Origin of the sequence: Streptomyces sp. NPDC126510 (genome assembly GCF_040302345.1) — a bacterium.
GTDB lineage: Bacteria > Actinomycetota > Actinomycetes > Streptomycetales > Streptomycetaceae > Streptomyces.
The window spans coordinates 1-57,671 of sequence record NZ_JBEORR010000009.1 but is presented as its reverse complement, the minus strand read 5'-3'; the positions used below and the strand labels follow the sequence as shown (position 1 = coordinate 57,671).

Annotated in this window: 49 protein-coding genes and 2 tRNA genes (1 of these 51 running past the window's edge); 29 read left to right on the top strand and 22 right to left on the bottom strand. The window is 68.4% G+C overall.

Features of this window, described 5'->3' with window-relative positions:
* Window positions 1–744 carry the 5' portion of an MFS transporter gene (locus ABTX60_RS14350; protein WP_352097364.1) on the bottom strand. Its footprint begins 465 nt before the window's first position, so only the first 744 of its 1,209 coding nucleotides appear in the window; its start codon is at window positions 742–744; its stop codon lies off the left edge, out of view.
* Between the two features lie 141 nt (window positions 745–885).
* On the opposite strand from ABTX60_RS14350, the gene ABTX60_RS14345 reads away from it, so the two are divergent.
* Entirely contained in the window at window positions 886–1,350 is a 465-nt protein-coding gene (locus ABTX60_RS14345; protein ID WP_351631801.1) for a MarR family winged helix-turn-helix transcriptional regulator, read from the top strand.
* Window positions 1,351–1,413: 63 nt separating this feature from the next.
* On the top strand, window positions 1,414–1,866 hold the full coding sequence (locus ABTX60_RS14340; RefSeq protein ID WP_352097363.1) for a GNAT family N-acetyltransferase: 453 nt from the start codon (window positions 1,414–1,416) through the stop codon (window positions 1,864–1,866).
* Between the two features lie 58 nt (window positions 1,867–1,924).
* Here the strand turns inward: ABTX60_RS14340 and ABTX60_RS14335 are convergent, their stop codons facing one another.
* Together ABTX60_RS14335 and dnaB are read right to left on the bottom strand one after the other, a co-directional pair.
* On the bottom strand, window positions 1,925–3,310 hold the full coding sequence (locus ABTX60_RS14335) for a serine hydrolase domain-containing protein (RefSeq protein ID WP_352097362.1): 1,386 nt from the start codon (window positions 3,308–3,310) through the stop codon (window positions 1,925–1,927).
* Window positions 3,311–3,381: 71 nt separating this feature from the next.
* Window positions 3,382–4,863: a replicative DNA helicase gene (gene dnaB, locus ABTX60_RS14330; RefSeq protein WP_351631809.1), complete on the bottom strand. Its 1,482-nt coding sequence runs from the start codon at window positions 4,861–4,863 to the stop codon at window positions 3,382–3,384.
* A 460-nt stretch (window positions 4,864–5,323) separates the two neighbouring features.
* Between dnaB and ABTX60_RS14325 the strand changes: the two genes are divergently transcribed.
* Window positions 5,324–6,661 carry an MATE family efflux transporter gene (locus ABTX60_RS14325; RefSeq protein ID WP_352097361.1) on the top strand — a complete coding sequence of 446 codons (1,338 nt, stop codon included), beginning with the start codon at window positions 5,324–5,326 and terminating at the stop codon, window positions 6,659–6,661.
* 167 nt (window positions 6,662–6,828) lie between these two features.
* Here the strand turns inward: ABTX60_RS14325 and rplI are convergent, their stop codons facing one another.
* From rplI to rpsF, 4 genes are all read right to left on the bottom strand, one after another.
* Window positions 6,829–7,275, bottom strand: a complete 447-nt coding sequence (rplI, locus tag ABTX60_RS14320) for a 50S ribosomal protein L9 (RefSeq protein WP_033309881.1) — start codon at window positions 7,273–7,275, stop codon at window positions 6,829–6,831.
* Window positions 7,276–7,293: 18 nt separating this feature from the next.
* Window positions 7,294–7,530: a 30S ribosomal protein S18 gene (gene rpsR, locus ABTX60_RS14315; protein WP_003949403.1), complete on the bottom strand. Its 237-nt coding sequence runs from the start codon at window positions 7,528–7,530 to the stop codon at window positions 7,294–7,296.
* A 46-nt stretch (window positions 7,531–7,576) separates the two neighbouring features.
* Window positions 7,577–8,170: a single-stranded DNA-binding protein gene (locus ABTX60_RS14310; protein ID WP_351631814.1), complete on the bottom strand. Its 594-nt coding sequence runs from the start codon at window positions 8,168–8,170 to the stop codon at window positions 7,577–7,579.
* Window positions 8,171–8,240: 70 nt separating this feature from the next.
* Window positions 8,241–8,531, bottom strand: coding sequence for a 30S ribosomal protein S6 (rpsF, locus tag ABTX60_RS14305; protein ID WP_030847098.1), 291 nt, complete (start codon window positions 8,529–8,531; stop codon window positions 8,241–8,243).
* 263 nt (window positions 8,532–8,794) lie between these two features.
* Here rpsF and ABTX60_RS14300 point away from each other — a divergent pair, with 263 nt between their 5' ends.
* From ABTX60_RS14300 to ABTX60_RS14290, 3 genes are all read left to right on the top strand, one after another.
* Window positions 8,795–9,100 carry a hypothetical protein gene (locus ABTX60_RS14300; protein WP_352097360.1) on the top strand — a complete coding sequence of 102 codons (306 nt, stop codon included), beginning with the start codon at window positions 8,795–8,797 and terminating at the stop codon, window positions 9,098–9,100.
* Window positions 9,101–9,274: 174 nt separating this feature from the next.
* A complete protein-coding gene (gene femX / locus ABTX60_RS14295) occupies window positions 9,275–10,396 on the top strand; it encodes a peptidoglycan bridge formation glycyltransferase FemX (RefSeq protein WP_031137685.1) in 1,122 nt (373 codons plus the stop codon).
* A gap of 81 nt (window positions 10,397–10,477) precedes the next feature.
* Window positions 10,478–11,509 (top strand): alanine racemase, encoded by a 1,032-nt coding sequence (locus ABTX60_RS14290; protein WP_352097359.1) that lies wholly within the window; start codon window positions 10,478–10,480, stop codon window positions 11,507–11,509.
* Window positions 11,510–11,611: 102 nt separating this feature from the next.
* Here the strand turns inward: ABTX60_RS14290 and ABTX60_RS14285 are convergent, their stop codons facing one another.
* On the bottom strand, window positions 11,612–13,123 hold the full coding sequence (locus ABTX60_RS14285) for a glycosyltransferase family 87 protein (RefSeq protein ID WP_352097358.1): 1,512 nt from the start codon (window positions 13,121–13,123) through the stop codon (window positions 11,612–11,614).
* Window positions 13,124–13,244: 121 nt separating this feature from the next.
* Window positions 13,245–15,515 (bottom strand): transglycosylase domain-containing protein, encoded by a 2,271-nt coding sequence (locus tag ABTX60_RS14280; RefSeq protein ID WP_352097572.1) that lies wholly within the window; start codon window positions 15,513–15,515, stop codon window positions 13,245–13,247.
* Between the two features lie 786 nt (window positions 15,516–16,301).
* On the opposite strand from ABTX60_RS14280, the gene ABTX60_RS14275 reads away from it, so the two are divergent.
* The 4 genes from ABTX60_RS14275 to ABTX60_RS14260 all read left to right on the top strand — a co-directional run bounded on the left by ABTX60_RS14275 (window position 16,302) and on the right by ABTX60_RS14260 (window position 20,097).
* On the top strand, window positions 16,302–16,985 hold the full coding sequence (locus ABTX60_RS14275; RefSeq protein ID WP_352097357.1) for a PadR family transcriptional regulator: 684 nt from the start codon (window positions 16,302–16,304) through the stop codon (window positions 16,983–16,985).
* Window positions 16,986–17,029: 44 nt separating this feature from the next.
* A complete protein-coding gene (locus tag ABTX60_RS14270) occupies window positions 17,030–18,112 on the top strand; it encodes an inositol-3-phosphate synthase (RefSeq protein WP_352097355.1) in 1,083 nt (360 codons plus the stop codon).
* A gap of 87 nt (window positions 18,113–18,199) precedes the next feature.
* Window positions 18,200–19,462 (top strand): MFS transporter, encoded by a 1,263-nt coding sequence (locus tag ABTX60_RS14265; RefSeq protein WP_352097354.1) that lies wholly within the window; start codon window positions 18,200–18,202, stop codon window positions 19,460–19,462.
* A gap of 122 nt (window positions 19,463–19,584) precedes the next feature.
* Complete coding sequence (locus tag ABTX60_RS14260) at window positions 19,585–20,097, top strand: LppU/SCO3897 family protein (RefSeq protein ID WP_352097353.1); 513 nt, start codon at window positions 19,585–19,587, stop codon at window positions 20,095–20,097.
* A 119-nt stretch (window positions 20,098–20,216) separates the two neighbouring features.
* Here ABTX60_RS14260 and ABTX60_RS14255 read toward each other — a convergent pair whose 3' ends face one another.
* Complete coding sequence (locus ABTX60_RS14255; protein WP_352097352.1) at window positions 20,217–21,662, bottom strand: CCA tRNA nucleotidyltransferase; 1,446 nt, start codon at window positions 21,660–21,662, stop codon at window positions 20,217–20,219.
* Window positions 21,663–21,927: 265 nt separating this feature from the next.
* Between ABTX60_RS14255 and ABTX60_RS14250 the strand changes: the two genes are divergently transcribed.
* The 7 genes from ABTX60_RS14250 to trxA all read left to right on the top strand — a co-directional run bounded on the left by ABTX60_RS14250 (window position 21,928) and on the right by trxA (window position 31,741).
* Complete coding sequence (locus ABTX60_RS14250) at window positions 21,928–24,348, top strand: DUF6049 family protein (protein ID WP_352097351.1); 2,421 nt, start codon at window positions 21,928–21,930, stop codon at window positions 24,346–24,348.
* 42 nt (window positions 24,349–24,390) lie between these two features.
* Window positions 24,391–26,685: a murein biosynthesis integral membrane protein MurJ gene (murJ, locus tag ABTX60_RS14245; RefSeq protein WP_352097350.1), complete on the top strand. Its 2,295-nt coding sequence runs from the start codon at window positions 24,391–24,393 to the stop codon at window positions 26,683–26,685.
* A 140-nt stretch (window positions 26,686–26,825) separates the two neighbouring features.
* Window positions 26,826–28,544: a serine/threonine protein kinase gene (locus ABTX60_RS14240; RefSeq protein ID WP_352097349.1), complete on the top strand. Its 1,719-nt coding sequence runs from the start codon at window positions 26,826–26,828 to the stop codon at window positions 28,542–28,544.
* Window positions 28,545–28,568: 24 nt separating this feature from the next.
* Entirely contained in the window at window positions 28,569–29,294 is a 726-nt protein-coding gene (gene sigM / locus ABTX60_RS14235) for an RNA polymerase sigma factor SigM (RefSeq protein ID WP_352097348.1), read from the top strand.
* Complete coding sequence (locus ABTX60_RS14230) at window positions 29,291–30,229, top strand: anti-sigma factor family protein (protein ID WP_352097347.1); 939 nt, start codon at window positions 29,291–29,293, stop codon at window positions 30,227–30,229. Before sigM ends, ABTX60_RS14230 begins: the two co-directional genes overlap by 4 nt.
* A 165-nt stretch (window positions 30,230–30,394) precedes the next feature.
* Entirely contained in the window at window positions 30,395–31,363 is a 969-nt protein-coding gene (gene trxB / locus ABTX60_RS14225; protein ID WP_352097346.1) for a thioredoxin-disulfide reductase, read from the top strand.
* A gap of 45 nt (window positions 31,364–31,408) precedes the next feature.
* On the top strand, window positions 31,409–31,741 hold the full coding sequence (trxA, locus tag ABTX60_RS14220; RefSeq protein ID WP_030847066.1) for a thioredoxin: 333 nt from the start codon (window positions 31,409–31,411) through the stop codon (window positions 31,739–31,741).
* Window positions 31,742–31,830: 89 nt separating this feature from the next.
* Here the strand turns inward: trxA and ABTX60_RS14215 are convergent, their stop codons facing one another.
* The 9 genes from ABTX60_RS14215 to rpmH all read right to left on the bottom strand — a co-directional run bounded on the left by ABTX60_RS14215 (window position 31,831) and on the right by rpmH (window position 38,800).
* Window positions 31,831–32,448, bottom strand: a complete 618-nt coding sequence (locus tag ABTX60_RS14215; protein WP_352097345.1) for a GNAT family N-acetyltransferase — start codon at window positions 32,446–32,448, stop codon at window positions 31,831–31,833.
* A 324-nt stretch (window positions 32,449–32,772) separates the two neighbouring features.
* On the bottom strand, window positions 32,773–33,873 hold the full coding sequence (locus ABTX60_RS14210) for a ParB/RepB/Spo0J family partition protein (protein WP_352097344.1): 1,101 nt from the start codon (window positions 33,871–33,873) through the stop codon (window positions 32,773–32,775).
* On the bottom strand, window positions 33,870–34,946 hold the full coding sequence (locus ABTX60_RS14205; RefSeq protein WP_351640914.1) for a ParA family protein: 1,077 nt from the start codon (window positions 34,944–34,946) through the stop codon (window positions 33,870–33,872). The genes ABTX60_RS14210 and ABTX60_RS14205 overlap by 4 nt, the downstream gene beginning before the upstream one ends.
* 290 nt (window positions 34,947–35,236) lie before the next feature.
* On the bottom strand, window positions 35,237–35,953 hold the full coding sequence (rsmG, locus tag ABTX60_RS14200) for a 16S rRNA (guanine(527)-N(7))-methyltransferase RsmG (protein ID WP_352097343.1): 717 nt from the start codon (window positions 35,951–35,953) through the stop codon (window positions 35,237–35,239).
* A 124-nt stretch (window positions 35,954–36,077) separates the two neighbouring features.
* Window positions 36,078–36,590 (bottom strand): Jag family protein, encoded by a 513-nt coding sequence (locus tag ABTX60_RS14195; RefSeq protein WP_053670147.1) that lies wholly within the window; start codon window positions 36,588–36,590, stop codon window positions 36,078–36,080.
* Between the two features lie 15 nt (window positions 36,591–36,605).
* Complete coding sequence (gene yidC, locus ABTX60_RS14190; protein WP_352097342.1) at window positions 36,606–37,895, bottom strand: membrane protein insertase YidC; 1,290 nt, start codon at window positions 37,893–37,895, stop codon at window positions 36,606–36,608.
* Window positions 37,896–37,898: 3 nt separating this feature from the next.
* Window positions 37,899–38,273 (bottom strand): membrane protein insertion efficiency factor YidD, encoded by a 375-nt coding sequence (yidD, locus tag ABTX60_RS14185; RefSeq protein WP_352097341.1) that lies wholly within the window; start codon window positions 38,271–38,273, stop codon window positions 37,899–37,901.
* A complete protein-coding gene (gene rnpA, locus ABTX60_RS14180) occupies window positions 38,270–38,641 on the bottom strand; it encodes a ribonuclease P protein component (protein ID WP_078615240.1) in 372 nt (123 codons plus the stop codon). Before rnpA ends, yidD begins: the two co-directional genes overlap by 4 nt.
* 21 nt (window positions 38,642–38,662) lie before the next feature.
* Entirely contained in the window at window positions 38,663–38,800 is a 138-nt protein-coding gene (gene rpmH / locus ABTX60_RS14175; RefSeq protein WP_005482975.1) for a 50S ribosomal protein L34, read from the bottom strand.
* A 397-nt stretch (window positions 38,801–39,197) separates the two neighbouring features.
* On the opposite strand from rpmH, the gene dnaA reads away from it, so the two are divergent.
* The 9 genes from dnaA (at window position 39,198) to ABTX60_RS14130 (ending at window position 52,394) form a co-directional block, all read left to right on the top strand.
* Window positions 39,198–41,315, top strand: a complete 2,118-nt coding sequence (gene dnaA / locus ABTX60_RS14170) for a chromosomal replication initiator protein DnaA (RefSeq protein WP_352097340.1) — start codon at window positions 39,198–39,200, stop codon at window positions 41,313–41,315.
* Window positions 41,316–42,292: 977 nt separating this feature from the next.
* Window positions 42,293–43,423, top strand: a complete 1,131-nt coding sequence (gene dnaN / locus ABTX60_RS14165) for a DNA polymerase III subunit beta (RefSeq protein ID WP_352097339.1) — start codon at window positions 42,293–42,295, stop codon at window positions 43,421–43,423.
* Window positions 43,424–43,632: 209 nt separating this feature from the next.
* Complete coding sequence (gene gnd, locus ABTX60_RS14160; protein ID WP_104779130.1) at window positions 43,633–44,508, top strand: phosphogluconate dehydrogenase (NAD(+)-dependent, decarboxylating); 876 nt, start codon at window positions 43,633–43,635, stop codon at window positions 44,506–44,508.
* A gap of 70 nt (window positions 44,509–44,578) precedes the next feature.
* Window positions 44,579–45,700 (top strand): DNA replication/repair protein RecF, encoded by a 1,122-nt coding sequence (recF, locus tag ABTX60_RS14155; RefSeq protein WP_352097338.1) that lies wholly within the window; start codon window positions 44,579–44,581, stop codon window positions 45,698–45,700.
* On the top strand, window positions 45,697–46,263 hold the full coding sequence (locus ABTX60_RS14150; protein ID WP_352097337.1) for a DciA family protein: 567 nt from the start codon (window positions 45,697–45,699) through the stop codon (window positions 46,261–46,263). The genes recF and ABTX60_RS14150 overlap by 4 nt, the downstream gene beginning before the upstream one ends.
* 431 nt (window positions 46,264–46,694) lie before the next feature.
* Entirely contained in the window at window positions 46,695–48,755 is a 2,061-nt protein-coding gene (gene gyrB / locus ABTX60_RS14145) for a DNA topoisomerase (ATP-hydrolyzing) subunit B (RefSeq protein WP_352097336.1), read from the top strand.
* Between the two features lie 42 nt (window positions 48,756–48,797).
* Window positions 48,798–51,392: a DNA gyrase subunit A gene (gene gyrA, locus ABTX60_RS14140; RefSeq protein WP_352097335.1), complete on the top strand. Its 2,595-nt coding sequence runs from the start codon at window positions 48,798–48,800 to the stop codon at window positions 51,390–51,392.
* A gap of 19 nt (window positions 51,393–51,411) precedes the next feature.
* Entirely contained in the window at window positions 51,412–52,206 is a 795-nt protein-coding gene (locus ABTX60_RS14135; protein ID WP_352097334.1) for a DUF3566 domain-containing protein, read from the top strand.
* A gap of 114 nt (window positions 52,207–52,320) precedes the next feature.
* Window positions 52,321–52,394: transfer RNA gene (locus ABTX60_RS14130), tRNA-Ile, on the top strand.
* 208 nt (window positions 52,395–52,602) lie between these two features.
* On the opposite strand, the gene ABTX60_RS14125 is transcribed toward ABTX60_RS14130, so the two are convergent.
* Window positions 52,603–52,965, bottom strand: coding sequence for a DUF6344 domain-containing protein (locus ABTX60_RS14125; protein ID WP_352097333.1), 363 nt, complete (start codon window positions 52,963–52,965; stop codon window positions 52,603–52,605).
* A 337-nt stretch (window positions 52,966–53,302) separates the two neighbouring features.
* Between ABTX60_RS14125 and ABTX60_RS14120 the strand changes: the two genes are divergently transcribed.
* Window positions 53,303–53,431, top strand: a complete 129-nt coding sequence (locus ABTX60_RS14120; RefSeq protein ID WP_003999697.1) for a DLW-39 family protein — start codon at window positions 53,303–53,305, stop codon at window positions 53,429–53,431.
* Window positions 53,432–53,592: 161 nt separating this feature from the next.
* Window positions 53,593–54,942, top strand: coding sequence for a hypothetical protein (locus tag ABTX60_RS14115; protein ID WP_352097332.1), 1,350 nt, complete (start codon window positions 53,593–53,595; stop codon window positions 54,940–54,942).
* Window positions 54,943–54,984: 42 nt separating this feature from the next.
* Here the strand turns inward: ABTX60_RS14115 and ABTX60_RS14110 are convergent, their stop codons facing one another.
* Both ABTX60_RS14110 and ABTX60_RS14105 read right to left on the bottom strand, forming a co-directional pair.
* Entirely contained in the window at window positions 54,985–56,454 is a 1,470-nt protein-coding gene (locus tag ABTX60_RS14110) for a serine/threonine-protein kinase (RefSeq protein WP_352097331.1), read from the bottom strand.
* A 246-nt stretch (window positions 56,455–56,700) separates the two neighbouring features.
* Window positions 56,701–57,249 carry a helix-turn-helix domain-containing protein gene (locus ABTX60_RS14105; protein ID WP_053670162.1) on the bottom strand — a complete coding sequence of 183 codons (549 nt, stop codon included), beginning with the start codon at window positions 57,247–57,249 and terminating at the stop codon, window positions 56,701–56,703.
* 181 nt (window positions 57,250–57,430) lie between these two features.
* Here ABTX60_RS14105 and ABTX60_RS14100 point away from each other — a divergent pair.
* Window positions 57,431–57,503: transfer RNA gene (locus tag ABTX60_RS14100), tRNA-Ala, on the top strand.
* Window positions 57,504–57,671: the final 168 nt, after the last annotated feature.

Sequence of the window (57,671 nt, the reverse complement as noted above, 5' to 3'; positions counted from 1 at the left end):
CATGCCGAGACCGAAGAGGACCAGCAGCCAGGTGACGGAGCCGTCGGCGAAGCCCGCGACATGGGTCATCATCGGCGCGATGTACGTGATGGCCGCGAAGACACCGCCGAAGCCCAGGACGGTCATGGCCATCGCGAGGAGGACCTGTACGTTCTTGAACGCGGCCAGCTCATGGCGCAGACGCACGCCCTCCGCCTTGGGCATGTCCGGGACGAGCCGGGCGATGCCGGCCAGGCCGACGACGCCGAGGGCGGCGACGATACCGAAGGTCACCCGCCAGCCGACGGACTGCCCGACGAGCGTGCCCAGCGGGACACCGACGACGTTGGCGACGGTCAGACCGGTGAACATCATCGCGATGGCACCGGCCTTCTTGTCCGGAGCGACGAGGTCCGCCGCGACGACCGAGCCGATGCCGAAGAAGGCGCCGTGGGCCAGCGAGGCGACGATCCGCCCGATCAGCATGACGGAGAAGGCGGGGGCGAGGGCCGAGAGGAGGTTCCCCAGGATGAAGAGGCCCATCAGCAGCATCAGCATCCGCTTACGGGAGATCTTGGTCCCGAGCACGGTCATCAGCGGCGCGCCGAACATGACGCCGAGCGCGTAGCCGGTCACCAGATAACCGGCGGTGGGGATGGAGACCCCGTAGTCGGCCGCGACCTCGGGCAGCAAGCCCATGATCACGAATTCCGTCGTTCCGATCCCGAAGGCCCCGATCGCGAGGGCCAGAAGCGCGAGAGGCATGGAGGGGTTACCTTCCCAGACGATTGCAGGAGCGCTTTGCGAGCGCCCACAATAGTTGCAGACGCGTGCTATAGGCAAACGCCGTAAATTGCGGTGCTGCTCTATCCTGGGTGTCAGCCGCTCCGGACGGAGGAAACGCCAATGACAGCGACGGACCCCGCGCTCACCGCTCTCGCCCAGAGCTGGTGCGCCCTCTCCCTGCTCCACGGGAGGATCGAGGCCAACATCGAGCGCGCCCTGCAGGCCGGGCACGACCTCAGCGCGCGCGAGTACTCCCTGCTGGACGTACTCAGCCGGCAACACGACGGCGATGGGGGCCATCTACAGATGAAGCAGGTCGCCGACGCGGTCGTTCTCAGCCAGAGCGCCACCACGCGCCTGGTCACCCGTCTCGAAGACCGGGGGCTCCTGGAGCGCTACCTGTGCCCCACCGACCGCCGGGGCATCTACACCAACGTCACCGCGGCGGGCCTCGAATTGCTGGAAGCGGCGCGTCCGACCAATGACGCCGCTCTGCGCGAGGCCCTCGATGAAGCGGCGAAGAATCCCGAGCTGGCACCGCTCGTCCGAGTCGTGGAGACACTGAAGGCTCCGGTGCCCGCGTAGGGCGCCCGAGCGCGGGCCGACGTGCGGCATCTGCGCACCACCGACTGTGCGTAAGGTGCGGCCATGGGAGATCTTGAGATACGTGCCGCCGCCGCCGACGACGTCCCCGCGATCGTCGCCATGCTCGCGGACGACCCCCTGGGCGCACAGCGCGAGTCGCCGGACGACCTCGCCCCGTATCTGTCCGCGCACGAGCGGCTCAGCGCCGACCCGAACCAGCACCTGGTCGTGGCGGTCCGGGACGGCAGGGTCGTGGGCACCCTCCAGCTCACGATCATCCCTGGGCTGTCCCGACGTGGTTCGACCCGTTCGATCGTCGAAGGGGTGCGCATCCATGCGGACGAGCGCGGCAGCGGCCTGGGAACCCAGCTCATCGAGTGGGCAATCGAAGAGAGCCGGAACGAGGGGTGCCAATTGGTCCAGCTGACCTCTGACAAGACCCGCGCCGACGCCCACCGCCTCTACGAGCGGCTCGGGTTCACGGCCTCCCACACAGGTTTCAAGCTCCAGCTGTGACCGAGGGGCGTGGGCGTCCTGTTTCACGTGAAACAGGACGCCCACGCATCCCACCGCGCTAACCGATTCCGCGCCATCCTTCGAGGTCGACACCACCCGGCACAGGAGCACCCTCGTCGTACGGCTGACGCGTGAACACGAACGAGCCGAGGTCCAGGTGACTCACGGACCCGTCCGCCCGCCGTACGGCCTTCAGAAGCTCGCCGGCGTAGTAGCCCTCGAGCCCCGTCCATGTGCCGTCGCCGTTCGCGCGGAACCGAGAGCGGCGGCCCCCGCCGGTCAACGGCCCCAGCGATACGAGCCCGTCGTCCGTCAGTCGCAGAGCGAAGGCGTGCGTCCCCCAGTACCACTGCCCCGTCAGCTCCAGCAGCGACGGATCGACATCACGGAGCGGCTTCCACGGTGCGGGGATACGCGGCTCCGCTTCGGCGACGATACGGACCAGGTCGGCGGCGACGGGGAAAAGCAGTGGTCCTGACGTGGCGTTGGCCAGGGCGATGGCTGCCACATCGTCCTCGAAGCTGATCATGAGGCACGCGAGGAAGCCGGGCAGTGAACCGGTGTGGCCGACGAGGGACCGCCCGTTTCGTCGACGGATCTCCATACCCAGGCAGTAGGCGTATCCGCTCGCCACGTCCGCCGCCTCGTGGGGCGCGGCCGGCATCCTCATCTCCTTCAGTGACCCGGCACTCAGCACTCGGTCGTCGCCGTTGAGCAGGAAGGCCGCGAACCGCGCCAAGTCACCGCTCGTCGACCAGAGCTGGCCGGCCGGCGCCATGCGCCCCAGATCTTCGGTCGGCTCGGGAAGCATCACGTCGGCCCAGGGATGCACTGCCCAGCCACCCGCGTGGGGCGCCTGCGGACGCACACTCGTGCGGTGCAGCCCCAGAGGGTCGAGCACTTCACGCTGAAGGACGTCCTCCCAGGAAGCCCCTCGGAGCTTCTCGATGAGCGCGCCGAGCAGGGCGTAGCCGGGGTTCGAGTAGTGGAACCGGCGGCCTGGCGGGGTCAGCAGGGGTCGATCACCCAGCACGTCGGTCAGCTCGGGCCGCAGGGATCCGGGGCTCCGCTCCCACCACGGGCCCGGGGTCTCGGCCGCCAATCCCCCTGTGTGCGCGAGGAGTTCGGCGACGGTCGCCTCCCCCACGCCGGTGCCCGGCAGATGCTTCTCGAGCGGATCGCCCAGATCCAGAGCGCCTTCGTCACGCAGCCGTAGTACGAGAACCGCCGTGAAGGTCTTGGTGATCGAACCGATCCGGTACTGCACGTTCTCGTCCGGCGCGTGCCCCTCCACCGAGGTCCGTGCGCCCGTCCACACCGTCGTACCGTCCCGCACGACGGCCGCGACGAGCGACGGAGCCCGCCCCTCGGCCTGCGCGACGGCGATCCGGTGCAACAGAGCGCGACGGGTGCCGGGAAGCAACTCTCCCTGAGATGTCGTCATGGGCCCAGTTCACCCGGACGGGCAGCCCCGCGTCGAGCACATTCGGGGCAGGCCCGTGAGACCTGGTCGGATCAGGTCTGGGCCATGTCCACGAATCGTGAGTAGTGACCCTGGAAGGCGACCGTGATCGTCGCCGTGGGGCCGTTTCGGTGCTTGCCCACGATGATGTCCGCCTCGCCGGCCCGCGGCGACTCCTTCTCGTACGCGTCCTCGCGGTGCAGCAGGATCACCATGTCGGCATCCTGCTCGATGGAGCCCGACTCACGCAGGTCGGACACCATCGGTTTCTTGTCCGTGCGCTGCTCGGGACCACGGTTGAGCTGGGACAGCGCGATCACGGGAACCTCCAGCTCCTTGGCCAGGAGCTTGAGGTTCCGGGACATGTCCGAGACTTCCTGCTGACGGCTCTCGGAACGCTTGGAGCCACCGGCCTGCATCAGTTGCAGATAGTCGATGATCACGAGCCTGATGTCGTTGCGCTGCTTCAGCCGGCGGCACTTGGCGCGAATCTCCATCATCGAAAGGTTCGGGGAGTCGTCGATGTAGAGCGGTGCGGACGAGACCTCGGGCATCCGGCGCGCCAGACGCGTCCAGTCCTCGTCCGTCATGGTGCCGGACCGCATGTGGTGAAGGGCTACGCGGGCCTCTGCGGACAGCAGCCGCATCGCGATCTCGTTGCGCCCCATCTCCAGGGAGAAGATGACGCTCGGCAGGTTGTGCTTGATCGACGCGGCCCGGGCGAAGTCCAGGGCCAGCGTCGACTTTCCCATGGCGGGACGGGCCGCGATGACGATCATCTGCCCCGGGTGCAGGCCGTTGGTGAGCGAGTCGAAGTCCGTGAATCCGGTCGGCACACCGGTCATCTCGCCGCTGCGCGAGCCGATCGCCTCGATCTCGTCGAGCGCGCCCTCCATGATGTCGCCGAGCGGGAGGTAGTCCTCACTGGTGCGCTGCTCGGTGACCGCGTAGACCTCCGCCTGGGCGCGGTTGACGATCTCGTCGACGTCGTCGTCGGCCGCGTATCCCATCTGCGTGATGCGCGTACCGGCCTCGACCAGGCGGCGCAGGACGGCCCGCTCGTGAACGATCTCCGCGTAGTACGCCGCGTTGGCCGCCGTGGGCACCGTCTGGACGAGGGTGTGCAGATACGAGGCCCCGCCGACCTTGTTGATCTCGCCACGCTTGGTCAGCTCGGCGGCGATCGTGATGGGGTCGGCCGGCTCGCCCTTGGCGTAGACGTCGAGGACGGCCTGGTAGATCGTCTCGTGGGCCGGCTTGTAGAAGTCGTGACCTTTGAGGATCTCGACGACGTCGGCGATGGCGTCCTTGGACAGGAGCATGCCGCCGAGGACGGACTGCTCGGCGTCGATGTCCTGCGGCGGTACCCGCTCGAACGACGGGGACGATCCACCGTCCCACGCGCCGTTGTCCCTGCCGCGCTCGTGCTGTTCGTCGCGGCCCCGGGCTCCGTCACCGCGTCGGCGGGAAGCGGGCAGACGATCACTGGGACCGCTGTCGGCCCACGGGTCGTCCAAGGGCTCGGAAATGCTCACCGAGCCACCTCCTCCCGTCCGCCGAAGCAGACCTAGCCGTGCCCCTCTTTTCTACGGCACGGCACTGACAAATAAGAGGCCCAACTCCGGTTGGCTCGCGCCGGTTTTGTGGCGTTTGGGAAACCGGCGGACGGAGCGGGCGCCGGACTACCGTAGGCCCGTCGGCACCGTCAGCCAATCTGGTTATCCACAGGCCATGTGGACGACGGCCCAGATGCTGTGGAGAACTCCGCGAAACCTGTGCACGACTCGGTGGACAGGCCTGTGAACAAGCCGCTGCTCTCAGCAGATTAGGCAACCTGACCTGCACCTTTGCCGTCCACGGGCTGTGCAGAACAAAAACTTTCCCAACCGGCGCAAGATCACCTCGAACAGTGCACAGCAGTGCGCACACCGAGACGAAGAGTAAGGGTCTCAAATCCTTTGCATCTCTTACCTGTGGACGATTAGATTGGTGCACATGACACAGGCCCCCGCGCGCCGCCCCTCCGGCCGGAGACAGCACGATCGAGAGATCATCGCGCTGGCCGTGCCCGCCTTCGGCGCCCTCGTCGCCGAGCCCCTCTTCCTCATGGCCGACACCGCCATCGTGGGGCATCTGGGCACGGCTCAACTCGCCGGTCTCGGTGTCGCCTCGGCCCTGCTGATGACTGCCGTCAGCGTCTTCGTCTTCCTGGCCTACGCCACAACAGCGGCGGTGGCCCGACGTGTCGGCGCGGGCGACCTCCAAGGCGCCATCCGCCAAGGCATGGACGGCATCTGGCTGGCTCTGCTCCTCGGCGCTGCCGTCGTCGCCGCGGCGCTACCCACGGCACCGCACCTCGTGGCCCTCTTCGGCGCTTCGGACGCGGCGACTCCCTACGCGATCACCTATCTGCGCATCTCCGTGCTCGGCATACCGGCCATGCTCGTCGTCCTGGCCGCGACGGGTGTCCTGCGCGGGCTGCAGGACACCAAGACTCCGCTCTATGTCGCCATCGCGGGCTTCGTCGCCAACGGTGCCCTCAATGCCGGGCTCGTCTACGGTGCCGACCTCGGCATCGCCGGTTCCGCGTGGGGAACCGTCATCGCTCAGTGCGGCATGGCCGCGGTCTACCTCGTGGTGGTTCTGCGAGGGGCGCGTAAGCATGGGGCCTCGCTGCGCCCGGATGCCGCTGGGATCAGGGCCTCGGCACAAGCCGGTGTCCCCCTGCTGGTGCGCACCCTCTCGCTGCGGGCGGTCCTGATGATCGCCACGGCGGTGGCAGCTCGTCTCGGAGATGCCGACATAGCCGCCCACCAGATCATCCTCTCCCTGTGGAGCCTGCTGGCCTTCGCCCTCGATGCCATCGCCATCGCGGGGCAGGCCATCATCGGGCGCTACCTCGGAGCCGGTGACACTCAAGGCGCACGGGAAGCATGCCGTCGCATGGTGGAGTGGGGTATCGCCGTCGGCTTCGTCCTAGGCGTCCTGGTGGTTCTCGCCCGGCCGGCATTCCTGCCCTTGTTCACCAGCGACCCGGCCGTCACGGACGTGGCGCTGCCCGCCCTGATCATCGTCGCCCTCTCCCAGCCCATCTCCGGCATCGTCTTCGTCCTGGACGGCGTACTGATGGGCGCCGGCGACGGACCCTACCTTGCCTGGGCCATGCTGCTCACCCTGGCGGTGTTCACGCCGGTCGCTCTGCTGGTCCCGGTGAAGGACGGTGGACTCACGGCCCTCTGGGCCACGATGACGCTGATGATGACCGTGCGGATGGTGACCCTGTGGCTTCGCACCCGCTCGGGCCGCTGGATCGTGACAGGCGCTACCCGCTGACCGTTTCACGTGAAACGCTGCTTGTTTCACGTGAAACAGGGCGTGCGCCACAGAACGCGGTGTTTCACGTGAAACAGGCAGCCGCCCGGCGGTCGACTCCCAGCAGACACGAACGGGGCCGCACCCCTGAGGGTGCGGCCCCATCGCTTACTGCTTCAGCGTGGCACTCAGGCCGCGACGACCTCGATGTTGACCTTGGCGGCAACCTCGGGGTGCAGACGCACGGACGTCTCGTGAGCGCCCAGCGTCTTGATCGGCGAGCCGAGCTCGATGCGGCGCTTGTCGACTTCGGGGCCACCGGAAGCCTTGATCGCGGAAGCGATGTCGGCCGGGGTGACGGAACCGAAGAGACGACCGGCGTCGCCGGAGCGAACGGCCAGACGGACCTTGACGCCCTCGAGCTGGGCCTTCACAGCGTTGGCCTGCTCGATGGTCTGGATCTCGTGGATCTTGCGAGCACGACGGATCTGCTCGACGTCCTTCTCGCCGCCCTTGGTCCAGCGGATAGCGAACTTCCGCGGGATCAGGTAGTTGCGAGCGTAACCGTCCTTGACGTCGACGACGTCGCCCGCGGCACCGAGGCCGGAGACCTCGTGGGTGAGGATGATCTTCATGAGTCGGTCACCCTTCCCTTATCGCGCGGTGGAGGTGTAGGGCAGCAGCGCCATCTCACGGCTGTTCTTCACGGCCGTGGCGACGTCACGCTGGTGCTGCGTGCAGTTGCCGGTCACGCGGCGGGCACGGATCTTGCCGCGGTCGGAAATGAACTTCCGCAGCATGTTCGTGTCCTTGTAGTCCACGTACGTGACCTTGTCCTTGCAGAATGCGCAGACCTTCTTCTTCGGCTTGCGCACAGGCGGCTTAGCCATGGTGTTTCTCCTGTGTGATCAAGAAGTGTGAGGTGCGAACCCGCCCCTAGAAGGGGGGCTCGTCCGAGTAGCCGCCGCCACTGCCGCCGCCGGAGTTTCCACCCCAGCCGCCGCCACCGCCCTGGTTGCCACCGGCGGGTGCGCCGGTCGCCCACGGGTCGTCGGCGGGAGCGCCGCCGCCCTGCTGGCCGCCACCGGGGCCGCCGCCCCAGCCGCCGCCACCCTGGGCGCCGCCACCGCCGCCGTAGCCACCCTGGCCACCCTGTCCACCGCGGCCGGTGGTCTTGGTGACCTTGGCCGTGGCGTTGCGCAGGCTGGCGCCGACTTCCTCGACGTCCAGCTCGTAGACCGTGCGCTTGACGCCCTCACGGTCCTCGTAGGACCGCTGCTTCAGCCGGCCCTGCACGATGACGCGCATGCCTCGCTGGAGCGACTCGGCGACGTTCTCCGCCGCCTGACGCCAGACCGAGCAGGTCAGGAAGAGGCTCTCGCCGTCCTTCCACTCGTTCGTCTGGCGGTCGAAGGTGCGGGGGGTGGACGCGACACGGAACTTCGCGACCGCCGCACCGGAGGGGGTGAAGCGCAGCTCGGGGTCGTCGACAAGATTGCCGACGACCGTGATGACGGTCTCGCCTGCCATGGGGAACCTCTCGGCGGGTTTGCTCTGGCTGCTTGCTACTCGAATCCCGGAATCAGCTGAGCTGGGAAGCTCAGTGGGTCTCGGGACGGAGGACCTTGGTCCGGAGGACCGACTCGTTCAGGTTCATCTGGCGGTCGAGCTCCTTGACGACCGCAGGCTCGGCCTGCAGGTCGATGACCGAGTAGATGCCCTCGGGCTTCTTCTTGATCTCGTACGCGAGACGACGACGACCCCAGGTGTCGACCTTCTCGACCTTTCCGCCGCCGTCACGGACGACAGAGAGGAAGTTCTCGATCAGCGGAGAGACAGCGCGCTCCTCGACCTCGGGGTCGAGGATGACCATCACCTCGTAGTGACGCATGTGGAACCCACCTCCTTTGGACTCAGCGGCCACGGTCGTTCCGTGGCAGGAGGGTTGTGATGCGTAGCAACGGTATCGGCCACCACTGACAGTCGGGGTTTCTGGCGAGAAGCCCCTGCCATGACGTGGACAGACACCGGTGCGGACGGTACAGAGTACCCGCACAGCGGCTTGCGGTTGAAATCCGGCCGCCCGGGCAGCCAATCTGTACACATCGGGTGTGTATGGCGCTACGATGCGCCGACTTTCGCAGGAGGTGCCCTATGGCACAGGCATTGCGACCCAACACCGCCGGCGGCCTCTTCGCCACGGACGGCAAGCCCCACCCCCTTCAGGACGCCCTGCTCGCGGTGACCCTGGTGCTGGGCCTCACGTCGTTCCTCACGGCGATCATCGAAGAAGACCTGCATCTGCTCAGCTCCTGGGCCGGCCTCGTGGGCATCCTCACGGGTGCGTACGGCCAGTGGATCTCGGAGACGACCCGGGAGCGCTTCGGTCTAATCCTGGGCCTGGGAGCATCGGGTGTCGGGTTCTTCCTGGGCATGGCGCACGGCGGCCTCATCGGCTGACGCCGGGACACCTCCTCCTCCTCATCCGAACAGCGGGTCACGCCCCGGCCGGCCTCGGGCCGGGGCAAAGGTCCCCTGCGCCCAACCGGCGCGCTCCCACGGCGCAGTAGGCTTCGCGCGAGAGCCGGAGCCCCTGTACCCATGGGGACACACCAGCCCGAGGAGCGCCCCTAAATGAGCCTGACCCTGAGGACCATCAGTCGCGAGCAGCATCTGGCCTACATCCAGAGCCTGCCGTCGGCGAGCCACATGCAGGTCCCGGCCTGGGCTGACGTCAAGGCGGAGTGGCGCTCCGAGAACCTCGGCTGGTTCGACGACCGCACCGGCGAGATGGTCGGTGCCGGTCTGGTCCTCTACCGGCAGCTTCCCAAGATCAAGCGCTACCTCGCCTACCTGCCCGAGGGGCCGGTCATCAACTGGTTCGCGCCGAATCTGCAGGAATGGCTCGAACCGATGCTGGCGCACCTGAAGCAGCAGGGCGCGTTCTCCGTGAAGATGGGTCCGCCGGTGATCATCCGGCGCTGGGAAGCCCCCTCGATCAAGCAGGGCATCCAGAACCCGGACGTCAAGCGCCTGCGCGACATCGAGGCCGACCACATCGAGCCGCGCGCCTTCGAGGTGGCCGACAAGCTGCGCCGCATGGGCTGGCAGCAGGGCGAGGACGGCGGCGCCGGCTTCGGTGACGTCCAGCCCCGCTACGTGTACCAGGTGCCGCTGGCGAACCGCTCCCTGGAAGAGGTCCACAAGAACTTCAACCAGCTGTGGCGCCGCAACATCAAGAAGGCCGAGAAGGCCGGCGTCGAGGTCGTCCAGGGCGGTTACCAGGACCTCGAGGAATGGCAGCGGCTGTACGAGATCACCGCCGTGCGCGACCACTTCCGGCCCCGGCCCCTGTCGTACTTCCAGCGCATGTGGACGGCCCTCAACACCGAGGACCCCAACCGCATGCGGCTGTACTTCGCCCGCCACAACGGCGTGAACCTGTCGGCCGCGACGATGCTCATCGTCGGTGGCCACGTCTGGTACTCCTACGGCGCCTCCGACAACATCGGGCGTGAGGTCCGGCCCTCGAACGCGATGCAGTGGCGGATGCTGCGCGACGCCTACGCGCTCGGCGCCACCGTCTACGACCTGCGCGGTATCTCGGACTCGCTGGACGAGACCGACCACCTCTTCGGTCTGATCCAGTTCAAGGTGGGTACCGGCGGCCAGGCGGCCGAGTATCTCGGCGAGTGGGACTTCCCGCTGAACAAGCTGCTGCACAAGGCGCTCGACATCTACATGTCGCGCCGCTGATGTCCTGTTCAGTGCTTCTATACCTCTGACACACGGAAACCGCCGATACACGGCACCACGAGAAAGGTTCCAGGTCCGGCCATGGCGCTCACGCTCTACGTCGACACCGCGCGCTGGCGTGCGCACCACAAGCACGTGCAGGAACAGTTCCCGGGCCTGGTACCGGTCTGCAAGGGCAACGGCTACGGGTTCGGGCACGAGCGGCTGGCGGAGGAGGCCACGCGCCTGGGTTCGGACGTCCTGGCCGTCGGCACCACGTACGAGGCCGCCCGCATAAAGGACTGGTTCGGCGGGGACCTGCTGGTGCTGACGCCGTACCGGCGGGGCGAGGAGCCGGTGCCGCTGCCGGACCGGGTCATCCGCTCCGTCTCGTCGATAGACGGTGTCTACGGCCTGGTCGGCGCGCGCGTGGTGATCGAGGTGATGTCCTCGATGAAGCGGCACGGGATCAGCGAGCAGGACTTGGCGCAGCTGCACGCCGCCATCGAGAACGTCCGCCTGGAAGGCTTCGCCATCCATCTCCCGCTGGACCGCACCGACGGCTCGGACGCCGTCGAGGAGGTCATCGGCTGGATGGACCGGCTGCGGGCCGCCCGGCTGCCCCTGCACACCATGTTCGTCAGCCACCTCAAGGCCGAGGACCTCGCCCGGCTCCAGCAGCAGTTCCCGCAGACCCGCTTCCGGGCCCGCATCGGCACGCGGCTGTGGCTGGGGGACCACGACGCCACCGAGTACCGCGGCGCGGTCCTGGACGTCACGCGTGTCGCCAAGGGCGACCGCTTCGGCTACCGGCAGCAGAAGGCGGCCTCCGACGGCTTCCTGGTGGTCGTGGCGGGCGGTACGTCGCATGGAGTGGGGCTGGAGGCCCCCAAGGCCCTGCACGGCGTCATGCCGCGCGCCAAGGGGGTCGCCCGTGCCGGCCTCGCGACCGTGAACCGGAACCTTGCTCCGTTCGTCTGGGGTGGCAAGCAGCGCTGGTTCGCGGAGCCGCCGCACATGCAGGTGTCGATCCTCTTCGTCCCTGCGGACGCGCCCGAGCCGAAGGTCGGCGAGGAGCTGGTGGCCCATCTGCGGCACACCACCACGCAGTTCGACCGGATCGTGGACCGCTGACCGGCGCGGCCCACCGTCCCTCGCAGTACGGCAAGAAGGCCGTACACGGCTTCCCGTGTACGGCCTTCTGCGTTCCCGGCTACAGCGTCTCGCGCCGTTCGCTCAGAGCGAACCGCCCGTGGCGCCCGGCCTGCCCCACTGGACCGGTGTCCCGTCGAACTGTGCGGTCACCTGCTGCCGGGGGCGGGCTGCTGGACCGAGAACGAAAACGTCCTCGGCGCCGTCGAGCACTCCGCCCGAGGGATCGTCGTCACCGGACCGGCGCACCGGATCCCGGTCCGGCATGAAGATGTCGCGCACGACCATCACGCACAGATACAGCGTCCCCAGCAGATGCAGCGCGATGGCCCAGTGGTAGCCGTCGGTGGGCAGCCCCTTGTGGGCCTCTCCGCTGGTCGTGTACGCGAGGTACAGCCAGATTCCCAGGAAGTACGCCACCTCGCAGGCCTGCCAGATCAGGTAGTCCCGCCACTTCGGCCGGGCGAGGGCGGCCAACGGCACCAGCCACAGGACGTACTGCGGCGAGTAGACCTTGTTGGTGAGGATGAACACCGCGACGATCAGGAAGGCGAGCTGAGCGAACCGCGGGCGGCGCGGGGCGGTCAGTGCGAGGGCCGCGACGGCCGCACAGCACACCAGCATCAGCAGCGTCGCCAGTGTGTTGACGGTGTCGGTGCTGAGCGGGTCATCCGTGTTCTGGGCCATGATCAGCCAGAAGGAGCCGAAGTCGACGCCCCGCTCCTGGCTGAACGTGTAGAACTTCGACCAGCCCTCGAACGCGAAAAGCATCACCGGCCCGTTCACGACGACCCAGGCGACGATCGCGCCGCCCAGCGCCTTCCCGAATTCGCGCCACCTGCCCGCGCGCCAGCACAGCACCATCAGTGGCCCGAGGAGCAGGAAGGGATAGAGCTTGGCGGCCGTGGCTAGCCCCAGCAGGACGCCGAAGGCCAGGGAGCGTCCACGTGACCACATCAGCATCGCCGAGGCCGTCAGAGCGACCGCGAGGAGGTCCCAGTTGATGGTCGCCGTCAGCGCGGCGGCAGGCGCCAGGGCGACGAGCAGGCCGTCCCAGGGACGCCGGGCGTGGGTGCGGGTCACGCAGACGGCGATGACGGACACGCACACCATGAGCATTCCGGCGTTGACCATCCAGTACCACTGCTCCTGGTCCTGGATCGCGCCGCTGCCAGGCGTGAGCCAGGAGGCGACTTCCATGAAGACGCCGGTGAGCACCGGGTACTCCAGGTACTGCATGTCTCCGGGGAGCCGGTCGAAGTACGGCACGAGCCCATCGGCGAAGCCGCGCCCCTGGTACAGGTGCGGGATGTCCGAGTAGCACGCGTGCGTGTACTGGGAGCTGGCACCGAAGAACCAGGCGCCGTTGTAGCAGGGCGCCTTCTGGACCAGACCGAGGGCGAACATGCCGATCGCCACCAGCGCGATCACCCGCACGGGCGTCCACCAGGACGATCCGAGCAGGGCACGCCGCCCGAGCGGGCCGCCGATCAGCTCGCTGCCGACCGCGGCGACCTTGTCCTCCTTGGTCGGCCGCACCGGCTCCGGCTCATGGACGCTCGCTTGCGTCGATTCTGCACTGGGCATGCCGCACATCCTGCCGTACGTGTCTGGGAATACGACGAGGGCCGCCGTACCCCGAAGGGACGGCGGCCCTCGTTTCACGTGAAACATTTTCGCGTTTCACGTGAAACACCCAAGCCGGGCGATCGGTCGGCTATCCCTCGGGGCCTCCGAAGATGCCTCCGTTGCCGTTGCCCCTGCTGTTGCCGCCATCGGGGTTCGTATCCGTTGGCGTGGGCTCGGGGGAAACCCCTCCGTCCGTGCCTCCATTGTCAGTGCCGCCGTTCTGCGCGCCACCGTTGTCCTCACAGCCGAAGAACCCGCAGGTGTCGCTCGGCGACGGCGACGGAGACGAGCTCTCGGTCGGCGTGGGACTCGGCGACTCGGTCACGGTCTCGCTGGGCTCCACGCTGGGCGTGGGCTTCGGCGTCGGGGCACCCAGCTCGTCCTGGATCTCGCCGACCTCCTCGGCCTCCGGGAAGCCGGGGTCAGTCTTGCCCTTCAGCGCGGCCTTCATGTACTCGGTCCACACCAGCGTGGGGACGTCGCCACCGTGGATGGACTTCTCACCCGCCGTGCCGTTCATGGAGAGCAGCTTGGCGCTCTTGGGGTCCTCGCGGAACATCGCGACCGAGGTCGACAGCTGCTGGGTGTAGCCGACGAACCAGGCCGACTTGTTCTCGTCAGTGGTACCCGTCTTGCCGGCTGCTGTACGGCCCAGGGAGAGCGCCTTCGTACCCGTACCGTTCTGGATGACGTTCTCCAGAACGTTCGTGACGTTGTTGGCCACGTTCTCAGGCATCGCCCGCGTGACCCTGGGCGGTTTGAAGCCGTCGACCTCCTGGCCGTTGTACTTGACGCTGGTCACCGAGTACGGGGCGGCCTGCTTGCCCGCTGCGGCGAACGTCGCGTAAGCGTCGGCCATACGGATCGCACTGGGAGTCGACGTACCGAGCGCGAACGACGCGTTGAGCTCGGCGAAGCTGCCGTCCAGGATGCCGGCCTTCTCGGCCACGTCGGCCACGTTCTTCATCCCCACGTCCATGCCGAGCTGCACGAACGGCGTGTTCACGGACTGCTCCATCGCCTTGCGCAAGGAGATGTAGCCCCAGGGGTAGTCACTCTCGTTCTCCTGGAAGAACGGCGTGTTGTCCTTCTTCAGGACGTAGCTTCCGTCGTTCTTCCTGACCTTGAGATGGTCGTTGCCGTTGTACTTGCTCAGCGGCGAGACCCCGACTCCGTCGCTCTTGTAAGTGCCGTGCTCCATCGCCGCCGCAAGCACGAACGGCTTCCACGTCGAGCCGACGGGGACACCCGAGGTGTCCGCGTTGTTGTTGAAGTGGCCGTTCTCGTACCCCGCGCCGCCGTAGAGCGCGACGATCGCGCCGTCGTTGGGCTTCACGGACGCCGCACCGAACTGGACGTGCTTGTCCAGCTCACGGTTCTCCGGGTCGAGCTTCTCCTTCTCCACCTTCTTGACGGCCTTCGCCAGTGCCTCGACGTTGGCCTTCTTGAAGGTCGTCTTGATCTGGTAGCCGCCCAGGTCGAACTGCTTCTCGGAGATGTTCGAGTGGTTCAGGACGTACTTCTTGGCCGTGTCCGCCAGGTATCCGATCTGGCCGGTCATGCCCTTGGACGCCTTGCGGTCATCGGGCATGGGGTACTTCTTGATCGCTTCCTGGTACTCCGCGTCCGTGATCCTCTTGTCGTTGTGCATCTGCTCGAGGATCCAGCCCCAACGCGCCTGTGAACGCTTGCGGTTGGCATCGGCAGTCGCCGTCTTGTCGATGCCGTCATTGCCCGCGGGGTCGTAGTACGTCGGACCCTTGAGGAGGGCGGCGAGGAGGGCGCACTCGCTCGGCTCGAGGTCTTCCGCCTCCTTGCCGTAGTAGGCCTGGGCGGCGGCCTGAATGCCGTAAGCGCCACGGCCGTAGTACGAAGTGTTCAGGTACCCCTGGAGGATGTCGTCCTTGGAGACCTTCGTGCCCACCTTGATCGAGATGAACATCTCCTTGAACTTGCGGCTGACCGTCTGTTCCTGGCTCAGGTAGGTGTTCTTGACGAACTGCTGGGTGATCGTCGAACCACCCTGCGTGTCACCGCCCCGGGCCATGTTCGCCAGGGCACGGGCGATACCCATGGGGTCGACGCCGGAGTCGTCGTAGAAGCTCTTGTTCTCCGCCGAGATCACTGCCCACCGCATGGCTTTGGGGATTTTCGCGAGTGGGACGTTCTGCCGGTTCTGACCACTGCCCGCCGCGACCATCTGGGTGCCGTCGGACCAGTAGTAGACGTTGTTCTGCGACGACGCCGCGGCGTTCTCCTCGTTGGGGACGCCCACCATGGCGTAGCCGATGCCCGCCACGGCCACCAGGCTGCCGAAGAAGGCGATGCACAGTCCGGAGACGAGCTTCCAGGACGGCATCCAGCGCTGCCAGCCGTATTTGCCGGCTCGCGGATAGTCGATCAGGCGCTTCTTGTCGGGGTCGGCGGCCACGCGTCCTCTGCCCCGCCCGGGCCCGTTCGGTCCCCCAGGGGCGGCGCGCCGACCGCCACGGGCCGGTTCGGCCGCTCTGCGGCGGCTGCCCCCCGTATTTCTCTGCGCAGCACGACGGGCCTCGGCACGGCCGCCGTACTGACGCTCCTCACCCCCTGAGTCGACAGCGTCCGCCCCATAGGAGTCGGACGGAGACCCGGTGGCGCCTCGCGGTGCCGCGCGGCGGCCGGAGGCCGAGCCGGACTGGCCGCGTCGGGCCGCGGCACGTCCGCCTCCCTGCGGCTGCGGCGGTTTGCGACGGTGCTCGCTCATCGAACGACTACTCCTCGGGCAGGCGCACCCCTGCGCGCCTGGAAACGGCGGCTAGTTTCCGGTCCCCCCGAAGTACGGATGCGGTCGGCTCCGCATTCATCGGTCCCGCATGCACCCGTACTACACCGAAGACGACGACGCTCTCAGGCGTCACACGGTTCCCGGTGATGTGCATGGCGCACAGACTACGCACCGCCAAAACCTGCCGAGCCCCAAAGTTCACCTCAAATCAGGCAACTCGCGTCGGATGAATCGGTGATGTGATCCCGTTCACCCACCCCCCTCTTGTCGCATCCGGAAGGCCGTTCTATCGTCGTGATGTATCGACTCGATACATCAGCTCGACACATCGGCCTGACACATCGGACTGATACACGCGCACCGCGGCGAGAGGAGGCGACGATGAGCCGGCGTTCCGGGATCCTTGAGTTCGCCGTACTCGGCCTGCTCCGCGAATCACCGATGCACGGCTATGAGCTGCGCAAACGGCTCAACACATCGTTGGGTGTGTTCCGTGCGTTCAGCTACGGGACGCTCTACCCCTGCCTCAAGACGCTGGTCGCAAACGGCTGGTTGATCGAGGAAACGGGCAGCACCACCGAGGACGCCCTCGCCGCCCCCCTCACGGGGCGCCGCGCCAAGATCGTCTACCGGCTGACGGCGGAGGGCAAGGAGCACTTCGAGCAGCTGCTCTCGCAGACCGGGCCGGACGCGTACGAGGACGAAACCTTCGCAGCCCGTTTCGCCTTCTTCGGGCAAACCTCACGCGATGTCCGCATGCGCGTGCTGGAGGGCCGCCGCAGCCGGCTGGAGGAGCGGCTGGAGAAGATGAGCGCTTCCCTGGCCCGGACCCGGGAGCGCCTCGACGACTACACGCTCGAGCTCCAGCGCCACGGGATGGAGTCCGTGGAGCGCGAGGTGCGCTGGCTGAACGAGCTCATCGAGAGCGAGCGGGCGGGGCGGGACCTCAAGGGTCCGGCCTCCGGAGAGCCCGCTTCGCGTGACACCACATCTGGAGCGTCGGGCGTCCTGCCCCGGCCGGGGGACGACCCCCGTCCGGATGCGCCCGACGACACCGCCACGTGAGAGTCCACTCAGGGCCTCACTCGTACACACAGGGAGCAACCGGAATGGGTTCGGTTCGCGTAGCCATCGTCGGTGTGGGCAACTGCGCCGCATCGCTGGTGCAGGGAGTCGAGTACTACAAGGACGCCGACCCGGCGTCCAAGGTGCCGGGCCTGATGCACGTCCAGTTCGGCGACTACCACGTGCGCGACGTCGAGTTCGTCGCCGCCTTCGACGTGGACGCCAAGAAGGTCGGTCTCGACCTGGCGGACGCCATCGGCGCCTCCGAGAACAACACCATCAAGATCTGCGACGTGCCCAGCACGGGTGTCACGGTGCAGCGCGGTCACACCCTCGACGGCCTCGGCAAGTACTACCGCGAGACCATCGAGGAGTCCGCCGAGGAGCCGGTCGACGTCGTCCAGGTCCTCAAGGACCAGCAGGTCGACGTCCTCGTGTGCTACCTGCCCGTCGGCTCCGAGGACGCGGCGAAGTTCTACGCGCAGTGTGCCATCGACGCCAAGGTCGGCTTCGTCAACGCCCTTCCGGTCTTCATCGCCGGCACCAAGGAGTGGGCGGACAAGTTCACCGAGGCGGGCGTCCCGATCGTCGGCGACGACATCAAGTCCCAGGTGGGCGCCACCATCACGCACCGTGTGATGGCGAAGCTGTTCGAGGACCGGGGCGTCGTCCTGGACCGCACGATGCAGCTGAACGTCGGCGGCAACATGGACTTCAAGAACATGCTCGAGCGCGACCGCCTCGAGTCGAAGAAGATCTCCAAGACGCAGGCCGTCACCTCCCAGATCCGCGACCGCGAACTGGGCGAGGGCAACGTCCACATCGGCCCGTCCGACTACGTCGCCTGGCTGGACGACCGCAAGTGGGCCTACGTCCGCCTCGAGGGCCGCGCCTTCGGTGACGTCCCGCTGAACCTGGAGTACAAGCTCGAGGTCTGGGACTCCCCGAACTCAGCCGGCGTCATCATCGACGCCCTGCGCGCCGCGAAGATCGCCAAGGACCGCGGCATCGGCGGTCCCGTGCTCTCCGCGTCGAGCTACTTCATGAAGTCCCCGCCCGTGCAGTACTTCGACGACGAGGCCCGCGAGAACGTCGAGAAGTTCATCAAGGGTGAGGTCGAGCGCTGACGCGCGCAACAGTCGCTCCTGCCAGGGCTGTGAGGGTCCCCGGGTCATACGACCCGGGGACCCTCCCCGTATGTGAGGCTGGGCTCCATGGCCGTCGTCCGTGACCTGCGCGTCCTGTTGCGCTTCCAGGGCTTCCGGCGTCTGCTCGCCGTGCGTCTGCTCTCCCAGGGTGCCGACGGCGTCTACCAGGTCGCGCTCGCCGCGTACGTGGTCTTCTCCCCGGAGAAGCAGACGTCGGCGGCCGCGGTCGCCTCCGCGATGGCGGTGCTGCTGCTTCCGTACTCCCTCGTCGGCCCTTTCGCCGGTGTCCTGCTGGACCGCTGGCGGCGCCGTCAGGTCCTGCTGCACGGGAGTCTGTTGCGCGCCGCGCTGGCTTGCGCCACGGCCGTGCTGATCCTCAGTCCGGCTCCGGACTGGCTCTTCTACGTGTCGGCTCTGTGCGTCACCGCCGTCAACCGCTTCGTCCTGTCAGGGCTGTCCGCCGCGCTGCCGCGTGTGGTCGACGCCGATCGTCTGGTCATCGCCAACTCCCTCTCACCGACCGCCGGGACGTTGGCGGCTACCGCCGGCGGCGGACTCGCCTTCGTCGTACGCCTGGCGGTGGCGGACTCGGACGCCGCGGTGGTGCTCGTCGGAGCCGGGCTGTATCTGTGCGCGGCCCTGGCGTCGCTGAGCATGGCGCGGGAACTCCTCGGCCCTGACCTGCCCTTGCCGCGCGGGCAGATCAGGACGGCCCTCACGGGCACCGCCCGCGATCTGGCGGCGGGCGTACGTCATCTGGCCGCTCCCCAGCGCCGGGAAGCCGCCCGGGCGCTCGCAGCCATGTCGCTGATGCGGTTCTGCTACGGCGCCCTGCTGGTCATGCTGCTGATGTTGTGCCGGTACTCCCTCACCTCGACCACGGATGACGGACTGGCTCTGCTGGGACTGGCGTTGGGTGTATCCGGGGCGGGGTTCTTCGCGGCGGCGGTGGTGACGCCCTGGGCCGCGGGACGGCTCGGGCCGGGCCGCTGGATCGTCGTGTGCGCGAGCGCCGCGGCGCTGCTGGAGCCCGCTCTCGGGCTGCCGTTCGCCACCGCTCCGCTGCTGGCAGCGGCCTTCGTGCTGGGGCTGACCACCCAGGGCGCGAAGATCGCCACCGACACCATCGTCCAGTCCTCGGTGGAGGACGGCTTCCGTGGCCGGATCTTCTCGGTTTACGACGTCCTCTTCAACGTCTTCTTGGTCGGCGCGGCCGCAGTCGCGGCCCTGATGCTGCCGCCGGACGGCCGATCCATGCCCCTGGTGATCACGATCGCCGTTATCTACGCGGCAGTAGCTGTGACTATGGCCCGGTTTGGCCGTCAGTAAGTGTCACATCAATGACACAGAGCCACTTCTGACTACTGCGTTGTCAGTGGGGACCGCTACCTTACGTGGGTCTTATCTCGCGACATGTTCGCGTCACTCACCATGTTCTAGGGGGACCCCAAGTGACTACTACGCCGCCCCAGGGCAATCCGTTCGCACAGAACCAGCCCGCAGCTGCGCCCCAGGCTCCGTTCCCGCCCCAGGGCGGTTACCCGCAGCAGCCCGGGCAGCCCGGCTTCCCGCCCCAGGGCGCGGCTCCGTACGCTCCGGTTCCCCCGCAGTCGTCCGGCCGCAAGCTCAGCTTCAAGACGATCAAAAACATCGTCGTCGTCATAGCCGTGGCGGTCATCGCCATCGTCGGTTACGTCACGAGCCGGGACGACGCCAACACGGCCTCCGTCGGCGACTGCATGCACCGCGGCAGCACCAGCGACAACAACCCGGACCTCGAAGTCGTGAAGTGCGACGACGCCAAGGCCCAGTACAAGGTGCTGGCCAAGATCGAGGGTTCGTTCCTCACGGACACCCTGGCTTCCAGCAAGTGCGAGGCCGAGGCCAAGGACTTCCAGTACACGTACACCGAGAGCGGTGACGGCAAGGACTTCCTGCTCTGCCTGAAGGACTACAAGAAGTAGGCAGAGACGACGAGGGGCGGTGTTTCACGTGAAACACCGCCCCTCGGTCTGTCTCATGCAAGCCGCCTGTCGCCAGAGGCAGTCATGCTTCACGTGAAACATGACCCCGTTTCCCGGCCTCAGCGCTCCTGGTCGGCCCACCACTCCTTGAGCGCGGCCACCGCGGCATCGGGCTCCATGGGTCCGTTCTCCAGGCGCAGCTCCAGCAGGTGCTGGTACGCACGGCCGATGACCGGACCGGGGCCCACGCCGAGGATCTCCATGATCTGGTTGCCGTCGAGGTCCGGACGGATCGAGTCCAGCTCCTCCTGCTCCTGCAGCTTCGCGATCCGCTCCTCCAGCCCGTCGTAGGCACGAGACAGGGCCGCGGCCTTGCGCTTGTTACGGGTCGTGCAGTCCGAGCGGGTCAGCTTGTGGAGGCGGTCGAGGAGGGGGCCGGCATCACGGACATAGCGACGGACCGCCGAGTCCGTCCATTCGCCGGTGCCGTAGCCGTGGAAGCGCAGGTGGAGTTCGACCAGACGTGAGACGTCCTTCACCAGCTCGTTGGAGTACTTCAGAGCCGTCATGCGCTTCTTGGTCATCTTCGCTCCGACCACCTCGTGGTGATGGAACGAGACCCGGCCGTCCTTCTCGAAGCGGCGCGTGCGCGGCTTGCCGATGTCGTGCAGCAGGGCGGCCAGGCGGAGGGTCAGGTCGGGGCCGTCCTCCTCCAGCGCCATCGCCTGCTCCAGGACGATCAGCGAGTGGTCGTAGACGTCCTTGTGGCGGTGGTGCTCGTCCCGCTCAAGGCGCAGGGCCGGCAGCTCGGGCACCACGCGTTCGGCCAGACCCGTGTCGACGAGCAGCGTCAGGCCCTTGCGCGGCTGCTGGGAGAGGATCAGCTTGTTCAGCTCGTCCCGGACCCGCTCGGCCGACACGATCTCGATACGCCCGGCCATCTCCGTCATCGCCGTGACGACCTCGGGGGCGACCTCGAAGTCGAGCTGAGCCGCGAAGCGCGCGGCCCTCATCATCCGCAGCGGGTCGTCGGAGAACGACTCCTCCGGGGTCCCCGGAGTGCGCAGCACCCGCGCCGCGAGATCTTCGAGTCCGCCGTGCGGGTCGACGAACTCCTTCTCCGGCAGCGCAACCGCCATCGCGTTCACCGTGAAGTCGCGGCGGACGAGGTCCTGCTCGATGGAGTCCCCGTACGACACCTCGGGCTTGCGCGAGGTGCGGTCGTAGGCCTCGGAGCGGTAGGTGGTCACCTCGATCTGATAACCACCCTTGTGCGCACCCACCGTGCCGAAGGCGATCCCGACCTCCCACACGGCGTCCGCCCAGGGGCGAACGATCTTGAGGACATCCTCCGGGCGCGCGTCCGTCGTGAAATCCAGGTCGTTGCCGAGCCGGCCCAGCAGCGCGTCCCGTACCGACCCGCCGACCAGGGCAAGTGAGAACCCGGCCTCCTGGAAGCGGCGGGCGAGGTCGTCGGCGACAGGGGCGACCCGCAGCAGTTCACTCACCGCGCGGTGCTGCACCTGGCTCAGGGCACTGGACGTTTCTTCGTTGGCGTTCGGCACAACAGAAGAGGGTACGTGGCCCGGGCCGCCGCGAGCTCCTCCTGCTCCGCGTGCGCAAGCATGGGGACCCATCCGCTTACGCGTACAACCAGAACTTTCAGCTCGTAAAGAAGCGTCCCCCTCCATAGAGCTCCATACCAGACAGTGCGGTGCCCGTCCGCGATCTTGTGGAGCGGACCGCGGCACTTACCCTCAGCGGGCATCGTTACCATGCGTGGACGCACATTCCGACGACCACTGACGACGACTAGGGACGGACGAGCGCGTGGCCGAGGCGGCAGACTTCCAGAGGGCCAGTGCCTCACCTGCCCGCCGCTGGCTGCGGCGCACCGGGGCACTGCTCGTCGGCGCGCCGCTGCTGGCCGGACTCCTCCAGTTGCCCGCCGCGACGACGGGGCAGGCGGCCGGGCAGGAGTTCTCGCAGGCTGCCGCCGGCACCGGCTCGGTGTCGGTCGCGATCAATTCGCTCAGCCCCAGTGCCCCCTCCGAGGGAGACACCGTGACCGTGTCGGGCACGGTCACCAACAACGGCAAGCAGACGGTGACCGGCGCCCACGCCGACCTGCAGGTGGGCCCCCCGCTCGGCACCCGTTCGGCGATCGACACCCTGGCCAAGAAGAGCGACGCCCTCCAGGGGCCCACCGGCGAAAAGGTCGACGGCAAGTACACCGAGAAGTTCCCCGCGCTCACCCCCGGCGTCGCGGAGCCCTTCAGCATCTCCGTTCCGGCCGACAAGCTGGATCTCGGCCGGGACGGTGTCTACCAGCTGGCCGTCGCGCTCTCCGGGGAGAGCGCGGCACAGCCCTGGGACCAGGTTCTCGGCGTCCAGCGCACGTTCCTGCCGTGGCAGCCGGAGGAGGTCGGCACCAGGACGAAGACCACGTTCCTGTGGCCCCTCATCTCCGGCGCCCACATGGCAGCCGAGACGGGGTCGAACGAACAGCAGACGCCGGTCTTCCGAGACGACGCCCTCGCCCAGGAGATCGCACCGGGCGGGCGTCTCGACCAGCTGGTGTCGCTGGGCAAGGGCCTCGACGTCACCTGGGTGATCGACCCGGACCTGCTGGCGTCCGTCGACGCGATGACGCGGAGCTACGAGGTCCGCGGTGCGGACGGCACCACCACCCCCGGAAAGAACCAGGAGCTCGCCAAGCACTGGCTTGCCGAGCTCCAGAAGGCGGTGACGGGCGAAGAGATCGCCGCCCTGCCGTTCGGCGACCCGGACCTGGCCTCCCTCGCCCACAACGGCACGAATGTCACCGGCTCACTGAACCACCTCAAGGAGGCCACCGACGTCGCCGACGACACGGTGAACACGATCCTCCACGTGAAACCGTCCACGGACTTCGTGTGGCCGGTCGACGGCGCCGTCGACCCGTCGATCGTGAAGGTCGCCACATCCGCGGGCGCCGACAAGGTGATCACCCGCAGCGACAGCCTCCAGGACAACCTGTCGTACACGCCCTCCGCGGCCCGTCCGATCGGCGGCGGCACCACGGCCGTCGTCGCGGACGCCCGGATGTCGACGGCGTTCCAAGGCGATCTGACCAAGGCCTCAGCCTCCACGCTCGCCGTGCAGCGTTTCCTGGCCCAGAGCCTGACGCTCGGCCTGCAGACCGGCAAGCAGCGCAGTGTGGTCGTCGCCCCGCAGCGCATGCCCTCCGTGAGCCAGGCACAGGCGATGGCCCAGGCGCTGGGCGCCCTCCAGGTCGGGAACTGGTCCGAGTCGCAGGACCTCACGGACGCCGCCAAGGCCAAACCCGACCCGTCCGCCGACACGAAGGTGCCACCGGCCTCCGCGTACCCCTCGTCGTTGCGCAAGCAGGAGCTGCCGCGGGCCGCCTTCGAGCAGATCGCGAGGACGCAGCGCAAGCTCGACAAGTTCCAGGTGATCCTCACCCGCCAGGCCCGGGTCGTGACCCCGTTCGGGCGGGCCATGAACCGTGAGATGTCCACGTCGTGGCGCGGCCGGGGCGTCGCGGCGGCGGGATACCGCGGCGGCATCGAGTCGTACCTCGACGGACTCATCGACGGGGTCAAGCTGATCCAGAAGTCGGAGACCAAGCTCTCCGGCCGCAGCGCCACGATCCCCGTGACCGTCCAGAACAACCTGGTCCAGGGCGTCGAGCACCTCGAGCTGCGGCTCACGTCGAAGAACCCCACACGTCTCAAGATCGGTGGCGACGCCTACGAGGAGCAGCGCGTCACCGTCAACGGGGGCCACGCCCAGTCGGTGAAGTTCACCACGTCGGCCAATGCCAACGGCCGGGCTGAAGTCGTCGCCCAGCTGTACACGGAGGACGGCCAGAAGTACGGCGCCCCGGTCACCTTCGACGTCCGGGTCACCGAGGTCACGCCCACGGTGATGCTGGTCATCGGCGGTGGCGTCCTGCTCCTGGTCCTCGCGGGCTTCCGGATGTACACCCACCGCAAGCGCGCCGCCGCACGTGAGGCCGCCGAAGACGAGGCCGCAGAGGACGAGGCCACCGGGGCGGACGACGAGGCAGACGAGCCGCAGGGCCGGGCCGACGCTTCGCGGAACCCGGAGGCCACCGGCGCACGTCTCGAGGAGGAGTCCGGCGCCGGCTCGGGGGCGGACGCCCCCGAGCAGCCGAGTGACCCGGCCCCGGACACCGCAGCGGAAAGCGCCGACCCGTCCGGCCCGGGTGAGAGAGTGGACCGTTGAGAAATCGTGGCCGGTGGGCCGGGACGATGAGGTGGGGTAACCATGAACGCGCCGTACGACGGTGACCGCGGCCGTGCCGCGGGCAACTCGGGCTACCCCGATGCGGGCGGGCCCGAGGGTTCACCGCCCGAGCACGGCCAGGTGCCGCCGCAGCCGCCCACGGACATCTACCTCCAGGACGCCTACGGCCAGGATCCCTACCACGCACAGGAACCCGCCGCGCAGGACCCGGTCGGCGAGGCGCTCTACGACCGCGCCGCGCACCCGCCGCCCGCCCCCGGCACGTACCAGCCGCAGCAGAGGCTGTACGGGCCGCCCGCGCAGTCGCCGTACGCGCCCGACCCGCAGGTGTGGGCGCAGACGCCCGCCCCGGAGCCGGAGGGCCCGACACGGCATCTGCCGTACGGCGACGACCCCCGCACCACCCAGTTCGTGGGCGTGGACGACCTCGTCTCCCAGGCGGGCGAGCCGCGCCAGGAACCGGACGCGTTCGCGCATCTCTTCCGCGACCAGCAGCAGAGCAGCGGTCACCCGTCCTACGAGTCGCCGTCCGTCCCCGGTCCTTCCCCGGCCCCGGGGCAGACGGCACAGGGCCCCTACGCACCGCACGGCCCGTACCCGGCCGCTGACCAGACCGTGGCGGTACCGCCCCTCGTGGACGAGGCACAGGATCCTGAGCCCGACGCCGCGCCCGCTCCCAAGAAGAGCGGCCGCGCGGCGGGCCTGATGAAGTCCAGCGCCGTGATGGCCGCGGGCACGATGGTCTCCCGCCTCACGGGCTTCATCCGCTCCGCGCTGATCGTGTCGGCGCTGGGCGTCGGTCTCCTCGGTGACACCTTCCAGGTCGCCTACCAGCTGCCGACGATGATCTACATCCTCACCGTCGGCGGTGGTCTCAACTCCGTCTTCGTGCCGCAGCTCGTGCGTGCCATGAAGGAGGACGACGACGGCGGCGAAGCGTACGCCAACCGTCTGCTCACCCTGGTCATCGTGACGCTCGGCGCACTCACGGCGCTCGCGGTCGTCGGCGCACCGTTCCTGATCCGCGTGCTGTCCGACCCTGTCGCCAGCGACCCGGCGGCGAACCGGGTGGCCGTCACCTTCGCCCAGTACTTCCTGCCCACGATCTTCTTCATGGGCATCCACGTGGTGATGGGCCAGATCCTCAACGCCCGTGGCAAGTTCGGCGCGATGATGTGGACCCCGGTCCTGAACAACATCGTCATCATCGTGACACTGGGCATGTTCATCTACGTCTACGGCACCGCGGCCAACTCCGGGATGAAGGCCGCGAACATCCCGCCGGAGGGCCAGCGCCTGCTCGGCATCGGCGTCCTCCTCGGCCTCGTGGTCCAGGCGCTCGCGATGATCCCCTACCTGCGCGAGACCGGCTTCCGGCTGCGGCTGCGCTTCGACTGGAAGGGCCAGGGCCTCGGCAAGGCCGTCACGCTCGCCAAGTGGACGGTGCTGTTCGTCCTCGCGAACCAGGCCGGCGCCATGATCGTCATCCAGCTGTCCACCGCGGCGGGCAAGGCCTCGCCGGTGGACGGCACCGGCTTCTCCGCCTACGCCAACGCACAGCTCATCTGGGGCCTACCGCAGGCCATCATCACGGTCTCCCTCATGGCCGCCCTGCTGCCGCGCCTGTCGCGCTCGGCGGCCGAGGGCGACGGGGGAGCCGTCCGTGACGACATCTCCCAGGGCCTGCGCACCACGGCGGTCGCGATCGTGCCGATCGCGTTCGGCTTCCTCTCCCTCGGCATCCCGATGTGCACGCTGATGTTCGGCTCCTCGGGCACCAGCGAGGCCACCAACATGGGCTTCATGCTGATGGCGTTCGGCCTCGGCCTGATCCCGTACTCCGTGCAGTACGTGGTCCTGCGTGCCTTCTACGCCTACGAGGACACCCGAACTCCCTTCTACAACACGGTCATCGTGGCCGCGGTCAACGCCGGCGCCTCGGCGATCTGCTTCTTCGTGATCCCGTCCCGCTGGGCCGTGGTCGGCATGGCCGCCTCGTACGGCCTGGCCTACGCGATCGGCGTCGGCGTCGCCTGGCGACGGCTGCGCAAGCGCCTCGGCGGGGACCTCGACGGCGCCAGGGTCCTGCGGACTTACGCCCGGCTGTGCATCGCGTCCGTCCCGGCCGCCCTGCTCAGCGGCGCCGCCTGCTACGGCATCGGGCACTCGCTCGGCCAAGGCCCCGCCGGCTCGCTCGTCGCGGTCCTGGCAGGCGGCGCCGTGCTGCTCGGGATCTTCTTCGTAGCCGCCCGCCGCATGCGCATCGAGGAGCTCAACTCCCTGGTCGGCATGGTCCGCGGACGCCTGGGACGCTGAGTCGGGGGGTAGGCGCACAACCATCGTCAGCCACCGCGTGTCGTGCATAGCGGCGGACTGTGGGCACAATTGGTTTCGGCGTCGCACGGCGCGCATCGGACGCCGGCCGGCGCGTAATGGATGGGGAGGCAGGAACGACGGTGGCGGAACGGAGTACGGCTGCCGTCGACGTGGCAGACAACAGCGACGAGGCGTCGCTGACCGCACAGGCGGACCAGTCCACGGCCGACGGTGTGGCCAAGAACCGGGAGCGGGACACGGACAGCGACGAGGCACAGGAGAGCACCAGGGCCGACGGTGCCGGAACGACCTCGCCTCCCGAACTGCACAGTGGTCACAAGCTCGCCAGACGCTACCGCCTCGAGGAGTGCGTCACCCGTCTGGACGGTTTCAGCAGTTGGCGTGCCGTGGACGAGAAGCTCCGCCGTGCCGTGGGCGTGCACATCCTGCCCGCCGACCACTCGCGGGCCCGCTCCGTCCTGGCGGCCGCCCGGTCCTCCGCCCTCCTGGGTGACCCGCGTTTCGTCCAGGTGCTGGACGCGGTGGAGGAGAACGACGTCGTCTATGTCGTCCACGAGTGGCTTCCCGACGCGACGGAACTGACCACGCTCCTCGCCTCCGGTCCCCTTGAGCCCTACGACGCCTACCAGATGGTCAGTCAGGTCTCCTCCGCCATGGTGGCCGCCCACCGTGAGGGCCTCGCCCATCTGCGGCTGAACCCCAACGCCGTGTTGCGCGCCTCGACCGGCCAGTGGCGCATCCGCGGCCTCGCGGTCAACGCCGCCCTGCGCGGCGTCTCCTCCGACACCCCGCAGCGCACGGACACGGAGGCCATCGGCGCCCTGCTGTACGCGGCGCTCACGCAGCGCTGGCCGTACGAGAATGACGCCTACGGCCTGTCGGGCCTGCCGAAGGACATCGGCCTGATCGCGCCCGACCAGGTGCGGGCCGGTGTCCACCGCGGTCTGTCCGAGCTCTCCATGCGCGCGCTCGTCAACGACGGCGCCACCGCGTCCCGGCACGAGTCGCCGTGCACCACGCCGGAGGAACTGGTGAAGGCGATCGGCGAGATGCCCCGCATCCGCCCGCCGGAGCCGGCGTTCACGGCCCCGCCCGAGTACCAGCGCACGACGTACCAACAGGGCACCTACGGCCGCCCGGCGCCGCACAGGGGCGCCACCCAGCCGGTGTCGGCTCCTCCGCCCCCCTTGCAGAGCCGCACCGGCAAGGCACTGAAGTGGGCCGTATCAGCCCTCCTGATCGCCGCGCTGGGCCTCGGCAGCTGGCAGCTGGCGGATGCGCTGATGGACCAGGGCGGCAAGAACGACGAGCCGACCAAGACGCAGGACCACGAGGGCGGCGACAAGAACGAGAACGCAGCGCCTTCAAGGCCGATCTCCATCAAAGACGCCGAGGAGTACGTCGCCAAGGGAGACGCCCAGCACCCCGCCGATGTGGGCAAGACCTATGACGGCAACACCTCCACGGGCTGGCGGACCAACAGCTATCTGGACGGTCCGAAGATGGTGATAAAGCCGGGTGTCGGCATCGTCTACGACCTCGGATCCGAGCAGAAGATCTCAGCCGCGACCCTGTCGCTGCGGTACGGCAACGACCACACCACGGCCGAGCTGTACGCAACGGATTCCCTGGGTTCGTCGACGCCGCTGAGCTCCATGCGCAAGCTCGGCACAGCGACGACTAGCGGCACATCCCTCAAGGTGAGTGTCGACAAGCCTGTGAAGAGCCGCTACGTCCTGGTCTGGCTTACCGCTCTGCCGTACTCGGGCGACGACCCGGCCAACTTCAGCTACAAGGGATACAAGCAGGCCATCACCGAAGTGAAGTTCACCGGCTGAGAACCGACCGAGGGAGGGGGGCCGATGGCAGACCGCACCGAGCACAGCGGTGCCAGTGATCAGGATCTCCTCGCCCGCCACGTCGACGGCGACCCCGATGCCTTCGGTGAGATCGTGCGGCGGCATCGTGACCGGCTCTGGGCCGTCGCCCTGCGGACGCTAGGTGACCGCGAGGAGGCCGCTGACGCCGTACAGGACGCCCTCGTGTCCGCCTATCGGGCCGCCCACACCTTCCGGGGCCAGTCGGCCGTCACGACGTGGCTGCACAGGATCACGGTGAACGCCTGCCTGGACCGCGCCCGCAAAGCGGCGTCCCGGAAGACCTCCCCCGTGGACGACACCGAGCGCCTGGAGCAGCTGCTGGAGCCGCACGAGTCGGCCTCGGCCCCCGCCGAGCGCAACGATCTCCACCGGCAGCTCATCGAAGCTTTGGGGACCCTGCCGGCCGACCAGCGTGCCGCTCTCGTCCTGGTGGACATGCAGGGCTACCCGGTCGCGGAGGCGGCCCGCATTCTCGATGTGCCCACCGGCACGGTGAAAAGCAGATGCGCGCGCGGAAGGGCCAGGCTTCTGCCGCTGCTCACCCACCTGCGCCCGGGCAGTGGCGGTGGGGGCAAGAACCCGGGCGGAGAACGGAACCGGACGCAGGGGGCAGCCGTCCCACCCGCAGCGGGGCCGCGCCGGGCGGGGCCCCCGGACACAGGACCGACCGACTCAGCTGCGGTGAAGGGCGGAGGTGGACGAGCGTGACGTCGACGACAGACATGGCCGGGCACCCGGACGTCGCGGAGATCTCCGACCTCGCCGAGGGGCTCCTCCCACCGGCCCGGACCACCGATCTGCGCGGGCACCTCGACGAGTGCGAACTCTGCGCGGACGTGTACGCCTCCCTGGAGGAGATCCGCGGGCTGCTCGGCACGCTGCCGGATCCGCCGCGGATGCCCGCCGACGTCGCGGGCCGCATTGACGCCGCTCTCGCGGCCGAGGCACTGCTGAACGCCAACGGTCCGGAGTCCACGGAGGTCCCGGAGCCGATGCGTGATCCCCCGCCCAGCGCTGCCGGTTCCCCCTCTGTGGACGACAGCGGAACGCATGTTTCACGTGAAACATCGACGCCCACCGACCGGCCTGCCGCCCGCCCGCGCTCCTCCACCACCGGTCCGGGCCGTAAGGGCCGCACACGCATGGGACGCCGCAGGGTCGCTGTCCTGGGGACCGTCTTCACGGTGGCCGCCCTGGGACTGGGCTCCGTCCTGCTGTCGTCCCTCGGCGACAACAAGCCCCCTCATGAGTCGGCAGGCGGACGGCAGACCACCGCCGCGGACACCTTCTCGGAAGGAAAGCTCCAGAAGCAGGTCACCGACCTCCTGGCCCAGGACAAGACCAAGGGCGGCAGCTCCCGCACCCCCTACGGCGCGGCGACGGCCCCCGGCACCAATCAGCCCAAGTTCTCCAAGGAACCCGTGGTGCCCGGCTGCGTTCGCGACGGCATCGGGCGCGACGATCCGGCACTGGCCGCCGAGAACGGCGTCTACCAAGGGAAGAAGGCCATGCTCGTGCTGCTTCCCGATGCTTCCGACGCCACCCGGGTCACCGCCTACATCGTCGACGCGACGTGTGTGGAGCACGCGGCGTCCACTGCCACCGGCGAGGTCCTCTTGAAGCGCACCTACCCCTCCGTCTGAGCGAGCGCTCGTCTTCGCCCTCCGGGGTCACCGCTTGGTGCCGCATCTCCGTGTGCCCGGACACAGTGGGAATGCGCGCCCCTTAGGATCCGTTGGGTGGGGTGAGAGGTCCTAGAGACGCTCCCACCGGTCGAACGACGCAGTCCAGAGACGAGGAACCAAGCCGTGAGCGACGTCCGTAACGTGATCATCATCGGCTCCGGGCCCGCCGGCTATACGGCGGCGCTCTACACCGCGCGCGCGTCGCTGAAGCCCCTGGTGTTCGAGGGCGCCGTCACCGCTGGTGGTGCGCTCATGAACACCACCGACGTCGAGAACTTCCCGGGCTTCCAGGACGGCATCATGGGCCCCGAGCTCATGGACAACATGCGCGCCCAGTCGGAGCGCTTCGGAGCCGAGCTCGTCCCGGACGACATCGTGGCCGTCGATCTGAGCGGTGAGATCAAGACCGTCACGGACACGGCGGGCACCGTGCACCGGGCGAAGGCCGTCATCGTCGCCACCGGCTCGCAGCACCGCAAGCTCGGCCTGCCGAACGAGGACGCCCTCTCCGGCCGTGGCGTGTCCTGGTGCGCGACCTGCGACGGGTTCTTCTTCAAGGACCAGGACATCGCCGTGATCGGCGGCGGCGACACCGCGATGGAGGAGGCGACCTTCCTCTCGCGGTTCGCCAAGTCCGTGACCATCGTCCACCGTCGTGACACCCTGCGCGCCTCCAAAGCCATGCAGGAGCGTGCCTTCGCCGACCCGAAGATCTCCTTCGTCTGGGACAGCGAGGTCGCCGAGATCCAGGGCGACCCGAAGCTCTCGGGTCTGAAGCTGCGCAACCTCAAGACCAGTGAACTCTCGGACCTGCCGGTCACCGGACTGTTCATCGCCATCGGCCACGACCCGCGCACCGAACTCTTCAAGGGTCAGCTCGACCTGGACGAAGAGGGGTACCTGAAGGTGCAGGCGCCGTCGACGCGCACGAACCTGACCGGTGTCTTCGGCGCCGGCGACGTGGTCGACCACACCTACCGTCAGGCGATCACCGCGGCCGGGACCGGCTGCTCCGCAGCTCTCGACGCCGAGCGCTACCTCGCCGCCCTGGCGGACGAGGAGCAGCCCGAGCCCGAGAAGACCGCTGTCTGACCTCCCCCTACCCGCCCCACGCACCAAACAGTTAAGGAGCCCGCCGTGGCCGGCACTCTGAAGAATGTGACCGACGACTCCTTCGAGCAGGACGTCCTCAAGAGCGACAAGCCTGTTCTGGTGGACTTCTGGGCCGCCTGGTGCGGTCCGTGCCGCCAGATCGCCCCGTCCCTCGAGGCGATCGCCTCCGAGTACGGCGACAAGATCGAGATCGTCAAGCTGAACATCGACGAGAACCCGGGTACGGCCGCCAAGTACGGCGTCATGTCCATCCCGACCCTGAACGTCTACCAGGGTGGCGAGGTCGCCAAGACCATCGTGGGCGCGAAGCCGAAGGCCGCGATCGTTCGCGACCTCGAGGAGTTCATCGCCGAGTGAATCGGCTGAGCCGTCGCGCCGACGGAGCATGTTTCACGTGAAACACGAATGGGCCAACCCGGAAGGGTTGGCCCATTCGTTTGACTGCACTACAGCGGTCGCAGCGCCGGTTCCTTCTGCACGGCTCCCAAGAGCCGGTCCAGTGCCATCTCGACGTCTTCCTTCCAGGACAGCGTCGACCGCAGTTCCAGCCTCAGCCGGGGATGGGTGGGGTGCTGGCGAACCGTCTTGAAGCCCACAGCCAGAAGGTGATCGGCAGGCAGGACGCAGGCAGGTTCCTTCCAGCGCGCGTCTCCGAAGGCCTCGATCGCCTTGAAGCCGCGCCGCAGAAGATCCTTGGCGACCGTCTGCACCATTACCCGCCCCAGCCCCTGCCCCTGGTAACCGGGAACGATGAACGCGGTCATCAACTGCACCGCGTCGGGCGAGACAGGACTCGTGGGAAACGCCGTGGAGCGGGGAGCGTAGGCGGGCGGGGCGTAGAGCACGAAGCCCACGGGCACGTCGTCGACATACACGACCCGCCCGCAGGACCCCCAGTCCAGCAGAACCGCCGAGATCCAGGCTTCCTTCTCCGAAGCGGACGTGCCCGCCCCTACCGCGGCCTCACCGCTGACTGGGTCGAGTTCCCAGAAGACACACGAGCGACAACGCTTGGGAAGGTCCTGGAGGTTGTCCAGCGTGAGCGGTACGAGCCGGCGGCCCATGAAGGGTGTTCCTCGCTTCCTTCGCCCGCCGCCGCATCACGGGCGGCTGTCAGAGCACTCCGTTCCCTGAGGAGACTGCCGATGAACCCACCGACTGCTCCCAGCCCCAAACCGGCGCTCACCAATCCGGTGCGCCTCATGGTTCGCATGGCCCCTGCCTCCCTCTCAGAGGTGCTGCCAAGTGGTTGCGCCGTACCCAACGCATCGTATCCACGATGCGATTCCATCGATACCGCCAGAAAGGAACAGAGCGGGCCACGTTCCGGCACACACCGGACATGGCCCGCTCCGTCTCCCACACCGCGGAGGTTCCTCGCCGGAGGCTCAGGACTCGTTCTCCTCGGAGTCGCCCTCCTGAAGACTCTTCTGCAGGACCGGCCCTTCGCCAGGAGCGAGTGAACCCAGGATCCGCTCAAGGTCCTCCATCGAGGCGAACTCGACGGTGATCTTGCCCTTCTTCTGGCCCAGGTCGACCTTCACGCGCGTCTCAAAGCGGTCGGAGAGCCGCGTAGCGAGGTCGGACAGTGCAGGAGAGACCCGCGCACCGGCACGCGGGCCCTTGGGCTTCTGAGCCTTCTGGGGCCGTGACCCCATCAGGGTCACGATCTCCTCGACGGCCCGCACGGAGAGACCCTCGGCCACAATGCGGTGAGCGAGCCGGTCCTGCTCCTCCGAGTCCTCGACGGAGAGGAGCGCCCGCGCGTGGCCGGCGGAAAGCACCCCGGCGGCGACCCGGCGCTGCACAGCCGGGGAGAGCTTCAGCAGACGCAGGGTGTTGGAGACCTGAGGACGGGATCGGCCGATGCGGTCCGCCAGCTGGTCATGCGTGCAGTTGAAGTCCCTCAGCAACTGGTCGTAGGCGGCTGCCTCTTCCAGCGGGTTCAGCTGGGCGCGGTGCAGGTTTTCCAGCAGGGCGTCCAGGAGGAGCTTCTCGTCCTCCGTGGCACGCACGATGGCCGGGATCGCCTCCAGCCCCGCCTCACGACAGGCCCGCCAGCGCCGCTCGCCCATGATGAGCTCGTAGCGGCCGGGACCCACCTGCCGTACGACGACCGGCTGGAGGAGCCCCACTTCCTTGATGGAGGTGATGAGCTCGGACAGCGCGTCCTCGTCGAAGACGTCACGCGGCTGGCGCGGGTTCGGCGAGATGGAATCGAGGGGGATCTCGGCGAAGTGCGCACCAATGGGTGCTGCAGGCGTGGCAGGAGCAGTCGACTGCGCCGGCTCCTCTGTTTCACGTGAAACAGGCGGCAGCGTTGCCACCTTCGCCGCGGCCACCCCTCGGTCGTTCGGCAGCACAGGCACTGCCGCGGGGGACGCGGCCACAGCGTTCCCCGCCGCGGCCTGGGCCACCGACTTCTCCGTCGGTGCGGCAGGGATCAGTGCGCCGAGACCACGGCCCAGCCCCCTCCGTCGCTCGCTCACTGAATGCCCTCCACCATGCTCGGGTCGTTCTGCTGTGCGCCGATATGGGCGTGCGTCGCGTCATAACTGATGCCGACGCCTTTCAGCGCGATCTCTCGTGCCGCCTCAAGATAGGAGAGGGCACCACTCGATCCAGGATCGTAGGTCAGTACCGTCTGCCCATAACTCGGGGCCTCCGAGATACGGACGGAGCGGGGGATGCTCGTCCGCAGTACCTCGTCACCGAAGTGAGTGCGCACCTCTTCCGCGACCTGGGACGCGAGGCGCGTCCGGCCGTCGTACATGGTGAGCAGAATGGTCGACACATGCAGGGCGGGGTTGAGGTGCCCCCGCACCAGGTCGACGTTGCGCAGCAGCTGCCCGAGGCCTTCCAGCGCGTAGTACTCGCACTGGATGGGGATCAGAACTTCCTGGCCCGCCACGAGGGCATTGACCGTCAGAAGACCGAGCGAGGGCGGGCAGTCGATGAGGATGTAGTCCAGCGGCTGTTCGTACGCCTGGATCGCGCGCTGAAGCCGGCTCTCCCGTGCCACCAGGGACACAAGCTCGATCTCCGCACCGGCGAGATCGATCGTGGCGGGGGCGCAGAAGAGTCCCTCGACGTCGGGGACCGGCTGCACGACCTCGGAGAGCGGCTTGCTGTCGACCAACACGTCGTAGATGGAAGGGACTTCGGCGTGATGATCGATGCCCAGGGCGGTCGACGCATTGCCCTGTGGGTCGAGGTCGACCACCAGGACCCGGCCACCGTGCAGCGCCAGCGATGCGGCAAGGTTGACGGTCGTCGTCGTCTTCCCCACACCGCCCTTCTGATTGGCGACCACGATGATGCGCGTCTGCTCGGGCCGTGGCAGGCCTTCGCCGGCACGACCCAGAGCCTCCACCGCCAGTTGGGCAGCACGACCGATGGGAGTGTCGTCCATCGGAGGCGGTGTTTCACGTGAAACATCCGCCCCCATCGACTCGGTACGGGGACCGGGGACCGGATCGGTCATCGGTCCCGCGATGTTGGCGTCGGACCGCAAGGATTCACTCTCCTCGACTTCAGGCTCGCAATGAACAGAGCCTCCCATGTCTTCGGGGTCGCGAACCAGTGAGGCCTGGCGTTCTGTGGAGAAATCCACCTCTGTGGATACCTCAGGTCCCTCATCGAGTGAACCAAGAGGCTTTCGGTCGCGGGGTTCGGCCGCAGCGCGGCCACGACTGATGATGCCGTGCAGCAGTGAGCGACGTTTCACGTGAAACACGATGCACAGCAGCCGTGGCCGGACCGTCGCGACACTCCGGCATGCATGGGTTTGGCAGCTTGTGTGGAGTACGTCTCTTCCTCAGGACGGATCAGCACCGCCCACCCAGGATCCGCTCAGCGGCGACGACGCGTCCGGCCCGTGCGAGCCGCCTTCGCGCGCTTCGCAGCGAAGCGCACACCGCCAGGGCTTTCCCCGACCTCGACCCGTACGACGGTGGAAGTCGGGTCCACCACGCCCTCACCGACATGCAGGATGGACGTCTCCACCGCGCCCAGCTTGTTCAGCGCCGCAGACGCGCTCTTCAGCTCCTCCTCGGCGGTGTCACCCTTGAGCGCGAGCATCTCCCCGTACGGTCGCAGCAGCGGAATGCCCCAGGTGGCTAGCCGGTCGAGCGGCGCGACGGCTCGGGCCGTCACGACGTGGACGGGCTGGATCTTCCCCATGACCTCTTCGGCCCGGCCGCGCACGACCGTCACATGGTCGAGGCCGAGCAGCTCTACGACCTCGGTGAGGAAGTTGGTACGCCGCAGCAGCGGCTCCAGGAGCGTGATCTTCAGGTCGGTGCGGACCAGCGCCAGCGGAATGCCGGGAAGCCCTGCGCCGGAGCCGACATCGCACACGGTCACGCCGTCGGGCACGACCTCCGAGAGCACCGCGCAGTTCAGCAGGTGCCGCTCCCACAGCCGGGGCACCTCGCGCGGGCCGATGAGACCGCGCTGCACGCCCGCCTCTGCGAGCAGCTCGGCGTATCGCACCGCATCCGCGAAGCGATCACCGAACACCTCGCGCGCCTGCTCGGGCGCGGGGGGAAGCTCCGCTGCCTCCGTCACGGGGGACCGTCCTTCCGTACCGCGTCGGCGCACCCGGCGCCGACGCCAGAACCACCAGAACTATCAGGCTGACAAAGTTCGGCCCCGCCTGCGCAACAGACGGGGCCGGAGACCTAAGGACCGATCAGGCAGGCAGCACGACGACGAAGCGCTGCGGCTCCTCGCCCTCGGACTCGCTGCGCAGACCCGCGGCCTTGACCGCGTCGTGCACGACCTTGCGCTCGAAGGGCGTCATCGGCTTCAGCTTGACGGCCTCACCGCTGCTCTTGGCCTCGGCGGCGGCCTTGGCACCCAGCTCGGACAGCTCGGAGCGCTTCTGTGCCCGGTACCCCGCGATGTCGAGCATCAGACGGCTGCGGTCACCGGTCTCCCGGTGGACAGCCAGACGGGTGAGCTCCTGGAGCGCCTCCAGTACCTCGCCGTCCCGGCCGACCAGCTTCTGCAGATCGCGGCCGCCCGTGTCACTGATAATCGAAACGGAGGCGCGGTCGGCCTCGACGTCCATGTCGATATCGCCGTCGAGATCGGCGATGTCGAGCAGACCCTCCAGGTAGTCCGCCGCGATCTCGCCTTCCTGCTCCAGGCGAGTCAGGGTGTCTGCACCCTCGGCAGCGGCGGAGGTGGTGCCTTCCGTCACGGGATGGACTCCTTCTTACTTCTTGGACGGGGACTTGGGCCGCTGCGGACCCTTGCGCTGTCCGGACTGGGCCTTGCTGCGGGTACCGCCGGCGGGCTTCGCGCCGCCCTTCTTGGCAGCGGTGGCGGGCTTGGCGTCCTCGGGCTCGCCGGACTTGGTCAGCGACGTCTTCGGCTCGTTCTCATCGGCCGCCTTCGCACCTCCGGCCACGCCGTGCTGGCGCTGCGACTTGCTCTGCCGCTTGGGCTGCTGGCGCTTCGGAGTACCGACGGCGGTGGTCGGCGTACCGTCCTCGGCCTGGGCTGCGGCCGCGGTGTCGCTCTTGATCACAGTGCCGTCGGCCTGTGCGGCAAGGCCGGCCTTGCTCAGGCCGTTGATGAACTTGCGCTCGAACTCGTTGCGGTCGCGGCCCTTGGCGACGATCGCCTTGACGATGGCCCGGTCGCGTCGCTTGCTGACCTTGTCGTGCTGCGTGACGTGCTTGGTCAGGCGGTCGAGGTACGAGGCCTGGGCCTTGGAACCCGGGGTCGGGTTGTTGTGGATGACGTACATCTGCTGGCCCATGGTCCACACGTTGGTGGTCAGCCAGTAGACGAGGACACCGACCGGGAAGTTGATGCCGAAGACGGCGAACATGACCGGGAAGACGTACATCAGCATCTTCTGCTGCTGCATGAACGGGGTCTTCACCGTGGTGTCGACGTTCTTCGTCATCAGCTGGCGCTGGGTGAAGAACTGCGACGCCGACATCATGACGATCATGATGGCGGTGACCACGCGGACGTCGGTCAGGGAGGCACCGAGCGCCTCCACCTTCGACGCGCTGTCGGTGAACTTCGCCGCCAGCGGCGCACCGACGATGTGCGCCTTCTGCGCGCTCTGCAGCAGGCTCTGGTTGATCACGCCGATGGTGTCGCCCGAGGCGATGGCGTTGAGCACGTGGTACAGGGCGAAGAAGAACGGGGACTGCGCCAGGATGGGAAGGCACGAGGAGAGCGGGTTGGTGCCCGTCTCCTTGTACAGCTTCATCATCTCTTCGGACTGACGCTGCTTGTCGTTCTTGTAGCGCTCCTGGATCTTCTTCATCTCGGGCTGCAGCGTCTGCATGGCCCGGGTCGCCTTGATCTGCTTCACGAAGAGCGGGATCAGGCAGATGCGGATCAGGATCACCAGGGACACGATCGACAGGCCCCAGGCCCAGCCGGTGTCAGGGCCGAAGAGGGCGCCGTACACCGAGTGGAACTGGACGATGACCCAGGAGACGGGTGTGGTGATAAAGCTGAAGAGGCTGGCAATCGTGTCCACTAATCATGCTCCTTGGGCATGGGACGGTGTCTCTGCGGCCGGGCCCGAAGGACTCGACGGACTGGTGGGAGAAGTCCGTCCCTCGGTGGCCGGTCCGACGGCGGAGGGCCCGCCCTTGCGTGCATGCCACGCGTTGCGCAGCATTTCGTGCCACCGCGGGCGCTTGCGCGGCGGGACATGGTCCACACCGCCCAGCGACCACGGATTGCACCGCAGGATGCGCCAGGCCGTGAGTGCCGTTCCCTTGATGGCACCATGCCGGTCGATGGCCGTGAAGCCGTAGTGGGAGCACGACGGGTAGTACTTGCAGACCGGCCCCAGCAGCGGACTGATCGTCCACTGGTAGAGCTTGATCAGAGCCAGCAGCGGGTACTTCATCGCGCGCCCCCTCCCAGCAACCGCTGGAGAGCGGCATCCAGGTCTCGGGCCAGCTGTGCATGGTCGGCGTCGCCCGATCCGGGCAGCGCTCGTACGACTACCAGGCTACCGGGGGGCAGCTGGGCGACTCGCTCGCGCATCAGGTGGCGAAGCCTGCGCTTCACTTTGTTGCGCACGACCGCGCCACCCACGGCTTTGCTCACGACGAAACCCGCACGCGTCGGGGGAGCGCTCTCCCCAGGCGCGTGCGGGTCCGTGGAACCGCTACGTAGGTGGACGACGAGGAGTGGGCGTCCGGCCCGGCGTCCTCGTCGTACCGCGGTCGCGAAGTCCTCGCGCCGCCTCAGCCGATGCTCGGTAGGCAGCACGACGTCATGACCTGATCAGGATCAGGCGGACAGGCTGGCGCGACCCTTGCTGCGGCGGTTCGCGAGAATCGCGCGACCGGCACGGGTACGCATCCGCAGGCGGAAGCCGTGGGTCTTCGCGCGACGACGGTTGTTCGGCTGGAAGGTGCGCTTGCTCACTCGGGGGCTCCAGAAGAAATCGGTAGTTGCGGGGTGCCGTCCTGGCTGTCACCGTGCGCCCACGAGTAGCTCGCAGTTACGCCCGAGTGCACCGCTGACCGATCACCCAAATGATCTGTGCCCATCGGAGGCAGGCGGCAGCAGCCATCGACAACTCGACCTGGTTACGGTACGCGCGGCTACGCCATCCGGTCAAACCGGGAGTCGCCAGGAGACACTTGTCCACAGGCTGGGGACAACAACTTGAACCGTACCGGCCACGCTGACTACCGTGGCGGAACTCCGATTCGTTCCCTTATCCCTGCCCCGGCGGGTTTCCTCCCGCCCACCCACCCGGATGACATCCCAAGCCGTCCCAGAACCACACGTTCGTGGGACCTGTGAGAGAGCGTGCCCTGTGGCTGACGTACCTGCCGATCTTGCCGCAGTGTGGCCACGCGTATTGGAGCAGCTCCTCGGGGAGGGCCGCGGCCAAGGGGTCGAGGGGAAGGACGAGCACTGGATCCGGCGGTGCCAGCCGCTCGCCCTGGTCGCGGACACCGCGCTGCTCGCCGTACCGAACGAGTTCGCGAAGGGCGTACTGGAGGGCCGGCTTGCGCCGATCGTCAGCGAGACGCTGAGCCGCGAGTGCGGACGCCCGATCCGCATCGCGATCACCGTCGACGACTCCGCGGGCGAGCCCCCCGCCCCGCCGGCGCCCCCGGCCCGCCCCCAGCAGCGCTACGAGGAACCCGAGCTCCCCTCCGCCCGCCAGGAGCGCGACGGGTACGACCGCCCGGAGCGCGATGGCTACGACCGCCCCGAGCGTGACGCGTACGACCGCCCGGAGCGCGATGGCTACGACCGTCCGGAGCGTGACGGCTACGACCGCCAGGACCGCGACGGGTACGACCGCCAGGACCGCGACGGGTACGAGGGGTACGGACGCCACCGCGCCGACCAGGCGCCCGGGCCGGCCGGCGACCAGCTTCCCCCTACGCGCGCAGACCAGCTTCCGACGGCACGTCCCGCGTATCCGTCCGAATACCAGCGCCCCGAGCCCGGCTCCTGGCCCCGGCCGGCGCAGCAGGAGGAGTACGGCTGGCAGCAGCAGCGCCTCGGCTTCCCCGAGCGTGACCCGTACGCGTCACCGCAGCAGGACTCGTACGGCTCCCAGGACTCGTACAACCCACAAGCCCCTTACGGCTCCGGTTCCCACGACACATACGGGTCCAAGGCGTCCAAGGACTCCTACGGCCCGCCCTCCCAGGACTACCGCCCGCAGTCCATGGAGCGCCCCTCCTACGAGCAGCCGCGCTCCGACTACGACACGTCACGCGGCGACTACGACCAGCGCGACGCGGTGCGCCGGGAGCTGCCCGAGCCGCCCGCCGGTTCGGGCCACGTCCACCGGGGCGGCCCGGTCGGTCCGAACCTGCCGACGACCGGTGCGCCCGGCCCGCTGGCCGCGCAGCCCGCACCGGCGACCGGCCCGGGTGAGCCGACCGCCCGTCTGAACCCGAAGTACCTCTTCGACACCTTCGTCATCGGCGCCTCCAACCGCTTCGCTCACGCGGCCGCGGTCGCGGTGGCCGAGGCGCCGGCGAAGGCCTACAACCCCTTGTTCATCTACGGGGAGTCCGGGCTCGGCAAGACCCACCTGCTGCACGCGATCGGGCACTACGCGCGCAGTCTGTACCCGGGCACGCGGGTGCGGTACGTGAGCTCGGAGGAGTTCACCAACGAGTTCATCAACTCCATCCGCGACGGCAAGGGCGACAGCTTCCGCAAGCGGTACCGGGAGATGGACATCCTGCTCGTCGACGACATCCAGTTCCTCGCGGACAAGGAGTCGACGCAGGAGGAGTTCTTCCACACCTTCAACACGCTGCACAACGCCAACAAGCAGATCGTGCTGTCCTCCGACCGGCCGCCGAAGCAGCTGGTGACCCTGGAGGACCGGCTGCGGAACCGTTTCGAGTGGGGACTGATCACGGACGTCCAGCCGCCCGAGCTGGAGACGCGGATCGCGATCCTGCGCAAGAAGGCCGTGCAGGAGCAGCTGAACGCGCCGCCGGAGGTGCTGGAGTTCATCGCGTCCCGGATCTCGCGGAACATCCGTGAGCTGGAGGGCGCGCTGATCCGGGTCACGGCGTTCGCCTCGCTCAACCGGCAGCCGGTGGACCTGGGGCTGACGGAGATCGTCCTGAAGGACCTCATCCCCGGCGGCGAGGACTCGGCCCCCGAGATCACCTCGACGGCCATCATGGGCGCGACGGCGGACTACTTCGGGCTGACCGTCGAGGACCTGTGCGGCACCTCGCGCGGCCGCGCCCTCGTCACCGCCCGGCAGATCGCCATGTATCTGTGCCGTGAGCTGACGGACCTGTCCCTTCCCAAGATCGGGGCGTTGTTCGGCGGGCGCGACCACACCACGGTCATGCACGCGGACCGCAAGATCCGCAATCTGATGGCCGAGCGCCGCTCCATCTACAACCAGGTCACGGAGCTGACCAACCGCATCAAGAACGGCTGACGGCGACGGCGGTACGCCGCTGAAGGCGCCCCCCGAACCTTCGAGGGGCGCCTTTTTCATGCCCGGGAGCCGCTGGGGCGGCGCGGGTGGGCGCAGCGGCAGCCCTTTCCGGGGGCTCCTGAGCCCCATCGCGGGCCTCAGAGCCGCCCCCGTGCGGAGCATCGGCTCCCGTCTCCAGCCACCCGCTCGCAACCCACTGTTCGATTACTCGCCGGGTTACGGCCTCTCTCCACAGATTCGGGGACTTTCTGCCGTCCACATCCTGGGGACCGGGGAGTTGTCCAGATCGTGTCCACAGCCGCCACTGTTGAAAGACCATCAGACCAGCTCAGGTGCTTGTGGATTGGTGGACGAAGGATCTCCACAGACTGTGGACGACGAGATGATCCACAGGCTGTGCATCGAGTTGTCCACCGGCCGCCCACAGGCTGGGAGCGGTTGTCCCCAGCGATCGGCTGCTTCTCCACATGCCTGTCCACTGTTCGGCAACGCGACGCGCCTCCTCACCGGGTCGAGTGAAAGGCGTCACACGAAGGTGCCGGGTTGGGCTGTGGGAAACGTGGGTAAAGCTGGGGACGGCGCTGGGGAGAACTCGCCTCCCCCTGTGCACGGCGTGTGCAGAACTTTCTGTTCTCCACAGATGCGCCCGGTTGTCCACCGCCTCCACCCACAGGGCCCGTGGACAAAATTGCCGCTCTGAGCTGGGCAAACGGGGTTATCCACGGTATCCACAGCCCCTACTACTACTCCCGACTAGAGAGAGCTGGGAATCCGTTTCGAAGGGGGTCCTGTGCACAACTCGCTCTTCGGTGCCCGACTGCCCCTCGTCACGACTTGACCCCGAGAGGCACCTACTGTCAGTGCCGTGCGTCAGACTGGTCCCGGTGTCCTCCCCTCACAGGGACCAGTCGGCACCGAGACAGACGACGAGGGCCAGGCAGAGCGAGAAGCGCCGGCAACAGCAGGAGGCGGCAACAGTGAAGATCCGGGTGGAACGCGACGTACTCGCGGAGGCAGTGGCCTGGGCGGCACGCAGCCTCCCGGCCCGTCCGCCGGCGCCTGTCCTCGCCGGCCTCCTGCTGAAGGCCGAGGAAGGCCAGCTGAGCCTGTCCGGCTTCGACTACGAGGTCTCCGCGCGGGTCTCCGTGGAGGCCGAGGTCGAGGAGGAGGGCACGGTCCTGGTCTCCGGCCGCCTGCTCGCGGACATCTGCCGCGCCCTGCCCAACCGCCCGGTGGAGATCTCCACAGACGGTGTACGGGCGACCGTGGTCTGCGGCTCGTCCCGGTTCACACTCCACACCCTGCCTGTGGAGGAGTACCCGGCCCTGCCCCAGATGCCGAACGCGACGGGCACGGTCCCCGGCGAGGTCTTCGCCTCCGCCGCCGCCCAGGTCGCCATCGCGGCCGGCCGCGACGACACGCTGCCCGTCCTCACCGGTGTGCGCATCGAGATCGAGGGCGACACGGTCACGCTGGCGTCCACCGACCGCTACCGCTTCGCGGTCCGCGAGTTCCTGTGGAAGCCGGAGAACCCGGAGGCCTCCGCGGTCGCCCTGGTTCCCGCCAAGACGCTCCTGGACACCGCCAAGGCCCTGACGAGCGGCGACCAGGTGATCCTTGCGCTGTCCGGCTCGGGTTCCGGCGAGGGCCTGATCGGCTTCGAGGGCGCCGGCCGCCGTACGACGACCCGCCTGCTCGAGGGTGACCTCCCGAAGTACCGCACGCTGTTCCCGACGGAGTTCAACAGCGTCGCCGTCATCGAGACCGCCCCCTTCGTGGAGGCCGTCAAGCGTGTGGCCTTGGTCGCCGAGCGCAACACCCCGGTGCGGCTCAGCTTCGAGCAGGGCGTGCTCATCCTGGAGGCCGGTTCCAGCGACGACGCACAGGCTGTGGAAAGGGTCGACGCCCAGCTCGAGGGCGACGACATCTCGATCGCCTTCAACCCGACGTTCCTGCTGGACGGCCTGAGTGCCATCGACTCCCCGGTGGCCCAGTTGTCGTTCACGACGTCCACCAAGCCCGCGCTGCTCAGCGGCAGGCCGGCGCTGGACGCCGAGGCGGACGACGCCTACAAGTACCTGATCATGCCGGTGCGCCTCAGCGGCTGAGCCCGCCCCGCGGCACCGTGGTCTGGCTGGGGATCACCGGCGTCTGTCCACAGGCTGAGGACAAACCCGCAGGTGAGGGCTTACGACTGAGCGCGTATGCCCACAGATGTGCGCGAGCGTCCGGGTTTAGGCTCGGACGCGGGTACGAAAGTGCCTCGCGGTACGCACGTGCCGCCACGCCACGTCGCAGAACCTAAGGAAAACAACTGATGGAGCTCGGTCTCGTCGGCCTCGGCAAGATGGGCGGCAACATGCGCGAGCGGATCCGCCGCGCAGGTCACACCGTCCTCGGATACGACCGCAACCCGGACCTCGCCGATGTCCACAGCCTGGAAGAGCTTGTGGGCAAGCTCAGCGGACCGCGCGTGATCTGGGTGATGGTCCCCGCGGGCGAGGCCACGCAGACCACGATCGACCGGCTCGCCGAGCTGCTGGAGCCGGGCGACGTCGTCGTGGACGGCGGCAACTCCCGCTGGACCGACGACGTCAAGCACGCCGAGGAGCTGGCGGCCAAGGGCATCGGTTTCGTCGACTGCGGCGTCTCCGGCGGCGTCTGGGGCCTGGAGAACGGCTACGCGCTGATGTACGGCGGCGACAAGGAGAACGTCGCCAAGGTGCAGCCGGTCTTCGACGCCCTCAAGCCGGAGGGCGACTCCGGCTCGGTGCACGCCGGCAAGGTGGGTGCGGGCCACTTCGCGAAGATGGTCCACAACGGCATCGAGTACGCGATGATGCAGGCTTACGCCGAGGGCTGGGAGCTCCTGGAGAAGGTCGATTCCGTGACCGACGTCCGGGAGGTCTTCCGCTCCTGGCAGGAGGGCACGGTCATCCGCTCCTGGCTGCTCGACCTCGCGGTCAACGCGCTCGACGAGGACGAGCACCTGGACGAGCTGCGGGGTTACGCACAGGACTCCGGCGAGGGACGCTGGACCGTGGAGGCCGCCATCGACAACGCGGTGCCGCTGCCGGCGATCACCGCGTCGCTGTTCGCGCGGTTCGCCTCCCGCCAGGAGGACTCGCCCCAGATGAAGATGATCGCGGCGCTGCGGAACCAGTTCGGCGGCCACGCGGTCGAGAAGAAGTAGCCCAGCCGAGAAGTAGTCCACAGGGCTGCACCGCAGTCCACAACCGTCCGGGGAGGTCGGCGAAACGACCATGCACGTCACGCATCTGTCGCTGGCCGACTTCCGCTCGTACCCCCGGGTCGAGGTCCCGCTCGACCCCGGGGTGACGGCCTTCGTCGGGCCGAACGGGCAGGGCAAGACCAACCTCGTCGAGGCCGTCGGCTATCTCGCCACCCTCGGCAGCCACCGGGTCTCCTCCGACGCGCCCCTGGTCCGCATGGGCGCCGAACGCGCGATCATCCGGGCCCAGGTCCGTCAGGGCGAACGGCAGCAGCTGGTCGAGCTGGAGCTCAATCCGGGGCGCGCCAACCGGGCCCGTATCAACAGGTCCTCGCAGGTCAGGCCGCGTGACGTGCTGGGGATCGTGCGGACCGTGCTGTTCGCGCCGGAGGATCTCGCGCTGGTCAAGGGCGACCCCGGTGAGCGGCGCCGTTTCCTCGACGAGCTGATCACCGCGCGTTCCCCGCGGATGGCCGGGGTCCGCTCCGACTACGACCGGGTCCTCAAGCAGCGCAACACCCTGCTGAAGTCGGCCGCGCTGGCCCGCAGGCACGGCGGTCGCACGATGGACATGTCCACGCTGGACGTGTGGGACCAGCATCTCGCGCGCGCGGGAGCCGAGTTGCTCGCCCAGCGGCTGGACCTGATCGCGACGATCCAGCCACTGGCCGACAAGGCCTACGAGCAACTCGCGCCCGGCGGCGGCCCGATCGCGCTGGAGTACAAGCCGTCCGCGCCCGGCGAGGCCCACACCCGCGAGGACCTCTTCGAGCAGTTGATGGCGGCGCTCGCCGAGGCCCGCAAGCAGGAGATCGAGCGCGGCGTCACCCTGATCGGCCCGCACCGGGACGACCTGCAGCTCAAGCTCGGCCAGCTTCCCGCCAAGGGGTACGCCTCCCACGGCGAGTCCTGGTCCTACGCGCTGGCGTTGCGCCTGGCTTCGTACGACCTGCTCAGAGCGGAGGGCAACGAGCCGGTGCTGGTGCTCGACGACGTCTTCGCCGAGCTGGACACCCGTCGACGTGAGCGCCTGGCCGAGCTGGTCGCGCCGGGCGAGCAGGTCCTGGTGACGGCCGCGGTCGACGACGACGTCCCGCATGTGCTGTCCGGGACGCGGTTCGCCGTGTCCGAGGGGGCGGTGGAGCGCGTATGACGGGAAACACACCCGGCGGGGTCCCGAGTCCCTCTCAGTCGTCCGGCGGGGCCGCGAAGCCTCCGGAGACGTCCGGCGTCGACCTCGCGCGTGTGGCGCTGCGCGCGGCCAAGGAAGCCGCACGCGCGCGGGGGGACGCGGCGCAGCAGAAGAAGCAGGCGCGTCGCGGCGGTCTGCGCTCCGGCGCGCGCGCTGACGGACGCGATCCCATGGCGCTCGGGTCCGCGATCAACCGGCTGATCACCGAACGCGGCTGGGAGGCGCCGGCCGCCGTGGGCGGTGTGATGGGCCGCTGGCCGCAGATCGTCGGCGAGGACGTGGCCAAGCACTGTGTGCCGGAGAAGTACGACGAGGACGAGCGGGTGCTGACCGTGCGCTGCGACTCGACGGCCTGGGCGACGAATCTGCGGCTGCTCGCGCCCACGCTGGTCGCGCGTCTGAACGAGGACCTGGGCCATGGCAGGGTGAAGCTGATCAAGGTGCAGGGCCCCGGCGGACCCGCCCGCCGCTACGGCCCGTTGCGCGCCCCCGGCAGCACCGGTCCGGGCGACACGTACGGCTGATCGGCACCGGTTTCCCACCTGTCGACAGTACGTGACTGACATCACATCAACGCCTTCCGACGGCTCTCCTGGGGCATCGGCGCCATCCCTGTCGTGTGCCCGCACACGGTTGCGAATCACGACCTGACTCCTAAGTAGCCAAGGGTTGACGGCCGGAAGCGCTGAGTGCCGCCGTGAGCCTCTTGGAGCCCCCATCCGTATATCGGGAGTCGGACAAGACCCGTCGAGGGCGGCACATGCGGACTCAGGTACCGGCAAACCCCCATCAGTGTCAGTGCTACCGGTAGACTGGAAGCAATCCCGCCCCCATCGTGGGGACCGTCCGGGAAAAGCTGAGCAACGCTGATCAAGGCTTACCAACGCAACATGCCGCAGCCGCTCCGGCAACCCGCCGACGAGCCTGGCTCGTGCTGTGCCAGAAAGGGCGCTTCGTGGCCGATTCCGGCAACCCCAACGAGAACATCCCGTCCACCGACGAAGGCGTGAGCAGCGAGGCGATCACCTCCCACGGCGAGGTCACCGCCTCGTACGACGCCAGTGCCATCACCGTCCTCGAGGGTCTGGACGCGGTCCGTAAGCGACCCGGCATGTACATCGGCTCGACCGGTGAGCGTGGCCTGCACCACCTGGTGCAGGAGGTCGTCGACAACTCCGTCGACGAGGCCCTGGCGGGCCACGCGGACACGATCGACGTCACGATCCTCGCCGACGGCGGCGTGCGCGTCGTCGACAACGGCCGTGGCATCCCGGTCGGCATCGTCCCGTCCGAGGGCAAGCCGGCCGTCGAGGTCGTGCTGACGGTGCTGCACGCGGGCGGAAAGTTCGGCGGCGGCGGCTACGCGGTCTCCGGCGGTCTGCACGGTGTGGGTGTCTCCGTCGTGAACGCCCTGTCGACCAAGGTGTCCGTCGAGATCAAGACCGACGGCTACCGCTGGACCCAGGACTACAAGTTGGGCGTGCCGACGGCTCCGCTCGCCCAGCACGAGGCCACGGACGAGCACGGCACCACGGTCATCTTCTGGGCCGACCCGGACATCTTCGAGACCACCGACTACTCCTTCGAGACGCTGTCGCGGCGTTTCCAGGAGATGGCGTTCCTCAACAAGGGGCTGAGGATCAACCTCACCGACGAGCGCGAGTCGGCGAAGGCCACGGCCGGTGCGGACGAGGCGGGCGAGGACGAGAAGCACGAGGTCAAGAGCGTCTCGTACCACTACGAGGGCGGCATCGTCGACTTCGTGAAGTACCTCAACTCCCGCAAGGGAGACCTGGTGCACCCCACCGTCATCGACCTCGAGGCGGAGGACAAGGACCGGAACCTGTCCCTCGAACTCGCGATGCAGTGGAACGGCGGTTACAGCGAGGGCGTGTACTCGTTCGCCAACATCATCCACACGCACGAGGGCGGTACGCACGAAGAGGGCTTCCGCGCCGCGCTGACCTCGCTGATCAACAAGTACGCGCGTGACAAGCGGCTGCTGCGCGAGAAGGACGACAACCTCACGGGCGACGACATCCGCGAGGGTCTGACGGCGATCATCTCGGTCAAGCTGAGCGAGCCTCAGTTCGAGGGCCAGACCAAGACCAAGCTGGGCAACACCGAGGCCAAGACCTTCGTGCAGAGGGTCGTCTACGAGCACCTCACGGACTGGCTGGACCGGAACCCCAACGAGGCCGCGGACATCATCCGCAAGGGCATCCAGGCGGCCACCGCGCGCGTGGCGGCCCGTAAGGCCCGCGACCTCACCCGCCGCAAGGGCCTGCTGGAGACCGCGTCCCTGCCGGGCAAGCTCTCCGACTGCCAGTCGAACGATCCCACCAAGTGCGAGATCTTCATCGTCGAGGGTGACTCCGCCGGCGGCTCGGCCAAGTCCGGTCGCAACCCGCAGTACCAGGCGATCCTGCCGATCCGCGGCAAGATCCTGAACGTCGAGAAGGCGCGGATCGACAAGATCCTGCAGAACCAGGAGATCCAGGCGCTGATCTCGGCCTTCGGCACCGGGGTCCACGAGGACTTCGACATCGAGAAGTTGCGCTATCACAAGATCATCCTGATGGCGGACGCCGACGTCGACGGCCAGCACATCAACACCCTGCTGCTGACCTTCCTGTTCCGCTTCATGCGGCCCCTGGTCGAGGCCGGGCACGTGTACCTCTCCCGCCCGCCGCTCTACAAGATCAAGTGGGGCAAGGACGACTTCGAGTACGCGTACTCCGACCGTGAGCGCGACGCCCTGATCGAGATGGGCCGCAACGCGGGCAAGCGCATCAAGGACGACTCCGTGCAGCGGTTCAAGGGTCTCGGTGAGATGAACGCCGAGGAGCTGCGCATCACGACCATGGACCAGGAGCACCGCGTCCTCGGGCAGGTCACCCTCGACGACGCCGCCCAGGCCGACGACCTGTTCTCGGTCCTCATGGGCGAGGACGTCGAGGCCCGCCGCGCGTTCATCCAGCGCAACGCCAAGGACGTCCGCTTCCTCGACATCTGAGTCGGTCTCAGCTGACCGCACCCGGAAGGATTTTCACCAGCAATGACCGACGAGAACACTCCCGTGACGACGCCCGAGGGTGACGCCCTGGCCATGCGCGTCGAGCCCGTCGGGCTCGAGACGGAGATGCAGCGCTCGTATCTCGACTACGCGATGTCCGTCATCGTCTCGCGTGCGCTGCCGGACGTCCGCGACGGCCTCAAGCCCGTCCACCGCCGTGTGCTGTACGCCATGTACGACGGCGGCTACCGCCCCGAGCGCGGCTTCTACAAGTGCGCCCGCGTCGTCGGCGACGTCATGGGCAACTACCACCCGCACGGCGACTCCTCCATCTACGACGCGCTCGTGCGCCTCGCCCAGTCCTGGTCGATGCGCATGCCGCTCGTCGACTCCAACGGCAACTTCGGTTCCCCGGGCAACGACCCGGCCGCGGCCATGCGGTACACCGAGTGCAAGATGGCGCCGCTGTCGATGGAGATGGTCCGTGACATCGACGAGGAGACCGTCGACTTCACGGACAACTACGACGGGCGCTCCCAGGAGCCGACCGTCCTGCCGGCGCGCTTCCCGAACCTGCTGATCAACGGCTCGGCCGGTATCGCGGTCGGCATGGCGACCAACATCCCGCCGCACAACCTGCGCGAGGTCGCCGCCGGCGCCCAGTGGTACCTGGAGAACCCCGAGGCCTCGCACGAGGAGCTGCTCGACGCGCTCATCGAGCGCATCAAGGGCCCGGACTTCCCGACCGGCGCGCTCGTCGTCGGCCGCCGGGGCATCGAGGAGGCGTACCGCACCGGCCGCGGCTCCATCACGATGCGCGCGGTCGTCGAGGTCGAGGAGATCCAGAACCGTCAGTGCCTGGTGGTCACGGAGCTGCCCTACCAGGTCAACCCGGACAACCTCGCCCAGAAGATCGCCGACCTGGTCAAGGACGGCAAGATCGGCGGCATCGCGGACGTCCGCGACGAGACCTCCTCCCGCACGGGCCAGCGCCTGGTCATCGTGCTGAAGCGGGACGCGGTCGCCAAGGTCGTGCTGAACAACCTCTACAAGCACACCGACCTGCAGACGAACTTCGGCGCCAACATGCTGGCGCTGGTGGACGGCGTGCCGCGCACGCTCTCGCTGGACGCGTTCATCCGCCACTGGGTGACCCACCAGATCGAGGTCATCGTCCGCCGTACGCGCTTCCGGCTGCGCAAGGCCGAGGAGCGGGCGCACATCCTGCGCGGTCTGCTGAAGGCCCTGGACGCCATCGACGAGGTCATCGCGCTGATCCGGCGCAGCGACACCGTCGAGATCGCCCGCGGCGGCCTGATGGACCTGCTGAGGATCGACGAGATCCAGGCCAACGCCATCCTGGAGATGCAGCTGCGCCGGCTGGCCGCCCTGGAGCGCCAGAAGATCGTCCAGGAGCACGACGAGCTCCAGGCGAAGATCAACGAGTACAACGAGATCCTGGCCTCCCCGGTCCGCCAGCGCGGCATCGTCAGCGCCGAGCTGGCCGCGATCGTCGAGAAGTTCGGCGACGACCGCAAGACGACGCTGGTCCCCTACGAGGGCGACATGTCCATCGAGGACCTGATCGCCGAGGAGGACATCGTCGTCACGGTCACCCGGGGCGGCTACATCAAGCGCACCAAGACCGACGACTACCGCGCCCAGAAGCGCGGCGGCAAGGGCGTGCGCGGCACGAAGCTCAAGGAAGACGACATCGTCGACCACTTCTTCGTGTCCACCACGCACCACTGGCTGCTGTTCTTCACGAACAAGGGCCGCGTCTACCGGGTCAAGGGTTACGAGCTGCCGGACGCCGGCCGGGACGCGCGCGGTCAGCACGTCGCGAACCTGCTCGCCTTCCAGCCGGACGAGGCGATCGCCGAGATCCTGGCGATCCGCGACTACGAGGCGGTTCCCTACCTCGTGCTCGCCACCAAGGCCGGACTGGTGAAGAAGACGCCTCTGAAGGATTACGATTCGCCCCGTTCCGGCGGTGTGATCGCCATCAATCTCCGCGAGGGCCAGGACGGTTCGGACGACGAACTGATCGGCGCCGAACTGGTTTCGGCAGACGACGATCTGCTTCTGATCAGCAAGAAGGCGCAGTCGATCAGGTTCACCGCATCGGACGACACCCTGCGACCCATGGGCCGTGCCACCTCGGGTGTCAAGGGCATGAGCTTCCGCGAGGGCGACGAGCTGCTCTCGATGAATGTTGTTCGACCCGGTACGTTCGTGTTCACTGCCACAGACGGCGGGTACGCGAAGCGGACCAACGTCGACGAGTACCGCGTCCAGGGTCGCGGCGGCCTCGGCATCAAGGCTGCCAAGATCGTCGAGGACCGTGGGTCCCTCGTCGGCGCGCTGGTGGTCGAGGAGACCGACGAGATCCTCGCCATCACGCTGTCGGGCGGTGTGATTCGTACGCGGGTCAACGAGATCAGGGAAACCGGCCGTGACACCATGGGCGTCCAACTGATCAATCTGGGCAAGCGCGATGCCGTCGTCGGCATCGCTCGCAACGCCGAGGCGGGGCGCGAGGCGGAGGAGGTCGACGGCGATGTGGTCGTCGACGAGGCCGCCGAGGACGCCGCGACCACCGGCACGGACGAGGGTGAGGCGCCCTCGGCCGAGTAGGCACGAGGAGTGAGTCAGCGTGAGCGGAGCCACGGGCGCCGGACCGACCGGTACCTCCAAGGGTACGGACACGGACGGGGGCGGCCGTGGCTCCGCCGCGCGTGCGGCGGACCCGCACACGACCAACCTGAAGGCGATCAAGTCCCCGACCAAGGACGAGCCGTCGCCTGACGTGCATGGATCACAGGGGGGAACTGTGACGGACACCCGAGGTCCGCAGACCAAGCAGGCCAAGGGCGGTGCGGGTGCGTCCGCCTCCGGCGCGCAGCCGCAGCCGGCCGCGCAGGAGCCGGGCACCGCCTCGCCCCTGCCCGGGGAGCGGCAGACCAAGCAGCAGGCCGGGCCGTACCACCCGCCGCAGGCCTACCCGGCGCAGCAGGCGGCGGCCGGGGCTGGACCCGATGCCGCACGGCGTCCCCGAACGGGGCTGGGTACCACTCCGCGCGTCCGCAAGGCGCGGCTGCGGGTGGCGAAGGCCGACCCGTGGTCGGTGATGAAGGTCAGCTTCCTGCTCTCCATCGCCCTGGGCATCTGCACGATCGTCGCGGCCGCCGTGCTGTGGATGGTCATGGACGCGATGGGCGTGTTCTCGACGGTCGGCGGCACGATCTCCGAGGCCACCGGCTCGAACGAATCCAACGGCTTCGACCTGCAGGCTTTCCTGTCGCTGCCCAACGTCCTGATGTTCACGTCGGTCATCGCGGTCATCGACGTGGTCCTGGCGACCGCCCTCGCGACGCTCGGCGCGTTCATCTACAACCTGTCCGCCGGCTTCGTCGGCGGCGTGGAGCTGACGCTCGCCGAGGACGAGTGACGTCACCTTCGTCGTTGCCCTGACGGTGCCCCGACAACCGATTTTGGGACTTCCCATGTCGTGCGCTAATCTTCAGGAGTCAGCGCGCGGGACACACACCCCGCAGAGCGCGGCGGGGCTATAGCTCAGTTGGTTAGAGCGCATCCCTGATAAGGATGAGGCCACAGGTTCAAATCCTGTTAGCCCCACAGCGAAGAGCAGCACCTCACGTGAGGTGCTGCTCTTTTGATATCTCCAACCTGACACCAAGAGCCGTGCACGGCGGTGTGAGGTGCCGGGCCGGTGGCCACCGGGTATGCCCTGACCCGCGGCCCCGGACCGGGGCATGCGTAAGCCCGGCCGCTCTGTAGAGCTGCCGGGCTTTGTACGCAGATCGCTTGGGTGTTGTCCGGAGGGTCAGCGCTGGAGGGGCGTGAGCCGGTCCGCCTCGGGGTCGGGGTCCTCGTCGGTGCAGTCGATGCCGGGGGAGACCACCGTGTCCGCCGACGATCGGTGCCGGCAGCGAGGGGTCTTGCCGTGGGCCTCGGCGCGGATGCGCTGCTTCATCGTGGGGGGCAGGGCCCTTGAAGAGGACCGGGACACCGTCGGCGGCGCCGCCGTCCGCTGCTGCGGGATGCTCGCGCCGTTGCTGTTGCTCTTCTGCTCGGTCTGCGGTACAGCCGCGGCGGCGGTCGTGGTGACGAGTCCGAGCGTCGTGCACAGCGCGAGGAAGGCGGTGACGATGGTGGTCCACAGCTTCATGACCTTGTTCCGGGCCATGGCCCCTCACTTTCGGGTCGGGCGATTTGCGTACTTTCCTCATCATGTGTATGAGGGTCGAGAAGTGGTGGACCTCCGCCCGTGGCGCGTCGATGTTCCGATGAACACCACCCGGATGGGCGCAAGAGAGGTGAAAAGGTGAGGAAAGCTCCTAAGGAAGGTCAAAGTGACCCTCCGTCGGTGTGTGATCACCCTCCGATCGGAGCGGCGCGCTCCGCTTCTATCCCGTGTCCCGGGAGGGGAGTTGAGTGCCGACTCAGGTCACCGATCGGTATCGGCCGGTGTGTATAGTCGGGCGCCAGAGGTCCCCTACGTCAAGGAAAGACGAGGTCGCGCGGTGAAGAAGCTTCTCCTGGTCGCACTGGCCGCCATCGGCGGGCTCCTCGTGTACCGCCAGATCCAGGCGGATCGCGCCGAGCAGGATCTGTGGACGGAGGCGACTGACTCCGTTCCCACGGGTTCGTGAGTCACGACAACCCAGACCGAGCACACCCCGGCCGCCTCGCGGTCGGGGTTTTGTGTGCCGAGGGCCGGTCGTGAAGCCGGCCGGCGCGGCAGGATGGACCGCGGATCACGGCATTGCGGTCCGGAGACGGTGAGCGCTCCGGCGACGGTGAGGGGTGGCGCGTGAGGGGACGGAGCCGTACGGCCTGGAGGCGGCGCTCGGGGGCGTGGCGCGGCCGTCCGCCCGTGGCCGTGCGCGTCGGCGCCGCGGCCGTGGTCCTCGGGACGACAGCGGCCATGGTGCCGGGACAGGCCTCCGCCGCCGCGGGGCAGGCCTCCGGCACGCCGAGCCCGTACGCCTTCGCCCACGGCGCGCAGCGCGTCCAGGGGGCGAGGAGCACCGGGGACGCCGACCTCCTGAAGCCCGGCGAGGCCTACAAGAGCTCCCTGCCGGGCGACGGCAAGGTCAACTACCGCCTCGACCTCGACGCCACGTCCAGCGCGTACGTCTCCGTCACCGCCCTCCCCTCCCCCGACAGCACCGTCTCCGTCATCGACGGGGTAAAGGTGACCGTGCAGGACGCCGAGGGCAACACCTGCTCCGTCGACGACACGACCTTCGGGACCGCTCGCAGCCCCCACCCCATCGCGGCGTGGGGCATGCGCGAGATCTCGCCCAACCGGCCGCTGTGCAGGAAAGCCGGTGCGTACTACGTGTCCGTCGAGCGCGTCGACCCCCAGGGCGAGGGCTCCTCACCGGACCCCTGGGACCTGGAACTCGTCGCCATGACCGAACCGCGGACGGTGAGGACCGGGGCGACCAACCCACCCCAGGTGTGGAACTCCGCCACGCCCCAGCCGCTCCTGGGCGAGGCCGAGCACCGCAAGGGCGGCGCGGGGTTCACCGGGGCGACCCCCCTCGACCAGGGAGTCTGGCGGGACGACATCCGGCCCGGCCAGACCCTCTTCTACGAGGTACCGGTCGACTGGGGACAGCAGATCGCCGTCACCGCGGACCTCGGCAGCTCGGGCACCGGAGCCACCGGTTACACGTCCGACGCGCTGGAACTGGCCCTCTACAACCCCGCGCGCGGTGACGTCGCCGATGTGGGCGTCGGCTACAACGGCGGCCAGCAGTCCAGAAGCCTGCCTCCCCTGCCACCGGTCGACCACGCCAACCGCTTCTCCGCCACCGCGCAGGTGAGTGCGATGCGCTTCGCCGGCTCCTACTACCTCGTCGCCCACCTCTCGGAGGGCGTCGCCGACACCTTCGGCGACGGGCCGTTCAAGATGACGCTGCGCGTGAAGGTGAGCGGGGAGCCGCAGGGCGGCCCCGAGTACGCGGGGGAGTCCGCGCCGAAGGGTGTCTTCGAGGTCTCGGACGAGGACCGGGAGGCGGCCGCGGAGGGCGTGGCCGCGGGCGATGACACCGCCATGAGGGCGCTCGCCGTGGGCGGCATCGGCACCGGGAGCGCACTGCTCGTGGGGCTCGGGGTGTGGAGCCTCGTGGCCCGGCGCAGGAGTCTCGCGTAAGAGCTGCTTCGCCCGGGCCCGGGCCGTCTGCTGCCCGATCGCTCAGATGCGGGTCAGCGCCCAGAAGCCCACGGCGTAGCAGGCCAGCGCGAGGAGCAGCAGCGGTACCGCCACCTTGGCCGGGGGCCCCGGTCGGGAGGGCCGGTGTGCCCGGTGCCGTGACGGGGCCCGGCCGCTCGGCGGGGCGGTCGGTGTCCGGGCGGTGTACGAGGCTGTGGAGGCGTCCGTGCGGTAGTGCTCCGCAAGGGGCAGCGGAGCGCCGGAGTACACCGGGGGAAGCGGCTGTGCGGAGGACAGCCGGTGTGTGGGGTCGGAGGGGGAGACGAGTGCCTGCTGGTGCGGGGCGTGGGCCGGGGAGGGCTGGGACGGTCCGGCCGTGGGCGACGAGGTGACGGTGGGCTGCGGCGGCGGCAGATGGAAGCTGCCGGTGTCCGACATGGAGGGCGGCCGGGCCGGGTCGGCGGTGTGACGCGGGTCGGACTGCACCGGCTGTGCGCGTGGCCGGTGAGGCTCGGAGCGCTGCCCGTCCGGTGTCGACAGCCCGCCCTCGTCGCGTCCGTGTCGAGATCGCTCCCCGTTCGCCCCCGAGTGCCCGGACGGCGCCTCCCCCTGGCCCAGCCCCTTCGCTCTTTCCAGTGGCCCCTCGGCCGCGAACCCCTTCGGCAGCGGGCCCAGTTGGTCGAAGATCTCGATCAGCTCGTCGTCCGGGCCGGGCTCCGGAAGCAGCTCCGCGGCGGCGGCGAGTGCCTTGCGCGCCCCCGTGGCCGTACGGAACCGCGCCTCCGGATCCGGCTGGAGCAGCATGGCCACCACCTGCCACAGCGGCTCGGGAATGCCCTTGGGCGCGCCCGGCGTCCCGTGTTCGGCGAAGTACTGGATGAGCGCCTTGCTGTCCGGTTTGGCGCCCTCCAGCAGATACAGCGCGACCAGACCAACGGCGAACAGGTCGGCGGGAAAGTCCGGTTCGGCGCCCATCATCTGCTCGGGCGCGAGATAACCGGGCGTGCCCACCACGAGGTTGGTCTCCGTCAGGCGGGGCTCGCCCAGCCGCATCGCGATGCCGAAGTCGGACAGCCGTAGCCGCGGCCGGCCCGTGCCGGTGGCCTCCAGCAGCACATTGGCGGGCTTCACGTCACGGTGGACGACGCCCTCCGCGTGCACCGCGGACAGGCCCGACAGCAGCTGGTCGAGCAGAGCGCAGACGAAGGCCGGCGGGAGGGGGCCGTAGTCCCCGACAAGGTGCACCAGTGATCCGCCCGCGACCAGGTCCATGGTGAACAGGACCTTGTCGTCGTCGGCGGCCCAGCTGGTCGGGGCGAGTACATGCGGATGATCGATCCGCAGGGCCTGTTCCCGCACGAAGCGCAGCAGCGAGTGCGCGTCGCTCTGGAGCAGGACCTTGGCGGCCACATAGCGACGGCGACGGTGGTCCCACGCGCGCCAGACGGCACCGACCCCTCCGCGTCCGATCGGGTCGACCAATTCGTACCGGCCGGCGAAGACCTCACCCATGGCTGTACGTCGCTCCTCCCCCTGCGGCTTTCCCCCTTGCTTCCCCTCCGGCGAGCACTACGACTCCCCGACAGGCGAAACGGCTCCCCCGAACCCCCCGGTCCCCCGATGAGCGATACGTCCCCCTCGCGTCGACCGGTCCCCCGTACGGAACACGCCCCCTCGTGCCCGTCCGTACCGCGACGCGTCCCCCGTCACCTCACCCACGCCCGCTGCCGAACCCCCTTCGGCGCCCGGGCGGTGGGGTCAGCTCTGGTGGGACTGGTAGTGCGAGACCGCGTCAGAGGTGCGGCCGGCCCCGTAGACCCGGAGGAACTCTGCCAGCTCCGGATGGGTCGGGGCGAGGGTGTCGGCGGCGTCGATGATGTCGCCCGCCGCCGCGACCGACCGCAGCAGCGACTGGATTTCGCGCACGACGCGCTTGACCGTGGGCGCCCCCGAACTGCTCGTCGTCTGCGTGGTGTTGCTCAGCACCGAGCCCCCCTGTGACTTCTTGATCTCCTCCATCCGCTCGGTGGCCTCGCCCGCGCTCACGCTGCCGTCCGCGACCTGCCCCGCCAGGTCCTGCAGCAGCTGAACCCGCTGCACCACGGCGGGATTGCCGATCTTCGCGCGCTGACCGCTCATCAGCTGCGACAGCATCGGTGCGGACAGTCCCAGAACCCCCGCCAGACGAGCCTGGTTGAGACCAAGATCGTCGATGAGCCTACGGAAGAGCGCCCCCAGTGGCTCCCCGTACCAGTTCCGCTGCAGTTCCCGCGCTCTTGCGGTCGCTTCCTGCTGTGCGGCGTCCATTGCGTCTCCCCATCGCTTCCCCATGTACGGCGGTTCGCGGTAGCGAACCACGCCGAGCATCTTACGGAGAGTGGTCGACGACGGGGACCCCCAATCTTTTTGCGGAACCACGGGGGTGACCCGGTACTCTGGTCTCCGACGCCCGCCGGGATGCGGTTCCTCCGGTCGGACGTCCCCTTCCGGGGCCTTAGCTCAGTTGGTAGAGCGCTGTCTTTGCATGGCAGATGTCAGGGGTTCGACTCCCCTAGGCTCCACTTTGGAAATGCCCTCCGAACTGCGGAAACGTGGTCTCGGAGGGCATTTTTGCGTGTCCGGGCGGATGCCGGGAGCGCGTGTTTCACGTGAAACAGCCCGGCGGGGGGGGGGACTCTCAAGTCTCCCGCCCCCCCCGGCGGGTGGTTCCGGCGCCCGCAGGAACGGTC

Excerpts from the sequence above, each read along its gene's own strand:
- ABTX60_RS14345 (WP_351631801.1), top strand. The coding sequence starts at position 886 with ATGACAGCGACGGACCCCGCGCTCACCGCTCTCGCCCAGAGCTGGTGC.
- femX (WP_031137685.1), top strand. The coding sequence starts at position 9,275 with ATGAGCCTGACCCTGAGGACCATCAGTCGCGAGCAGCATCTGGCCTAC.
- ABTX60_RS14310 (WP_351631814.1), bottom strand. The coding sequence starts at position 8,170 with ATGGCAGGCGAGACCGTCATCACGGTCGTCGGCAATCTTGTCGACGAC.
- ABTX60_RS14105 (WP_053670162.1), bottom strand. The coding sequence starts at position 57,249 with ATGGACGCCGCACAGCAGGAAGCGACCGCAAGAGCGCGGGAACTGCAG.
- ABTX60_RS14300 (WP_352097360.1), top strand. The coding sequence starts at position 8,795 with ATGGCACAGGCATTGCGACCCAACACCGCCGGCGGCCTCTTCGCCACG.
- rpsF (WP_030847098.1), bottom strand. The coding sequence starts at position 8,531 with ATGCGTCACTACGAGGTGATGGTCATCCTCGACCCCGAGGTCGAGGAG.
- murJ (WP_352097350.1), top strand. The coding sequence starts at position 24,391 with ATGAACGCGCCGTACGACGGTGACCGCGGCCGTGCCGCGGGCAACTCG.
- gnd (WP_104779130.1), top strand. The coding sequence starts at position 43,633 with ATGGAGCTCGGTCTCGTCGGCCTCGGCAAGATGGGCGGCAACATGCGC.
- ABTX60_RS14205 (WP_351640914.1), bottom strand. The coding sequence starts at position 34,946 with ATGGGAGGCTCTGTTCATTGCGAGCCTGAAGTCGAGGAGAGTGAATCC.
- ABTX60_RS14150 (WP_352097337.1), top strand. The coding sequence starts at position 45,697 with ATGACGGGAAACACACCCGGCGGGGTCCCGAGTCCCTCTCAGTCGTCC.
- gyrA (WP_352097335.1), top strand. The coding sequence starts at position 48,798 with ATGACCGACGAGAACACTCCCGTGACGACGCCCGAGGGTGACGCCCTG.
- ABTX60_RS14110 (WP_352097331.1), bottom strand. The coding sequence starts at position 56,454 with ATGGGTGAGGTCTTCGCCGGCCGGTACGAATTGGTCGACCCGATCGGA.
- ABTX60_RS14275 (WP_352097357.1), top strand. The coding sequence starts at position 16,302 with ATGAGCCGGCGTTCCGGGATCCTTGAGTTCGCCGTACTCGGCCTGCTC.
- yidD (WP_352097341.1), bottom strand. The coding sequence starts at position 38,273 with ATGAAGTACCCGCTGCTGGCTCTGATCAAGCTCTACCAGTGGACGATC.
- rplI (WP_033309881.1), bottom strand. The coding sequence starts at position 7,275 with ATGAAGATCATCCTCACCCACGAGGTCTCCGGCCTCGGTGCCGCGGGC.
- ABTX60_RS14340 (WP_352097363.1), top strand. The coding sequence starts at position 1,414 with ATGGGAGATCTTGAGATACGTGCCGCCGCCGCCGACGACGTCCCCGCG.
- ABTX60_RS14290 (WP_352097359.1), top strand. The coding sequence starts at position 10,478 with ATGGCGCTCACGCTCTACGTCGACACCGCGCGCTGGCGTGCGCACCAC.
- ABTX60_RS14270 (WP_352097355.1), top strand. The coding sequence starts at position 17,030 with ATGGGTTCGGTTCGCGTAGCCATCGTCGGTGTGGGCAACTGCGCCGCA.
- ABTX60_RS14325 (WP_352097361.1), top strand. The coding sequence starts at position 5,324 with ATGACACAGGCCCCCGCGCGCCGCCCCTCCGGCCGGAGACAGCACGAT.
- ABTX60_RS14280 (WP_352097572.1), bottom strand. The coding sequence starts at position 15,515 with ATGCCGTCCTGGAAGCTCGTCTCCGGACTGTGCATCGCCTTCTTCGGC.
- ABTX60_RS14125 (WP_352097333.1), bottom strand. The coding sequence starts at position 52,965 with ATGGCCCGGAACAAGGTCATGAAGCTGTGGACCACCATCGTCACCGCC.
- rpsR (WP_003949403.1), bottom strand. The coding sequence starts at position 7,530 with ATGGCTAAGCCGCCTGTGCGCAAGCCGAAGAAGAAGGTCTGCGCATTC.
- ABTX60_RS14265 (WP_352097354.1), top strand. The coding sequence starts at position 18,200 with ATGGCCGTCGTCCGTGACCTGCGCGTCCTGTTGCGCTTCCAGGGCTTC.
- recF (WP_352097338.1), top strand. The coding sequence starts at position 44,579 with ATGCACGTCACGCATCTGTCGCTGGCCGACTTCCGCTCGTACCCCCGG.
- ABTX60_RS14285 (WP_352097358.1), bottom strand. The coding sequence starts at position 13,123 with ATGTGCGGCATGCCCAGTGCAGAATCGACGCAAGCGAGCGTCCATGAG.
- ABTX60_RS14215 (WP_352097345.1), bottom strand. The coding sequence starts at position 32,448 with ATGGGCCGCCGGCTCGTACCGCTCACGCTGGACAACCTCCAGGACCTT.
- sigM (WP_352097348.1), top strand. The coding sequence starts at position 28,569 with ATGGCAGACCGCACCGAGCACAGCGGTGCCAGTGATCAGGATCTCCTC.
- ABTX60_RS14335 (WP_352097362.1), bottom strand. The coding sequence starts at position 3,310 with ATGACGACATCTCAGGGAGAGTTGCTTCCCGGCACCCGTCGCGCTCTG.